51 protein-coding genes, 1 tRNA gene and 2 pseudogenes (2 of these 54 running past the window's edge) are annotated in these 57,671 nt (G+C 54.2%); 35 read left to right on the top strand and 19 right to left on the bottom strand.

Annotated features, from left to right (window positions below):
- Window positions 1-199, bottom strand: partial view of a UDP-N-acetylmuramate--L-alanine ligase gene (locus tag HH216_RS05500; RefSeq protein WP_169549884.1) — the start only. 1,160 nt of this gene lie to the left of the window's left edge; the window shows 199 of its 1,359 coding nt (coding positions 1-199); it begins with the start codon at window positions 197-199; its stop codon lies beyond the left edge, outside the window.
- Window positions 200-426: 227 nt separating this feature from the next.
- On the opposite strand from HH216_RS05500, the pseudogene HH216_RS05495 reads away from it, so the two are divergent.
- Together HH216_RS05495 and HH216_RS26440 are read left to right on the top strand one after the other, a co-directional pair.
- A pseudogene (locus HH216_RS05495) lies at window positions 427-1,907 on the top strand (arginine decarboxylase).
- Between the two features lie 114 nt (window positions 1,908-2,021).
- Complete coding sequence (locus tag HH216_RS26440) at window positions 2,022-2,150, top strand: hypothetical protein (RefSeq protein WP_256366353.1); 129 nt, start codon at window positions 2,022-2,024, stop codon at window positions 2,148-2,150.
- A gap of 75 nt (window positions 2,151-2,225) precedes the next feature.
- Here HH216_RS26440 and HH216_RS05490 read toward each other — a convergent pair whose 3' ends face one another.
- Complete coding sequence (locus HH216_RS05490) at window positions 2,226-2,747, bottom strand: D-glycero-alpha-D-manno-heptose-1,7-bisphosphate 7-phosphatase (protein WP_169549883.1); 522 nt, start codon at window positions 2,745-2,747, stop codon at window positions 2,226-2,228.
- A 140-nt stretch (window positions 2,748-2,887) separates the two neighbouring features.
- On the opposite strand from HH216_RS05490, the gene HH216_RS05485 reads away from it, so the two are divergent.
- Entirely contained in the window at window positions 2,888-4,174 is a 1,287-nt protein-coding gene (locus tag HH216_RS05485) for a glycosyltransferase family 87 protein (RefSeq protein WP_169549882.1), read from the top strand.
- A gap of 38 nt (window positions 4,175-4,212) precedes the next feature.
- Here HH216_RS05485 and HH216_RS05480 read toward each other — a convergent pair whose 3' ends face one another.
- From HH216_RS05480 to HH216_RS05470, 3 genes are all read right to left on the bottom strand, one after another.
- A complete protein-coding gene (locus HH216_RS05480) occupies window positions 4,213-6,876 on the bottom strand; it encodes a valine--tRNA ligase (RefSeq protein ID WP_169549881.1) in 2,664 nt (887 codons plus the stop codon).
- Window positions 6,877-6,972: 96 nt separating this feature from the next.
- Entirely contained in the window at window positions 6,973-7,314 is a 342-nt protein-coding gene (locus HH216_RS05475; protein ID WP_169549880.1) for a hypothetical protein, read from the bottom strand.
- On the bottom strand, window positions 7,293-7,727 hold the full coding sequence (locus HH216_RS05470) for a hypothetical protein (RefSeq protein WP_169549879.1): 435 nt from the start codon (window positions 7,725-7,727) through the stop codon (window positions 7,293-7,295). Before HH216_RS05470 ends, HH216_RS05475 begins: the two co-directional genes overlap by 22 nt.
- Window positions 7,728-7,808: 81 nt before the next feature.
- Between HH216_RS05470 and HH216_RS05465 the strand changes: the two genes are divergently transcribed.
- The 7 genes from HH216_RS05465 to hisF all read left to right on the top strand — a co-directional run bounded on the left by HH216_RS05465 (window position 7,809) and on the right by hisF (window position 13,349).
- Window positions 7,809-8,717: a DUF72 domain-containing protein gene (locus HH216_RS05465; protein ID WP_169549878.1), complete on the top strand. Its 909-nt coding sequence runs from the start codon at window positions 7,809-7,811 to the stop codon at window positions 8,715-8,717.
- A gap of 74 nt (window positions 8,718-8,791) precedes the next feature.
- Window positions 8,792-9,847 carry an LLM class flavin-dependent oxidoreductase gene (locus HH216_RS05460; protein WP_169549877.1) on the top strand — a complete coding sequence of 352 codons (1,056 nt, stop codon included), beginning with the start codon at window positions 8,792-8,794 and terminating at the stop codon, window positions 9,845-9,847.
- Window positions 9,848-10,087: 240 nt separating this feature from the next.
- Complete coding sequence (gene hisH, locus HH216_RS05455; protein WP_169549876.1) at window positions 10,088-10,675, top strand: imidazole glycerol phosphate synthase subunit HisH; 588 nt, start codon at window positions 10,088-10,090, stop codon at window positions 10,673-10,675.
- 82 nt (window positions 10,676-10,757) lie between these two features.
- Window positions 10,758-11,477 carry a 1-(5-phosphoribosyl)-5-[(5-phosphoribosylamino)methylideneamino]imidazole-4-carboxamide isomerase gene (gene hisA, locus HH216_RS05450; RefSeq protein ID WP_169549875.1) on the top strand — a complete coding sequence of 240 codons (720 nt, stop codon included), beginning with the start codon at window positions 10,758-10,760 and terminating at the stop codon, window positions 11,475-11,477.
- Between the two features lie 2 nt (window positions 11,478-11,479).
- A complete protein-coding gene (locus HH216_RS05445) occupies window positions 11,480-12,136 on the top strand; it encodes a hypothetical protein (protein WP_169549874.1) in 657 nt (218 codons plus the stop codon).
- Between the two features lie 35 nt (window positions 12,137-12,171).
- Complete coding sequence (locus HH216_RS05440; RefSeq protein WP_169549873.1) at window positions 12,172-12,594, top strand: GNAT family N-acetyltransferase; 423 nt, start codon at window positions 12,172-12,174, stop codon at window positions 12,592-12,594.
- On the top strand, window positions 12,594-13,349 hold the full coding sequence (gene hisF / locus HH216_RS05435) for an imidazole glycerol phosphate synthase subunit HisF (RefSeq protein WP_169549872.1): 756 nt from the start codon (window positions 12,594-12,596) through the stop codon (window positions 13,347-13,349). Before HH216_RS05440 ends, hisF begins: the two co-directional genes overlap by 1 nt.
- Before the next feature lie 230 nt (window positions 13,350-13,579).
- Here hisF and HH216_RS05430 read toward each other — a convergent pair whose 3' ends face one another.
- Entirely contained in the window at window positions 13,580-14,389 is an 810-nt protein-coding gene (locus tag HH216_RS05430) for an outer membrane beta-barrel protein (RefSeq protein WP_254448697.1), read from the bottom strand.
- Window positions 14,390-14,428: 39 nt separating this feature from the next.
- Here HH216_RS05430 and HH216_RS05425 point away from each other — a divergent pair, with 39 nt between their 5' ends.
- The 4 genes from HH216_RS05425 to HH216_RS05410 all read left to right on the top strand — a co-directional run bounded on the left by HH216_RS05425 (window position 14,429) and on the right by HH216_RS05410 (window position 19,694).
- Window positions 14,429-15,400, top strand: a complete 972-nt coding sequence (locus HH216_RS05425) for a gliding motility protein GldB-related protein (protein ID WP_169549871.1) — start codon at window positions 14,429-14,431, stop codon at window positions 15,398-15,400.
- A 41-nt stretch (window positions 15,401-15,441) separates the two neighbouring features.
- Window positions 15,442-17,244 carry an ABC transporter ATP-binding protein gene (locus tag HH216_RS05420; RefSeq protein WP_169549870.1) on the top strand — a complete coding sequence of 601 codons (1,803 nt, stop codon included), beginning with the start codon at window positions 15,442-15,444 and terminating at the stop codon, window positions 17,242-17,244.
- A gap of 32 nt (window positions 17,245-17,276) precedes the next feature.
- Window positions 17,277-17,690 (top strand): Fur family transcriptional regulator, encoded by a 414-nt coding sequence (locus HH216_RS05415; RefSeq protein ID WP_169549869.1) that lies wholly within the window; start codon window positions 17,277-17,279, stop codon window positions 17,688-17,690.
- 198 nt (window positions 17,691-17,888) lie between these two features.
- Window positions 17,889-19,694: a MutS-related protein gene (locus tag HH216_RS05410; protein WP_169549868.1), complete on the top strand. Its 1,806-nt coding sequence runs from the start codon at window positions 17,889-17,891 to the stop codon at window positions 19,692-19,694.
- A 220-nt stretch (window positions 19,695-19,914) separates the two neighbouring features.
- Here the strand turns inward: HH216_RS05410 and HH216_RS05405 are convergent.
- Window positions 19,915-19,990, bottom strand: a tRNA-Phe gene (locus HH216_RS05405).
- 126 nt (window positions 19,991-20,116) lie between these two features.
- Here HH216_RS05405 and HH216_RS05400 point away from each other — a divergent pair.
- The 12 genes from HH216_RS05400 (at window position 20,117) to HH216_RS05345 (ending at window position 32,845) form a co-directional block, all read left to right on the top strand.
- Entirely contained in the window at window positions 20,117-21,499 is a 1,383-nt protein-coding gene (locus HH216_RS05400) for a 4Fe-4S dicluster domain-containing protein (RefSeq protein ID WP_169549867.1), read from the top strand.
- 79 nt (window positions 21,500-21,578) lie between these two features.
- Entirely contained in the window at window positions 21,579-22,382 is an 804-nt protein-coding gene (locus HH216_RS05395; protein WP_169549866.1) for a (Fe-S)-binding protein, read from the top strand.
- Between the two features lie 63 nt (window positions 22,383-22,445).
- Entirely contained in the window at window positions 22,446-22,958 is a 513-nt protein-coding gene (locus HH216_RS05390; protein ID WP_169549865.1) for a hypothetical protein, read from the top strand.
- Between the two features lie 234 nt (window positions 22,959-23,192).
- Window positions 23,193-23,870 (top strand): sigma-70 family RNA polymerase sigma factor, encoded by a 678-nt coding sequence (locus HH216_RS05385; RefSeq protein WP_254448696.1) that lies wholly within the window; start codon window positions 23,193-23,195, stop codon window positions 23,868-23,870.
- Window positions 23,871-24,037: 167 nt separating this feature from the next.
- Window positions 24,038-24,241, top strand: a complete 204-nt coding sequence (locus HH216_RS05380) for a hypothetical protein (RefSeq protein WP_254448695.1) — start codon at window positions 24,038-24,040, stop codon at window positions 24,239-24,241.
- A gap of 89 nt (window positions 24,242-24,330) precedes the next feature.
- Window positions 24,331-24,930 (top strand): guanylate kinase, encoded by a 600-nt coding sequence (gene gmk, locus HH216_RS05375; protein ID WP_169549864.1) that lies wholly within the window; start codon window positions 24,331-24,333, stop codon window positions 24,928-24,930.
- Between the two features lie 98 nt (window positions 24,931-25,028).
- Complete coding sequence (nadD, locus tag HH216_RS05370) at window positions 25,029-25,610, top strand: nicotinate (nicotinamide) nucleotide adenylyltransferase (RefSeq protein ID WP_169549863.1); 582 nt, start codon at window positions 25,029-25,031, stop codon at window positions 25,608-25,610.
- 147 nt (window positions 25,611-25,757) lie between these two features.
- Window positions 25,758-27,218 (top strand): S41 family peptidase, encoded by a 1,461-nt coding sequence (locus tag HH216_RS05365; protein WP_169549862.1) that lies wholly within the window; start codon window positions 25,758-25,760, stop codon window positions 27,216-27,218.
- Window positions 27,219-27,404: 186 nt separating this feature from the next.
- Window positions 27,405-28,397, top strand: a complete 993-nt coding sequence (locus HH216_RS05360; protein ID WP_169549861.1) for a Kelch repeat-containing protein — start codon at window positions 27,405-27,407, stop codon at window positions 28,395-28,397.
- Window positions 28,387-28,737 (top strand): DUF4907 domain-containing protein, encoded by a 351-nt coding sequence (locus HH216_RS05355; protein WP_169549860.1) that lies wholly within the window; start codon window positions 28,387-28,389, stop codon window positions 28,735-28,737. Before HH216_RS05360 ends, HH216_RS05355 begins: the two co-directional genes overlap by 11 nt.
- A 22-nt stretch (window positions 28,738-28,759) precedes the next feature.
- Window positions 28,760-30,127, top strand: coding sequence for a DUF4270 family protein (locus tag HH216_RS05350; RefSeq protein WP_169549859.1), 1,368 nt, complete (start codon window positions 28,760-28,762; stop codon window positions 30,125-30,127).
- A gap of 345 nt (window positions 30,128-30,472) precedes the next feature.
- The gene (locus tag HH216_RS05345; protein WP_169549858.1) at window positions 30,473-32,845 is read left to right on the top strand and encodes a gliding motility-associated C-terminal domain-containing protein; all 2,373 of its coding nucleotides are present in this window, start codon (window positions 30,473-30,475) and stop codon (window positions 32,843-32,845) included.
- A 216-nt stretch (window positions 32,846-33,061) separates the two neighbouring features.
- Here HH216_RS05345 and HH216_RS05340 read toward each other — a convergent pair whose 3' ends face one another.
- From HH216_RS05340 to cysS, 5 genes are read right to left on the bottom strand one after another with little or no spacing between them, the layout of a single operon-like run.
- Complete coding sequence (locus HH216_RS05340; RefSeq protein WP_169549857.1) at window positions 33,062-33,445, bottom strand: hypothetical protein; 384 nt, start codon at window positions 33,443-33,445, stop codon at window positions 33,062-33,064.
- Window positions 33,435-34,463: a M28 family peptidase gene (locus HH216_RS05335; protein WP_169549856.1), complete on the bottom strand. Its 1,029-nt coding sequence runs from the start codon at window positions 34,461-34,463 to the stop codon at window positions 33,435-33,437. The genes HH216_RS05340 and HH216_RS05335 overlap by 11 nt, the downstream gene beginning before the upstream one ends.
- Before the next feature lie 34 nt (window positions 34,464-34,497).
- Window positions 34,498-34,848: a XisI protein gene (locus tag HH216_RS05330; protein ID WP_169549855.1), complete on the bottom strand. Its 351-nt coding sequence runs from the start codon at window positions 34,846-34,848 to the stop codon at window positions 34,498-34,500.
- Window positions 34,827-35,255: an element excision factor XisH family protein gene (locus HH216_RS05325; RefSeq protein WP_169549854.1), complete on the bottom strand. Its 429-nt coding sequence runs from the start codon at window positions 35,253-35,255 to the stop codon at window positions 34,827-34,829. Before HH216_RS05325 ends, HH216_RS05330 begins: the two co-directional genes overlap by 22 nt.
- Window position 35,256: 1 nt before the next feature.
- Window positions 35,257-36,759 carry a cysteine--tRNA ligase gene (gene cysS, locus HH216_RS05320; protein WP_169549853.1) on the bottom strand — a complete coding sequence of 501 codons (1,503 nt, stop codon included), beginning with the start codon at window positions 36,757-36,759 and terminating at the stop codon, window positions 35,257-35,259.
- A 133-nt stretch (window positions 36,760-36,892) separates the two neighbouring features.
- Between cysS and HH216_RS05315 the strand changes: the two are divergent.
- Together HH216_RS05315 and HH216_RS05310 are read left to right on the top strand one after the other, a co-directional pair.
- Window positions 36,893-38,088: pseudogene (locus HH216_RS05315) on the top strand (hypothetical protein).
- Between the two features lie 81 nt (window positions 38,089-38,169).
- Window positions 38,170-39,084, top strand: coding sequence for a PfkB family carbohydrate kinase (locus tag HH216_RS05310; RefSeq protein ID WP_169549852.1), 915 nt, complete (start codon window positions 38,170-38,172; stop codon window positions 39,082-39,084).
- 318 nt (window positions 39,085-39,402) lie between these two features.
- On the opposite strand, the gene HH216_RS05305 is transcribed toward HH216_RS05310, so the two are convergent.
- From HH216_RS05305 to HH216_RS05295, 3 genes are all read right to left on the bottom strand, one after another.
- A complete protein-coding gene (locus HH216_RS05305; protein ID WP_169549851.1) occupies window positions 39,403-44,244 on the bottom strand; it encodes a hypothetical protein in 4,842 nt (1,613 codons plus the stop codon).
- A 41-nt stretch (window positions 44,245-44,285) separates the two neighbouring features.
- Window positions 44,286-45,119, bottom strand: a complete 834-nt coding sequence (gene prmA / locus HH216_RS05300; protein ID WP_169549850.1) for a 50S ribosomal protein L11 methyltransferase — start codon at window positions 45,117-45,119, stop codon at window positions 44,286-44,288.
- Window positions 45,120-45,265: 146 nt separating this feature from the next.
- The gene (locus tag HH216_RS05295) at window positions 45,266-47,902 is read right to left on the bottom strand and encodes a nidogen-like domain-containing protein (RefSeq protein ID WP_169549849.1); all 2,637 of its coding nucleotides are present in this window, start codon (window positions 47,900-47,902) and stop codon (window positions 45,266-45,268) included.
- Window positions 47,903-48,244: 342 nt separating this feature from the next.
- Between HH216_RS05295 and HH216_RS26585 the strand changes: the two genes are divergently transcribed.
- The 4 genes from HH216_RS26585 to HH216_RS05280 all read left to right on the top strand — a co-directional run bounded on the left by HH216_RS26585 (window position 48,245) and on the right by HH216_RS05280 (window position 52,701).
- Window positions 48,245-48,481 (top strand): hypothetical protein, encoded by a 237-nt coding sequence (locus HH216_RS26585; RefSeq protein WP_332871479.1) that lies wholly within the window; start codon window positions 48,245-48,247, stop codon window positions 48,479-48,481.
- On the top strand, window positions 48,424-49,749 hold the full coding sequence (locus HH216_RS05290) for a S41 family peptidase (protein WP_332871478.1): 1,326 nt from the start codon (window positions 48,424-48,426) through the stop codon (window positions 49,747-49,749). Before HH216_RS26585 ends, HH216_RS05290 begins: the two co-directional genes overlap by 58 nt.
- Before the next feature lie 68 nt (window positions 49,750-49,817).
- A complete protein-coding gene (locus HH216_RS05285; RefSeq protein WP_169549848.1) occupies window positions 49,818-50,363 on the top strand; it encodes a 3'-5' exonuclease in 546 nt (181 codons plus the stop codon).
- A 232-nt stretch (window positions 50,364-50,595) separates the two neighbouring features.
- On the top strand, window positions 50,596-52,701 hold the full coding sequence (locus HH216_RS05280; protein WP_408641786.1) for a prolyl oligopeptidase family serine peptidase: 2,106 nt from the start codon (window positions 50,596-50,598) through the stop codon (window positions 52,699-52,701).
- Window positions 52,702-52,775: 74 nt separating this feature from the next.
- Here the strand turns inward: HH216_RS05280 and HH216_RS05275 are convergent, their stop codons facing one another.
- A complete protein-coding gene (locus tag HH216_RS05275; protein ID WP_169549846.1) occupies window positions 52,776-53,297 on the bottom strand; it encodes a hypothetical protein in 522 nt (173 codons plus the stop codon).
- A gap of 303 nt (window positions 53,298-53,600) precedes the next feature.
- Here HH216_RS05275 and HH216_RS05270 point away from each other — a divergent pair, with 303 nt between their 5' ends.
- A complete protein-coding gene (locus HH216_RS05270) occupies window positions 53,601-54,002 on the top strand; it encodes a response regulator (RefSeq protein WP_169549845.1) in 402 nt (133 codons plus the stop codon).
- Between the two features lie 21 nt (window positions 54,003-54,023).
- Here the strand turns inward: HH216_RS05270 and HH216_RS05265 are convergent, their stop codons facing one another.
- Window positions 54,024-54,293 carry a hypothetical protein gene (locus HH216_RS05265; protein WP_169549844.1) on the bottom strand — a complete coding sequence of 90 codons (270 nt, stop codon included), beginning with the start codon at window positions 54,291-54,293 and terminating at the stop codon, window positions 54,024-54,026.
- A gap of 273 nt (window positions 54,294-54,566) precedes the next feature.
- Window positions 54,567-55,124 (bottom strand): peptide-methionine (S)-S-oxide reductase MsrA, encoded by a 558-nt coding sequence (msrA, locus tag HH216_RS05260; protein ID WP_169549843.1) that lies wholly within the window; start codon window positions 55,122-55,124, stop codon window positions 54,567-54,569.
- Window positions 55,125-55,255: 131 nt separating this feature from the next.
- On the opposite strand from msrA, the gene HH216_RS05255 reads away from it, so the two are divergent.
- A complete protein-coding gene (locus HH216_RS05255) occupies window positions 55,256-56,137 on the top strand; it encodes a PPK2 family polyphosphate kinase (protein WP_169549842.1) in 882 nt (293 codons plus the stop codon).
- An 18-nt stretch (window positions 56,138-56,155) separates the two neighbouring features.
- Window positions 56,156-57,034 (top strand): PPK2 family polyphosphate kinase, encoded by an 879-nt coding sequence (locus tag HH216_RS05250; protein ID WP_169553269.1) that lies wholly within the window; start codon window positions 56,156-56,158, stop codon window positions 57,032-57,034.
- Between the two features lie 83 nt (window positions 57,035-57,117).
- On the opposite strand, the gene HH216_RS05245 is transcribed toward HH216_RS05250, so the two are convergent.
- Window positions 57,118-57,671: the 3' portion of a TraB/GumN family protein gene (locus HH216_RS05245; RefSeq protein WP_169549841.1), read on the bottom strand. It continues 304 nt past the right edge of the window; 554 of the gene's 858 nt are visible here — the last part of the coding sequence; the start codon falls outside the window, past its right edge — the gene reads right to left on this strand; the stop codon is at window positions 57,118-57,120.

Raw genomic sequence — 57,671 nt, 5'->3', positions numbered from 1 at the left:
TATCCAGTCTCGCGTGAACCTTGTCGGGAAACCAGCCCAGTTCGGCCGGTAGCAAACCGTGCTGGCTCAGGCGCGTGTGCGATGGTTCATAGAGTACATCGTCGGAGCCGGTGACGGTATGGCCGGCCTGTTGGAGTGTCAGGGCAAGGTCATGCATGACACGTCCGCCGATGGCAATGAAATGGATAGACTGGGGCATTAGTGGGTACGTAAAAACGGGACTGACGGCAAAAATAGGGCATTCCGCCGGAATGGGGAAACCGCTGCCCGCCCGCAAAATCTTAACACGATTTTTGAATCAAAAACTTTCCCGCTGCTGTTGTGTTCAAAGGGCGTGTTTGTGGTTTGTAAAGCCCGATTTTTACGGCCATTTTCGCGCCTGTTTTTTTCAGAACCATAACTTCTTTTTCGGTGCCGATCGTAGGGATGAAAACTTACTATGACCTGATTGACCAGACATTTGAATTCCCCACGCGGGAGTTCAACGTCGAGAACAACGAGCTGTTGTTCAACAATGTACCGCTGATGGACATTGTAAAGCAGTATGGTACGCCCCTCAAGCTGACGTTTTTGCCGAAGATCACTGAGCATATTCAGCACGCCAAGTTGCTGTTTAAGAATGCGATGAAGCGGTACAATTACAAAGGCAACTACACGTACTGCTACTGCACCAAGTCATCCCACTTCAAATTTGTACTTGAAGAAGTACTGAAGAACAACGTTCACCTCGAAACGTCGTCGGCTTATGATATTCAGATTGTGCGCGAATTGTACAAGATGAACAAGATCAACAAGCAGACATACATCATCGCCAACGGTTACAAACGGCCGCTGTACACGCAGTACCTGAGTGAGATGATCAACGAGGGGTTCAACGTCGTGCCGGTGCTTGACAACCTGAAGGAGATCGAAGCCTACGAAAACTCGGTAACGGCTGAGTCGGTCAACTTCGGCATTCGCATCGCGACGGACGAGGAGCCGAACTTCGCGTTCTACACGTCCCGGCTGGGTATTCGCTATAGCGACGTCAACGAACTGTACCGGTCCAAGATCGCGACCAACGAACGGTTCAAGCTCAAAATGCTGCACTTCTTCATCAATACGGGTATCAAAGACAGCGCGTATTACTGGAGTGAACTGAGCCGGTTTATGTACAAATACTGCGAACTGGCCAAGATTTGCCCCGACCTCGATTCGATCGACATCGGCGGGGGAATGCCGATTCAGACCTCGTTCCAGTTTACCTACGATTACCAGGCTATGATCGATCAGATTGTGGAGAGTATTCAATGGATCTGCAACAAGAACAACGTACCGGTGCCGCACATCTTCACCGAGTTCGGCTCGTATACGGTGGGTGAAAGCGGTGCGGTGATTTACAACGTGATCGATCAGAAGCTTCAGAACGACAAGGAGCTGTGGTACATGATCGACGGCTCGTTTATCACGCAGCTACCCGACTCGTGGGGGCTGGGGCAGAAATACATCATGCTGGCCGTGAACAACTGGGACAACCCGTACCAGAAAGTCAACCTCGGCGGTCTGACCTGCGACTCGCACGATTTCTACAACACTGAAACCCACAGCGCCGACCTGTATCTGCCGATCTTTAACCAGGATGAGGAAGAGCAGTATGTGGGGCTGTTCCACACGGGGCTTATCAGGAGTCGCTGGGCGGTTACGGCGGTATTCAGCACTGCCTGATTCCGGCTCCGCAACACGTGATCGTGGATATGGATGAGGACGGCAATCTGCGGTCGCGGCTGTTCGCACCGGAGCAAAACAGCGAGGTGATGCTGAAGATCCTGGGCTACGGCGAAGCCGAGCCGGGAATGACCGAACTGGAGGCAACTGAAGCGGCCGAAGAGCGCGAGGAAGCGGCTGAACTGGCGAAGGTGGACGAATAAAGAAAAAGGCCGTGGTGCTGGATTGGTGCCGATTACTAATCCAACACCACGGCCACATACGGTTCTGGCACAGAATTCGTTATCTGTGTGACACTGAACGCAACCACTTATTCGATGAAAAAACTACTTGTTGTGGCGACCGCGTTGGTTGCCCTGTCAATGGGAGCCTGCTCCCGGCGGTCAAACTGCCCGGCCTACGGCAGTGTACATAAACCCGCTTCCGTGCATCAGGTACGCGCTTAATCGGTACGATACTGAATAGAAGAGCCCCGTGAATAAGTCGATTCACGGGGCTCTTTTGCGTACTGGCGATTGGAACTAGCCCTGGCTAAGCACATAGTGCGACGCTTCGAGCAGGTCAGTAGCGCAGCGTTCGCTGTCCAGCAAGTCCGTTGCAGTCGGATGCGCAATGCGTACCGTTCGGACCCCCGCCCGGCGGCCGGCCTGCATGTCCCGCAACGCGTCGCCAATCATCCAGGATGTAGCTGGCTGAATGTTGTACTTGGCCATCGCCTTCTCAATCATCAACGAACCGGGTTTACGCATCAGCGATTCGGAATCGAACTTCGGGTGATGTGGGCAATAGTAAATATCGTCGATCAGGTTGCCACACTGTTGCTGTAAATAAGCGTAACAGTTCATGACATCGTCGCGGGTATATAAGCCACGGGCAATGCCAGCCTGATTGGTAATGATAATCAGCAGATAGCCGGCATCCTTAAACAATTGCAAAGCCCTGGGGACGCCATCGGGAATGATAAAATCGTCGACCCGATACACGTAGTCGGGGCGGTCTTCATTCAGAACGCCGTCGCGGTCGAGGAAAATACACTTGTTCATACCGGCAGGTTTTTGTGATGTAAGCGCTGTCATTCGAGCAAAAATAGAACGATTCATACCATTTCATGAATAGAATCGAGAAAATGGTTTCGCAATGATTGAATTATATACGTTTGTACATAACGCTAACTCAACTATAAATGAACCAGTTATTCACGACGACCTATTGGCGAACCCATACGATTCAACTAACACTACTGATCGTCAGTATACTAATCATTGCCGTTTTAAAAGCCGTACAGGAAGCAAACACGCAGGACGTGCACGGCGACATTTATATCTTCTGGTCGGCGGGGGTGAATTTTATCGAAGGCAACGGTCTGTATAGCCGGATTGGCGGGGCCGAGGAGTTTCTGTACCCGCCCTTTGCTCCGCTGGTCTTTCAACTGTTGGGGCTGATGCCATTCCCGGTTGCGGTGGGCGTGTTTACGTTCTTCAATTTCATGGCCTGGTTGGGTCTTCTGCGTCTCAGCTACCTCATTCTCCGGTACTATTTTCCATCGGCCAATCTGGCCCCCGCGCTTGCCGTGGGGTTCGTCGCAACGATTCGGTATTTCTGGCATAACATCATCTGGGTCAATATCAACGAACTAGTCGCGCTGCTTAGCCTGGGTGGTGTGTACCTCTACCTGCGGGGGCGACAGACGACAGCCTTGCTACTGCTGACGATGGCGACATGGCTGAAAGTGATGCCCGCCCTGCTGATTTTGCTGTTCTTCATTCGTAAACCGGTGCCTACGCTGTTGAAAACGATTGTCTTCAGCGCACTAATTTTCGCCACTGTACTGATGATGCGGGGTGTCAATCGCGGGTATCAGGATTACGTCGACTTCTGGCAGATTACGTTGCTACCGTTTCTGCAAGCCGGAAAAATCTACACGGATTCGATCAGCTTTAGCCTGCCATCAATGCTGGGTAAGCTGCTGACGTCGGCGGGAAATGCGTACAACAACCACGCGTACAACATCGTCGACTGGCACGTACCAATTGTCCGTAGGATTAGCCTGGCAGCACAGCTACTGGTTTTCGGTCTGACGTTCTGGCGGGCCTGGGTTAGTCGCCACCTGGCAGTGGTGCCTTTGTCCGTGATCGTGCTTGTTTATCTGACGATGTTGCTGGTCTCGGGGGTAACCTGGGAGGGGCATTTTGTAACGATGGTGCTGACGATACCAGCCACCTACCAACTGTTGACCGTAACCAGTCAACTCAAAACTCGGCGTGTTGTGGTCTGGGTATCCGTATTGATCGGACTAATGATTTTCGACACGATCGGGCCAACTCTGTACGATTATTCGCAGGGATTTAGTCTGCTCAGCTATCTGGCGATCGGTTTATACGGGCTGATACTCCGGCTGGATACAAACAAACGTGGTCCGGCAACCGAAGTCACCGAACCACGTCAAAAGCAAAATCCAGTAATTGCCTGATAGCTTCTGGTCTTGAACAACAGAACGCTGTTAAAAACTTAGCTGCTAGCCATCAGACTTTTCAGTCGTTCGGTCAGAGCCTGAATCTTAGCGTCGGCATCAGCTAGTTTTTGCCGCTCCCGCTCGACTAGTTCGGGCTTGGCGTTAGCGACAAACTTTTCGTTCGACAGCTTTTTCAGGGTCGATTCGCGGAAGCCGGTGAGGTAATCCAATTCCTTCTGTGCGCTAGCGATTTCCTGCTCCGCATCGACTTCGCCCGCCAGATTGACAAAGAACTCGTCGGCCTTAATCAGGAACGCCGTTCCTTCGCTCTTCTCGCTCGTGTACGTCACTGCTGAGACGTTGGCCATTTTCTGAATCAGCGGTTCCAGCGTCTGAAAACGCTGGCTGTCGGCCGTGCGGATCGCCAGCGGCAGTTCGATCCTGGGCGAAAGCTGCTTCGTGCTCCGGATATTACGAATGTTCGATATGATCTCGAACAGCGTATCGAAGTCAGTCAGAATCGGTTGATCGACCGACCCGGCTTTCGGGAATGCAGTCACGCAGATGCTATCGCCGTCTTTCCGTTCGCGGATGTCCTGCCAGATTTCTTCGGTGATAAACGGCATGAACGGATGCGCCAGACACATCAGCCGCTCGAAGAAATCAATCGTTGCGTCGAACGTGGCCTTATCGATGGGCTGGGCTGCACCGGCTTCGGTATCGTAAGCTGGTTTAATCAGTTCGAGGTACTGCGCGCAGAAATCGTCCCAGATCAGTTTGTAGATGGCCTGTAGCGCGTCGGAAATGCGGAACTTGCTGAACAGGTCTTCAATCTCGACCAACGTCGCGTTCAGCTTCGACTCGAACCACTGGATCGACAGTGCATTGGCTCCGGCATCGGCCGTTTCCGATACATTCCAGCTTTTAACCAGCCGGAACGCATTCCAGATTTTGTTGCTGAAATTCCGGCCCTGCTCAACCAGCTTTTCGTCGAACGGCAGATCGTTACCGGCGGGTGAGCTGAAGAGCATCCCCGTCCGAACGCCGTCGGCCCCGTATTGATCGATCAGGTCGAGCGGATCGGGCGAGTTACCCAGCGACTTCGACATTTTCCGACCCAACTTGTCGCGGACGATACCCGTCAGGTACACGTTTTTGAACGGTGCTTCGCCTTTGTATTCGTACCCGGCAATAATCATCCGGGCCACCCAGAAAAACAGAATTTCGGGGGCCGTAACGAGGTCGTTGGTCGGATAGTAGTAGTTGATGTCGGGGTTATTAGGCTCTTCGATACCGTTGAACACCGACATCGGCCACAGCCACGACGAGAACCAAGTGTCGAGCACATCTTCGTCCTGCGTCAGGTCGGCTTCGGTCATGGCGAACAGCAGCTTTTCGTGCTGTACTTTCTCCAGTGCTTCGTGCTTGCTGCGGGCCACGATTACGGTGCCGTCCTGCATGTAGTAGGCCGGAATACGCTGTCCCCACCACAGTTGTCGGCTGATGCACCAGTCATGAACGTTCTCCATCCAGGCCCGGTACATATTCTTGAACTTCGGCGGAACCAGCTGAATGGTGTCGTCCATAACGCCGTCGAGGGCGGGTTTGGCCAGCTGCTCCATCTTCAGGAACCACTGCAACGACAGTTTCGGCTCAATCACTGCGCCCGTCCGCTCCGACGTGCCGACGTTCGACTTGTTATCCTCCGTCTTGACCAGATGCCCCGCTTCATCCAGCAGTTTGATAATAGCCTTCCGGGCCGCAAACCGATCCTGCCCGACCAGAATCTGCGCTTTCTCATTCAGCGTACCGTCGTCGTTCAGAATGTCGAGAACCGGCAGGTTGTGCTTGATGCCCAGGCTGTAGTCGTTCGGGTCGTGGGCGGGCGTCACTTTCAGGCCACCCGTACCGAAGTCCATCGCGACGTACTCATCGGTAATGATCGGCACCTCACGGTTAATCAGCGGGATGATCGCCGTTTTGCCATGCAGATGCGTGTACCGCTCGTCGTTAGGGTTAACGGCGATGGCCGCATCGGCCATGATTGTTTCTGGCCGAACGGTCGCAATCGTGATGTATTCGGGCTCACCGGTATCAGTCGTGCTGCCTTTGATGGCGTAGCGGATATACACCAGCTTCTGCTGCACTTCTTTGGTGATCACCTCCTCGTCCGACACGGCCGTGCGCCCCTGCGGATCCCAGTTGACCATCCGAACGCCCCGGTAAATAAGTCCCTTTTCGTACAGATCGACAAACACGTCGATAACCGACTGATACAGGTCCGGCTCCATCGTAAAGCGCGTCCGGTCCCAGTCGCACGACGCGCCGAGCTTGGCCAGCTGACTCAGGATGATGCCGCCGTATTTTTCTTTCCACTCCCAGGCGTATTCCAGAAACTGCTCGCGGGTCAGGTCCTGCTTTTTGATACCGCGTTCGGCCAGCATCGCCACGACTTTCGCTTCGGTAGCGATACTCGCGTGGTCGGTGCCGGGCACCCAGCAGGCATTTTTACCCTCCATCCGCGCCTTCCGGATCAGCACGTCCTGAATGGTGTTGTTGAGCATGTGGCCCATGTGTAGCACCCCCGTAACGTTGGGGGGCGGAATCACGATGGTATACGGCTCCCGCTCGTCGGGCGTGGATCTGAACAGCTTATTGTCGAGCCAGTACTGATACCATTTGGCTTCAATATCCTGGGGTGAGTATGTCTTGGCGATCATTCGTTATGGCGGGGCTACGCCCGATTAAAGGACAAAAATAAGCCCGTCGCGGGAAATACCGGACGGGCAGCGAATTTGGTCAGTTGACGCGCGCACTCAGTCCGGCCAATATGGCTCCACCACCGGCCGGCCCACACCTTCCTGTTCGTCGAAAAATTCGTTCATCTCCTCCTGCGAATTGTAAGGTATTACCCCCGAGATATAAGCACGCTCATCAGATGATAGTATGCCTGAATGCAGTATGTCTACGATAGTTGAAATTTTTGCTTTAACCGAAGGCTCGTTCTTCCACGAAGGGACGACTACACCGACTAAAAGCGGCAGCTCACGATACCCTAAATATTCGGGCATGACTCGGTATGCGGAGACAGCATACCCTTTCTGTTTGAGTGCATCAAACACTTTGCTTAGTGCGCCTACCAGTACTTGCTTATCCATACGACAATCGTGTTAACCGATTCCACAAACTCGCTAACAGGTAAAACAGAAAAAGAGTTGAGGTTGTAACGAACCTGCTCTGACCAGTTCATACTGCGTACTCGTGTCCAGGCAGTTTCGAGTTGACCGTCCTCCGTTCTTGCCTTCTCAAATTTAGCCGAAAGCCCGGATAACACCAGCAAATCGCTGTAGTTGTGCGTTTTAAACTCACGGAAAACACGGTCCTGCACGTAACGACTGCCTTTGTTGGTGCGGTCGGGCTGGTAGAAGTCATTCTGATCGAGGGTGCGGCAGACGGCGGCTTTCAGCGCGCATTCGATGGCGTAACCGGCGAGGTAAAAAGCAGTGTCGGGCTGGTCGGCGGCTAGTAACACGGCGGCATCGGCAAGGCGCTGCTGGGCCAGTTTTTGCAAGGTTGAACGGGATGGCATTACGGTGGATTTCAAACAAATATGCCGTATTTTTACTTGCTAAGCTACTTCATCTCAACGGCTATGGAATTCGGAAAGACGCCTAATCTTGATACAGTTAGCTTCGCACTGCCCCCCGGTAATCCATTCAACGCGCGGGTCTGGACGGCCGTCGAACCCGCCGTTCGGCCACAGGTGTATATCGGTGGGCCAATCTGGGCAAACAAAGATTACGTGGGGAAGGTGTACCCAACCAACGCGAAAGATAAAGACTTCCTGCACTACTATACCCGGCAGTTCAACACCATTGAGCTGAACCTGACGCACTACCAGATTCCAACGCCGGGGATGATCGAGAAGTGGAAAAACGAAGCCACGCCCGGCTTTGCATACTGCCCTAAATTCCCGCAGCTTATCAGCCATGAGCGGCAACTGGTAGCGGCCGAGTTACAGACCGAAGAGTTTGTCAACGCGGTGCTGCAACTGGAAGAGTTTCTGGGCATGACCTTCCTGCAACTGCCGCCCCACTTCGGGCCCGACAAGTGGCCCGTGTTGGAAAGCTACCTCAAACACCTGCCCGACGAACTGAACGTATCCGTCGAATTTCGCCATCCCGACTGGTTCGGTAAAGTGGTCTGGCCCCAGACGCTCGAACGCCTGCACGCCCTACACCGGCATGTGGTCATCACCGACGTAGCCGGTCGGCGTGATGTACTGCACATGGGACTGAGCAGTCCGGTGCTGACGCTTCGCTTCATCGCCAACGAAGGCCACCAAACTGATTATAGCCGTACCGACGCCTGGGTGCAGCGGCTAAAAACGTGGTTCGAGAAAGGACTGCAAACGGCCTATCTGTTTATCCACGGTGGGGGCGACAACGATACCGCTCCCGAACTGATTCTGTACTGGATTCGCCAGTTAAATCAACACTGCGGGCTGAACCTGCGCGAACCCGTCCTGCAACCAAAAGTCGTGCAGGGTAGTCTGTTTTGACGGGCACGTTTTACGGAACCGGCTTGTTATATGGATAATAATGGTGTATCTACATTTAATACTCCTGGAAATATATGGAACTAGGCATCAGTAGTTTCGGAGAGGTAAATCCCGACAACAAAGCAGGGCAGGCGGTCAACGCACATCAGCGAATGCAGGAACTGCTCGAAGAGATAAAACTGGCCGACGAAGTTGGGCTGGATGTGTTTGCGCTGGGTGAACACCATCGCCCCGACTTTATCATTTCGGCCCCCGAGGTGATACTGGCTGCGGCTGCGGCTCAAACCAAAACCATTCGGCTGTCAAGCGCCGTAACGGTGCTGAGTTCGGCCGACCCGGTGCGCACGTTTCAAAACTTCGCTACGCTGGACCTGATCTCGAATGGTCGGGCGGAAATTTTGGCCGGGCGCGGGTCGTTCACCGAGTCGTTTCCACTGTTCGGCTACGACCTGAGCGACTACAATGAGCTATTTACGGAGAAGCTGAGCCTGTTGCTGGCGATCAATGAAAGCGAACAGGTAACGTGGTCAGGAAAGCTTCGGGCACCGTTGAAACAAGCCGGAATCTACCCGCGCCCTTTGCAACCGAAACTGCCGATCTGGATTGCCGTTGGCGGTACGCCCGCATCGGCCGTAAGGGCGGGGCGGCTCAACCTGCCGATGACGGTAGCAATGCTGGGCGGGACACCGGAGCGGTTCGTGCCATTTATAAACTTATACCGTGAATCGGCGGAGAAGGCTGGTCATGATGTGAGTAAGCTGCAACTGGCGGCTAACTCTCAGTTCTACATCGCCGACGACTCGCAGCAGGCATCGAACGAGTTCTGGCCACCCTATGAGCTGTTGATGAATCGGGTCGGGCGGGAGCGGGGTTGGCCACCTATTAGCCGTGAGCAGTACGAGCAGACGCGCAAATACGGGCCGCTCATGGTTGGTAGCCCGCAGCAGGTAATCGACAAGATTCTGCATTTCCACGAACTGTTTCAGAACACGCGTTACCTCGGCCAAATGATCGGCGGGCACCTGATTTCGCACAAGCAAAACCTGCGATCTATCGAACTGTTCGGTACGAAAGTCGCTCCGGCTGTTCGCAAAGCGTTGCAGGCAGTGCCCGTCGAAATAGCTCAATAACTTGTCTCAAACAGCATCTTGCTGTTTGCTTAGTCTTCAAACAAACAGCAAGATGCTGTTTGAGACAGTTTCAATACGTCAGTTGATTTTGCGCCCTGCGTCCGGTACTTTTGTTACATGAGTTATAGCCAGACAATTATTGATCTCCATCACCACCGTTAACGACGGGCGGTACGATTGTTTCTGGATTTTTCCTCACAGCCATACCCAAGCCCGGTTTATCAGCCGGGCTTTTGCTTTATGAAAACGGTCATTATCAAATACAACGCGGGGAACGTGCAGTCGGTAATGTACGCGCTCGACCGGCTGGGGGCCAGCTACCTGCTTACCGACGATGAAGCCGAAATTCGCTCGGCCGACAAAGTGATCTTTCCCGGCGTGGGCGAAGCGAGCACGGCCATGGCGTACCTGCGGCAGCGCGGCCTCGACAAACTGATTCCGTCGCTGACACAGCCGGTATTGGGTACCTGCGTCGGGATGCAGCTGATGTGCCGCCACTCGGAAGAAAACGACGCGACCTGCATGGGCATCTTCGACATCGACGTGCGCCGACTACCGGGCAACGTGGGGCTGAAAGTGCCGCACACGGGCTGGAACAGCATTCACTCGCTGAAAAGTCCGCTGACGACAGGGCTATCGGAAAGCGATTACGTTTACTTCGTCCACAGCTATGCCGCCGACGTCTGCGAACATACCACGGCGGTTTGTGAATACGGCCGGCCATTCAGCGCGATGCTGCACCGCGACAATTTCTACGCGGCTCAGTTTCACGCCGAAATCAGCGGCAATGTCGGGCAGCGTATACTTGAGAACTTCTTACGGTTATAAATTCAACACAGAGGTCACGGAGACGCAGAGATATTGCTCTGGTGTCTCCGTGAGTTCTCTGTGACTCTGTGTTTAGAAAAACATGCATATCATTCCCGCTATCGACCTCATCGACGGTAAAGCTGTCCGGCTGACGCAGGGCGATTACAGTCAGAAAAAAGAATACAACGCCCGCCCGCTGGAAGTGGCGCAACAGTTTGAGGACGCTGGCCTGACGCGCCTGCACTTGGTCGACCTCGACGGGGCAAAGGCGAAGCATGTTGTTAACTGGAAAGTGCTCGAACTGATTACGGGCAAAACCAGCCTTCACGTCGATTTCGGCGGTGGTGTTCAGTCCGACGACGATCTGCGGATTGCGTTTGAGTGCGGTGCCAGGCAAGTGACGGGCGGTAGCATCGCCGTTAAGCAGCCCGACGTGATGGAACGCTGGCTGTCGCAGCAGGGAGCCGAGAAGATTATCCTGGGTGCCGACGCGAAAAACGAGAAAATTGCCGTCAGCGGCTGGGAAGAAGGCACCGATGTATGGGTGTATGACTTTGTGCAGAACTGGGTCGAGAAAGGTATTCAGTACGTTATCAGCACCGACGTAGCCAAAGACGGACTGCTACAGGGACCGTCGTTTGAACTGTACCGTACGATGCAGGAGCAACTGCCCAGCCTGAACATCATCGCCAGTGGCGGGGTCAGCAACATGGCTGATATCGAGACGCTGGCCGATATGGGCCTGTTCGGCGTCATTGTCGGCAAGGCGATTTACGAGGGGCGTGTTACGTTGAAGGAACTGTCGAAAATTAATCAGTAGTGATGAGGTATGGTCTGCTGGTAATTACCTTGTTTTTCGTCAGACTGCTTGCTAGCGCGCAGGCGACAAAGACTGTTGATCAGTATGACGAAAGGTGGCAGGCTGAACTGGATCACCTCACTCAGCAACTTGGCTGGCGAACACCAACATTAAAAGAGGGGGAGTACGAAGTGTATGTCTGGAACAGGCAGGGTCTGGTGCGCGGGGCCGCACACAGCGTATATCGAATCCGCAAAACTAACCAGCGGCTTACCGTTGATGGGTATAGAATTCGATATACACCAACTGGCACGCCTAGCGTACAGCGCGACTATCTAAAAGCAAGAGTATCGATGGATGATTGGAATAAACTGGTTGACAAACACCTGCTTACGCTACCGACATGGTCAGATGTACAAGCCAGATATTACGCCAGCTTTCCCAAAGATTCGACTTGGAACGAATTATCGTCTGACGGGACCGTCACGGTGAAAGCTCGCAGAACGCGTGGTCGGATGGCTGTCAGCGATGGAGAGGCTTATGCTTTCTCGATCTTCAGTCATGATGGTTTCCGGTTCTATTCGTACAGTAATCCGTCTACTTTCTACAGAGAATACACCGATATCCCTGAATTACGCGACGTGACCGAAATCCTGACTGAGCTGAACCAGCTCTTTTAGACCTACACGCACACCGAGAACAATTTAAGTGAGCGATGACCGACGACTACATTATCAGCACAGATAAATCACGGCTTGATCTAAATCTTGTCCATCAGTTCTTGAGTCAGGAATCGTACTGGGCGAAAAATATGCCGATGGAGTTGGTTCGCAAAGCGGTCGACAACTCGCTGTGCTTTGGCGTATACCTTGCCGATCAGCAGGTTGGTTTTGCCCGCGTCATTACCGACTACACCACCTTTGCCTACCTATCGGACGTGTTTGTGGTGAAAGAACATCGTGGAAAAGGATTGTCGAAACGGCTGGTGCAGTATATCGTCGACTATCCTGACTTGCAGGGTCTTCGACGCTGGACGCTGGTCACGGTCGATGCTCATACGCTTTATGAACAGTTCGGTTTCACTTTTCCCGACGATCCCAAACTGTATATGCAACGAAAACTAATCGACAGCTACTGATGCTGACAAAACGAATTATTCCCTGCCTTGACATCAAAGACGGGCGCACCGTGAAAGGTACCAACTTCGTAAATCTGCGCGACGCGGGTGACCCGGTGGCTTTGGCGGCCATGTATGCCGAGCAAGGTGCCGACGAACTGGTGTTCTTAGACATTACCGCTACTGTCGACGAGCGTAAAACGCTGATTGAGCTGGTCAGGAACGTCGCGCATACAATCAATATTCCGTTTACCGTCGGTGGCGGTATTTCGTCGGTGGCCGATGTATCGGCACTGCTGAACGCGGGGGCCGACAAGATTTCGATCAATTCGTCGGCGGTGCGTAACCCCGATCTGGTCAACGAGCTGGCGCTGGAATTTGGCAGTCAGTGCGTCGTTGTAGCCATCGATACGCGCTACGTTGATGGGGAGCATATCGTACACACCCACGGCGGACGCAAACCAACCGAACTTCGCACGATTGCGTGGGCGAAAGAAGTGGAGAATCGTGGCGCGGGCGAACTGCTGCTGACATCGATGGACGCCGACGGTACGAAAGCCGGTTTTGCACTCGACCTGACCGCACAAATTTCGGGTGCGGCCAACATCCCCGTCATCGCGTCGGGAGGGGCCGGTACGATGGATCACTTCGTCGACGTGTTCACAACAGGAAAGGCCGACGCCGGGCTGGCTGCCAGCATTTTCCACTTCCGCGAAATCGACATTCCCGCGTTGAAAGGCTACCTGCGGCAGGAAGGTATTGAGATGCGGATTTGATAATTTTCCAACACAGAGGCACAGAGAACGCAGAGGTGTTATGTAGTGTCAGGTCTGAAACGCCAGTTCGTCTACCGTTGCCCAACCTGATGTTGTGTGATACCTCTGTGTTCTCCGTGCCTCTGTGTTGAAAAAATCCGTCTCTCTGAGTTTAAAAACTTAAAACTGGAAGCCCAGATCAATCGATACGACCCGATTCTTCGACACCAGTTCCCGTCCCCGCGCGACGTTCAGCAGACCCCGCTGGTAGCTAATCCCACATTGACGGCGTTGTTGCGGTTGAGTTTGTACTGAACCCCCGTACCCAGCAACAGCTCAATATCACCAAAGCCATACTGCCTCCGACTACCCCCGCTTTCTGCCAGATACAGCCCGTTCCGCGCCGTGTCGAGCGGTTTTTCGGCAAGTTTCAGGCTCAGCAGGCCACCCGTTTGTACGTAAAGCCGGACGCCCGGTGCGAGGTCGTTGGCAAACATCTTGACAGTAACCGGCAATTGCAGATACTGAAGATTGTACGTCGATTCCTGTTCCGGTAAATTCGGGTTGAACCGCGATTGACCAAACGTGCCCGGCATCTGAAAGCCAGATCGTTTGATCGTGTACCATAGCCCCGTGCTGAAGGCGTACCGATCTTTGAAGAAGTAGTAATCCAGTGTTGGGCCGACACTAAGCCGTACCCCTGCGCCGTTGTTCCGGAAACCAAGGTACGAACCCGACCCCTCGGCCGTGTTGAGATCGAGGGAGGGGGCGAAACGAATACCCATTTCGATCAGGTGCGTTGGGCGGGCGTAGTCGGGGCCGGTTTCGTCGGTACTACCGGTTGTTTGTCGGCGACGGCGACGCTTGCGGTCATCATCGTAATTACGCTTGTTCTGATCCTGCCCGTCGTAATTATCGCCGAGAATTTTGCGAAACCGTTTTTCGGTAACGCTGGATTCCTTCGTTTTCAACCGGTAGAGGGCCGGTGACTTGGTCTGCGCCTGACTGAGCGTACCCAGCAGAAGCAGCGAAATGAACCCGAACCCTGCAACTTTTTTCATAAATTTGTACGTTTTCAATACAGAAAACTGTTGATTTTCATGCAAATACGCGTTGCCCTCGTCGGGCTTTTTTGCGCTTTATGGCTTTGTTCGTGCTCAAAACCCGACGAAGTCACGGTTGTTCGGCTCGATCAGCAACTGTTTGCGGCTAAATCGGCCAATGACATTCGCGCCTTCCTGAATCAGCATCCCGGTGTTGCTCAATTGTACTTTAACGCGAATCAGGCCGGTAATGATACGGCCCTCGTTCGGGAATTGACTGATCGGGTCAACAATCCGGCCTTGCAGGACTTCAACAAACAACTGCAAACCGAATACGGCGATCTTGCCGATCTGCGGACTCAACTCGCCGACGCCTTCGCCAACATCAAAAAAGACTTTCCCAACTTTAAAGCCCCTCGCGTCGAAACGATTGCAACGGGCTTCATGGGCCCCGATCTGGTTGTTAATGATAGTTTAGTCGTCATCGGAATTGATTATTTCGCCGGCCCTAAGTCGAAATACCGGCCCGTAGGTCCGTCGTTTCCGCAATACATTCTACGTCGGTATCAGCGGAAATACATCGTTCCGGCTGTTATCTTCGCTATATCGGATCGGTACAACGCCACTAATCGCACCGATCAGACGCTGCTGGCAGACATGGTGTACTACGGAAAAGGGTATGTCTTTACGCGGACCATGCTGCCCAACACGAACGATAGCCTGATTATCGGCTATTCAGACAAGCAACTGACCGAAACGTTTAACGCACAGGACATTGTCTGGGCGCACTTTATCGACGAAAAGCTGTTGTATCAGACGAGTCCGGCCATTAAACAGCGATATATGAATGAGCGTCCGTTCACGGCGGAGATCGGCCCGGCCGCTCCCGGTGCGATTGGGCGTTGGCTGGGCTGGCGCATCGTCAGTATGTACTATGACAAACGCAGTGTTGGCATTCGGGAGCTGATGCAGAACGCCGATGCCCGACAGATTTTTGAGCAGTCGGGCTACAAGGGACAAACGGAATAATACACCTACGCCGGTAGATTAACCGGTTGACAATCAAACCAATGGCTAAACGAAGAAACGCCGATGTAGAATCGGACGAAGCCGACAAAAAACGGGTTACTAAAGAAGGGTTTCGCAAGGCACTGAGCATCTTCCGGTTTGTGCGGCCCTACCGCGTACAGTACATAATCGGGTTTGTATTCCTGATTCTGTCGGCCGGAACAACGATGAGCTTTGGTTTGCTCATTGGGCAGATCACCAGCGTTATTCAGGGGAAATCAGCGTACACACTCAATCAGGTCACGCTGTTTTTTGTGGGCGTACTGGTGGCGCAGGCCATCTTTTCGTTTTTCCGCATCTACTTTTTCTCGCAGGTCAGCGAGCGGGCCATGGCCGACGTGCGCCGGGCTACCTACAGCAAAATCATCACCCTGCCGATTCCGTTTTTCGAGCAGCGCCGGGTGGGTGAACTCACAAGCCGTATCTCGGCCGACGTCTCTCAATTGCAGGACGTGCTGACGCTGACGGTGGCTGAACTGTTCCGGCAGGTAGCTACGCTCGTGATCGGTACGGCCATCATTTTCTACGTATCGTGGAAGCTAACGCTGTTTATGCTGGGTACTTTCCCGGTCATCATCATTGCCGCCATTTTCTTCGGAAAATTCATCCGCAAACTGTCGAAGCGGGCGCAGGACTACTTGGCCGAGGCTAACGTCGTGGTCGAGGAAACGTTGCAATCGGTCAACATTGTCAAGGCGTTTACCAACGAACGGCTGGAAATTCATCGCTATGGTTCGGCTTTGCAGCGAGTGGTCAGCACCGCCCTGCACGCGGCCAAGTACCGGGGTGTGTTCGTGTCGTTTATCATCTTCGCGCTCTTCGGGGGTATTATCGGCGTTGTTTGGTACGGCGGTTCGCTGGTGCTTCACAACGAAATGCCGTTCTCCGACCTGCTGACGTTTATCGTGTATACCACGTTTATCGGCGGTTCGGTTGCCGGTATGGGCGACTTGTACGCGCAGTTGCAGAAAACGGTTGGCTCGTCGGAGCGGATTCTGGAGATTCTGGGCGAAGCGTCTGAAGTCAACGCTGACGACGAACTGCCGCTGTTCGTTCCCGTACAGGGCAACATTCAATTCGACGATATCAAGTTTTCGTACCCCGCCCGGCCTGACATTCCGGTACTGAAAGGCGTGTCGCTCGACGTGGCCGCCGGTCGAAAGATCGCACTCGTGGGACAGAGCGGAGCCGGTAAGTCGACGTTGGTGCAATTGCTGATGCGCTACTATAACCTCAGCGGGGGACGTATCAGCATCGACGGTCGCGACCTGAATACATTCAACATAACCGAACTTCGTAAGAACATCGCCGTCGTGCCGCAGGAAGTGATTCTGTTCGGTGGTACGATCATGGAAAACATTCAGTACGGTCGGTTGGGCGCGTCGGAAGCCGATGTGCGCGAAGCCGCCCGTAAAGCCAACGCGCTCAACTTCATCGAGTCGTTTCCCGACGGCTTCAAGACGATTGTGGGTGAACGGGGCGTCAAACTATCGGGTGGTCAGCGGCAGCGCATCGCCATTGCCCGCGCTATCCTGAAAGACCCGGCCATCTTGGTACTCGACGAAGCTACCAGTTCGCTCGACGCTGAATCGGAACAACTGGTACAGTCGGCACTGGACGAGCTGATGCAGAACCGCACGACAATTATCATCGCCCACCGGCTGGCTACCATCCGTAAGGTCGACCGAATCTACGTGCTGCGTGAAGGGCAGATCGCCGAATCGGGCACACACGACGAACTGGCCCTGCTGGAAGATGGTGTGTACGCCAACCTGGTCAGGCTGCAATTCGAACCGATTAGTTAGTAGACGTTGCCACACCGATAACTCGTATTGCTATGAACGCTGCACAAACACTCAAAAGCTTTAACCTCCGCCACACCGCCGGGCGGGAGGAAGTGCTCGACCTGTTTTTGAAAGCGGGTTACGCATTAGCGCACAACGATGTTGAAACCGGCCTCGGCCCCGACCACGACCGCGTCACGATTTACCGGACACTGCGCACATTTCTGGATAAAGGGCTATTGCACAAGGTACTTGATGACGAAGGTGGTACAAAGTATGCCCTGTGCCGCGAAACCTGCGCGCAGGGGCATCATCACCACGATCACGTCCATTTCAAGTGCGAGAACTGCGGTCAAACCGTCTGCCTCGACAGCGTTCGTATTCCCGCCCTGGCCCTGCCCGACGGCTACGAACGGCGCGAAACCAACCTGCTCATACAAGGCACCTGCCGCGAGTGTAAGCCGTAGTGTTTTCCGTAGATAGTATTTGTTTGCTGCCCTAGTTGTTTTGTCATGCTGACGCAGGAAGCATCTTCGTGCGGTAGTCAATTACCGAAGATGCTTCCTGCGTCAGCATGACAAAACAACTAGGTCGATTTGCTTTTGCTGTGGTGTCGGGTCAGGGACCCGACACTGTTTTTATGCTCGAAACTCAACCCGTAACAAATGCCAATTGATACAGACGCTGTGTTTCAGCAGCGGCAACAGACGTTTTTACAGCAGGAGCAGGACGCGCAACAGCGGCACAATCGACTGGCGACGGGCCGGCTGCTCTGGTTCGCGGTTGTTGCCGTTGCCACTTGGCTACTCGGTCGGGCAGGGCAGGAGTGGGCGGCTGTGGCGGTGCTGATAGTCGGTGTTGTCGGTTTTCTGATTTTGCTGCGGAAGCATCAGGCGATCCGGCGCGAACGAGATCTGGCGCGTCAACTGGCGTTTATCAACGAAGATGAGTCGGCGCGGCTTCGGCGGCAGTACCGGCGACCCGAAACGGGGGAGTTGTTTGCCTCGGCCACGCACCCGTATGCGGGCGATCTGGACGTGTTCGGCGCTCACTCGCTATTCCGGCTCCTCAACCGGACGCACACGCGAGAAGGGCAAATACGGCTCGCAACGTGGCTACTTAATCCGTCGACCGCCGATACGATCCGGCTGCGGCAGGAAGCCGCGCAGGCACTCGTTCCCCAACTCGACTGGCGGCAGCAGTTCGAAGCACTAGCCCGCATCGAAGAAACCATCGGGCGTTCGCCGGAATCGCTGATCGGCTGGGCCGAAGCACCACATACGCCCGTACCGGGCTATGTCAACGCCGGGCGGTTTGCGTTGCCGGTTGCGACGGTTGCGCTGTTTGTCGCGTGGCTTACGGGTTACGTGCCGGGGGCGGCTGTGCTGACGTCGCTGGCAGTATCGTGGCTGGCATTACGACAAACTACCGATCAGGTCAGGCGGCTGAGCGAGCAGACGGCTGAACTGGCTACGGCTTTGAAAACCGTCAACACGCTGTTTGTGCAGGCCGAGCAGGTACCGGGCGAAGCGATCCGGCTGAAGGCGATTCGGCAGGCGTTGTCGAGCCATAATCAGAAGGCATCCGACGCAGTCCGGCAACTGGCGTCGCTGGCCGAGGGGCTGAACTTCCGGCTCAATCCATATTTCTACCTGTTTTTCGGCGTCGCGTCGCTCTGGGACTGGCATTACCTGAGTGGTCTGAACCGCTGGCGGCAGCAACACGGCACTGCCCTGCGTCGCTGGTTTGACGCACTGGGCGAACTCGAAGCCCTCAACAGCCTGGCCGGGTTTGCCTACGCTCACCCCGCCTATGCTAGGCCAACGATTACCGACGGTGAACTGAGGCTCGAACTGGAAGCCGCTTCGCACCCGCTGCTGCCGCCGAACCGCAGTGTTGCCAATTCGCTGACGATGGCTAATTCGGGGCAAACCATCCTGATTACTGGCTCGAATATGTCGGGGAAGAGTACGTTTTTGCGGACGGTAGGGGCCAACGTCGTGCTGGCACTGGCCGGGGCGGTTGTGAGTGCCGACCGGTTCAGCTGTTCCGTGGTGCAGGTGTTTACCAGTATGCGGACGCAGGATTCGCTCGAAGAAAGCACGTCGTCGTTTTACGCCGAACTCAAACGCCTGCAAGCCCTGATTACGCTAACCAATACACCGTCGACGTTGCCAGTGTTGTATTTTCTGGATGAAATTCTGAAAGGTACCAACTCCGCTGATCGGCATCGGGGTGCCGAAGCACTCATCCGGCAATTGCACAAAACAACCGCGTCCGGCTTCGTATCGACGCACGACCTTGAGTTGGGGCAGCTCACCAACGCAGCCGATTTTATTCGTAACTACCACTTTCAGTCGGACCTGCGCGACGGCGAACTTCTGTTTGACTATCAATTGCGCCCCGGTGTTTGTACAGCGTTCAACGCCAGTCAGCTCATGCAGGCTATCGGTATACAGATGAACCTGTGATAGCTGGAACAGCAAGGCCGTGGGTTTATACTGTTTTCTCCTGAAGTTGTCCAAAACAAGGCTGTTTAGTGCTTGTTCTCTACACAGAAGAACGTATCTTTGCTTACTCAAAAATTAGTATGCTTGCATACTAATTCAGTCAATATGGGATTACGGAAGAGAGTGAGCGAACAGCACGGACATAAAAAAAGCCTTCCCAGTGGGAAGGCTTACGTTAAGGTGGTGGTGATGGACGGAATCGAACCGCCGACACAAGGATTTTCAGTCCTTTGCTCTACCAACTGAGCTACATCACCGAAACGTGGGTGCAAAACTAGGAATCCGGCGGACTTTCCACAACTGTTTCAATAAAAAAAAACGACAAAATAATAGGCCTATCTGCCATACGCCTGATAGTCAACTCTGTAAGCGAAGAAAAATAAATGGAAATCGTACAGCAAATTTTGTTCATAGCGGCCTTAGCGGCTACGGCCTGGTTCATAACCGGCCGGGTAAAGCTTATTGCGAAGGCAATTCGGCTGGGTCGGGCCGAAAATCGCTTCGATCATGCCGACGAGCGGCTGAAGACGATGTTGCTCGTGGCGTTTGGGCAGAAGAAGATGTTCACCAACCTGCTGGTGGGTGTTATGCACTTTGTAATCTACGCGGGGTTCATCATTATTAACATCGAGATTCTGGAAATTATTCTGGACGGCATTCTCGGTACGCACCGCTTGTTTGCACCTATCATCACGCCCATTTACCCGGTCCTGATCGACGTGTTCGAGGTGCTGGCCTTCGGTGTGCTGGCGGTCTGTGTCGTGTTTCTGTGTCGCCGGTTCATTGCACGCGTCAGCCGGTTGCAGGCGAGCCGGCACCGGGAGCTGCGTGGCTGGCCCATTTCAGACGCTACGATCATCCTAACGGCTGAGATTGTGCTGATGATTGCCTTCCTGACCTGGAATGCGGCCGACAGTGTGCTGCGCGACCGGGGCGTTGGGCACTACGGCGAGTTGCAGGGCGTCGTTCCGGACTTTCTGGTGAGCCAATACCTCAAGCCTTTGTTCACCGGCTTTAGCGACACCGCACTTGTAGCTTACGAACGGACGGCCTGGTGGCTGCATATTCTGGGGATTCTGGCCTTCGCCATCTACGTAACCTACTCGAAGCACCTGCATATCGCGTTGGGCTTCCCGAACGTGTATTTCTCCGACCTGCAACCGAAGGGTGAGATGCAGAATATGCCAGAGATCACGAAAGAAGTGCAACTGGCACTGGGCCTGCCCGTCACGACTGAGCCTGATGGTTCGCAGGCTAATGACAATGGTGAGCAGCCTGCGGAGATCGGGCGGTTTGGGGCAAAAGACGTCGAAGACCTGAAATGGATCAACCTGATGAATGCCTACAGCTGCACCGAGTGCGGGCGGTGTACGGCGGCTTGTCCGGCAAATATTACGGGTAAGAAACTGTCGCCCCGCAAGATTATGATGGACACCCGCGACCGGCTCGAAGATATTCAGAAGGGCTGGAAAACGAACGGACCCGACTACAAAGACGACAAATCGCTGCTGGGCGACTACATCACGGCCGAAGAACTGAATGCCTGCACGACCTGTCAGGCATGCGTCAATGCCTGCCCGATCAACATTAACCCGCTCGACATTATCCTGCAATTGCGCCGGTACCGGGTCATGGAAGAATCGGAAGCACCGGCGTCGTGGAATGCAATGTTCAGCAACATCGAAAACAATATGGCCCCCTGGAAATTCTCTCCCAGCGACCGGTTCAACTGGGCCGAGCAGGTTAATGAACCCCTAACAAAATAGTTTAACGGTTGATGTTTAAGGGTCAATGTTCTGCTTTCAGACAACCTTAAACTGTAAACCTTAGACCTTAGACAAAAAGATGACTGTCAACGAAAAAACATACACCGTACCGACAATGGCTGATATGGCCGCGTCGGGTGAGGCCCCGGAAATCTTGTTTTGGGTGGGCTGCGCTGGCTCATTCGACGACCGGTATAAGCGCGTAACCATCGCCTTTGTCCGCATCCTGAACCACGTCGGTATCAAGTTTGCCGTGCTGGGGCCGGAAGAAGCCTGTACGGGCGATCCGGCGCGTCGGGCCGGTAACGAGTTTTTGTTCCAGATGCAGGCGATGTCGAACATTCAGGTGTTGAACGGCTACAACGTCAAGAAGATCGTAACGGCCTGCCCGCACTGCTTCAATACGCTGAAAAACGAATACCCCGAACTGGGTGGCAACTATGAAGTTATCCACCACTCGCAGTTTTTGCAGGGGCTGATCGACGAAGGGCGCGTTAAAGTCGAGGGTGGGCAGTCGTTCAAAGGGCGTAAGATTACGTTTCACGACTCGTGCTATCTGGGCCGGGCTAACAAGGTCTACGAAGCCCCTCGCGAGGTGCTGGCGGCTCTGGACGCCGATCTGGTCGAGATGAAGCGCGTACGGGCCAACGGGCTTTGCTGCGGAGCCGGTGGCGGGCAATATTTCAAGGAGCCGGAGCCGGGCAGCAAAGACGTCAACGTTGAGCGTATCGAGGAAGCTCTCGCAACGGGTGCCGACACGATTGCCGTAGCCTGCCCGTTCTGCATGACGATGATGTCGGACGGGGTGAAAAACAAGAACCGCGAAGACAGCGTACGGGTGTTCGACGTGTCGGAACTCATCGCGCAGGGGCAAGGGTTGTAATTTCATGACTGTCGCCCCGACGACGGAGAAAGTAAGAATTACTGCATTTTCAACGTATCAACTATGTACGTCCAATTCAACCAATTGCCCGATTCGGCCCGCGTTTGGGTTTATCAGGCTAGCCGGGAATTAACCGATGCGGAAAGCGAGCAGGTTCGGGCCGGTATGGAACAGTCGCTAACGGGCTGGGCCGCCCACGGGCAGGCGTTGCTGGCATCGGCGCAGGTCGTGGCTAACCGCTTCGTTGTGCTAGGTGTCGATGAAGGGTTCAACCTACCGAGCGGCTGCTCGATCGACGCGTCGGTCCGGATGCTGACGACGCTGGCACAGCAACTTAGTCAGTCGGGCGAAGCCATTAATTTTACGGATCGCGCGGTGGCATTGGTGGCTGAAAACGGTGCGGTCAGTACGATTGCGCTGCCTGCTGTCAAAGCGGCTGTTACGGCGGGGCAGCTTACGCCCGATACGCTGCTGTACGATACGCTGGTGCAAACCGCCGGTGCTTTTCGGACAGGCTGGCAGGTCAGGGCGGGCGATAGCTGGCTAAAACGATACTTTACGCCGGTTGCCGCATAGGGTAGATACCTCCGTAAAAAAGCCGACTTTACTGATGCTACTGGTCAGTAAAGTCGGCTTTAACGTTGAGGTTGGGTGAAACGTTCGCTGACAAATCGGCAGGGAAACCCTTTTTTTCAAACAAAGGATTAATTTTTGCAGTCTCAACCAAATACTGATCAGCGTTTTACGGAAAAATTGCCGTTTTGATTGGCTGATTATGCCGATGGTAAACGGCAATTAACGATTACTTTTATGGCGAACATACCCCAAGTTATGTCAGATACGCCGACTCGCGACGACGACCAAACGCAACAACCCGACAGCCCGCAACCGACTGCCGAAACGCCTGCTCGTGCCAGCTACACCGATCAGCAGAAATACCAGATATTCAACAAGGAGTTTATGCCGCACATCGACTCCATGTACAATTTCGCGTTTCGGCTGACGATGGATGAGGACGATGCCAATGATCTCGTTCAGGACACGTACCTGAAAGCGTTCCGGTTTATTTCGTCGTTTGAGCAAGGAACTAACGCAAAAGCGTGGCTGTTTCGGATTCTGAAGAACAGCTTCATAAACGATTACCGGAAGAAAAGTAAGGAACCGGCCAAAGTCGATTATCAGGACGTGGAAACGACCTATAATTCGGAAGACGCCGAAACCGAACACACTGTCGATCTGCGGGCTGAAACAGTCTCTGATCTGATCGGTGACGAAGTGGCAACGGCACTTAACTCGCTGCCCGTCGATTTCCGAACGGTAATCATTCTTTGCGACATCGAGGGGTTCACGTATGAGGAAATGGCCAAGATTCTGGACATTCCAATTGGTACGGTTCGGTCTCGACTTCACCGCGCCCGTAACCTGCTTAAAGAGAAGCTCCGTGACTATGCATCGTCAATGGGATATGACGAAGAAAGTGACGAATAAAACGAACCTTTTCTATCGATTAATAGGTTGTGCTGATATCATAACTTAATATTATTCTTGGAATAAATAATATTTTTCCAATGCAAACGTCATTGCCATCGTCGTCTTCATCGGCTGATAAGCCCGGGATGAAACATGAGTGCGGTCATCGGGCGGACTGTCTGAAGATGATTCAGTTGATAGTGGATGGGGAAGCCACCGAACAGCAGCTTGCCCGGTTGAAAGATAACCTGGAAACCTGCCGCCCCTGCATCGAGATGTATCATCTCGAACGGGAAGTGAAAGAACTCCTGACAAAACGGATGGAGAAGAAATGCTGCCCGGATCAACTGATTGCAACGATTAAGTCTAAAATACTGACGTTCAGCTGAGAAAAGCTGATTATAGATTGGGGTGAATAGAGTGGCCTTCGGCGCTCTATTCACCCCAATTAGTTTTAACACCATTCATCTCTACCACATTGGACGGTAAACTTATTATCTTCTCGGCCCCTTCCGGCTCCGGTAAAACAACCATCGTTAAGCATCTGCTGGCAGAAAACAACAACCTCGGATTCTCTATTTCGGCCTGTACACGCGACCGGCGGGGGCGTAGCGAAGAAAACGGAAAGGACTATTATTTCCTGACGCCCGATGAGTTTAAGCACAAAATTGACGCCGACGAATTCGTGGAATGGGAAGAAGTATATACCGGAGCGTTCTACGGTACGCTCAAATCCGAAATTCAACGTCTGTGGGATAGCGGTAAGCATGTACTATTCGATGTCGATGTGCAGGGTGGGCTGAAACTAAAGCACTACTACGGCGACAAAGCGCTGGCGGTGTTTGTAAAAGTGCCCGACGAAGAGACGTTGCGGCAGCGGCTGATCGGTCGTGGTTCTGAAACGGATGAGAGCTTATCGAAGCGGCTGTTCAAAGTTCACTTCGAGATGAGTTTTCAGGATCAATTCGACGTTATTCTCGTCAATGACGACCTGGACACCTCGCTCCAGAAAGCGCAGAAACTAGTCGATGATTTCGTGCAAAAGAACGAAGTGCCGGAAAGAGGAATAGTGTTGTAAGGTTTTACAGTTGAAGAGTCGTAAAGTTAGCTCCGCTGTCACTGGACGCGTCAGCTAACTTTACAACCCTATAACTTTACGACTCTAAAACTTCATACATGAAAATTGGGCTGTTTTTTGGGTCGTTCAACCCTATTCATATCGGGCATCTGATTATTGCCAACACGATGGCGACAACAACGGATCTGGATCAGGTGTGGTTTGTTGTGTCGCCCCAGAACCCCTTTAAAAAAGCGACCAGCCTGCTCCATGCCTTCGATCGCTTTGACATGGTGCAGCAGGCCATCGCGGATAACAGTCGTCTACGAGCTACAGATATTGAATTTTCAATGCCCAAGCCCAGCTACACCATCGATACGCTGACCCGGCTGGGCGAGAAATTTCCGCAGCATACGTTCCGGCTCATCATGGGCGAAGACAACCTGACCCAGTTTGTCAACTGGAAAAACTACCAGCAAATTCTCGACAAATACGGGCTTTACGTATACCCCCGGCCGGGCGTATCCGGCACGGCGGAGAACACGCTGCGCCATCACGATCAGGTGCAGCTGGTCGACGCGCCCCTACTCGATATTTCCGCCACGTTTATCCGCGACGCCATCCGGTCTGACCGGTCGATTCGCTACATGGTGCCCGATGTGGTCGAAGAAGTAATCCGGCGGAAGAAGTTCTATCTGTAGCATCATCTGCCGGTCGATTGGTCGACTCAATCCGCCAATTCGTAGATTGGTCTACCAGGTTAATCGTTTATTAACCGGTAACAGGCAACAGCCCCAATGCAGGCAGCGTATTGCTTAAATAGACGACTATGAACTAGCGATACGACTATGAAAAACAGTATCTTGAACGTGTGGGGAGTTAAGCAGGGCGTTCTGCTGATCGGCCTCCTGGTAGCGGTAGCAGGCTGTAAGAAAGCCGACGATGCGGTGACGCCCCAATCGACAACGACGTCGACAAACGATAATCAGACGGTCGATGCATGGATTCTTGACAACATGCAGACGTACTACTACTGGAACGACAAGATTCCGGCGAATCCCGACAAAACCCTGGCCCCATCTGATTTCTTCAACTCCATCCTGAATACGTATAATGCGACGACGAACCCGGAAGGTGACCGGTTTTCGTGGATCGAAGAAAGTGCCACAGACCTGACGTCGAGCCTGAGCGGAGAAAGCAAGACGACGGGAATGGAGTTTGCGCTGTACCTGCGGGCCAGCGGTTCGACGGATGTGATCGCGCAGGTGCTGTACGTGCTGCCCAATTCGCCAGCCGCCAGCGCGGGCCTGAAACGGGGCGACATCATCACCAAAGTGAACGGGCAGGGCGTTACAACGACCAACTACCAGTCGCTGCTATTTGATGATTCGGTGACTAACTACACGTTCGGCCTGGCAACGGTCAGCAATCAGTCGATTGTCGATTCCAACGTGACGAAGACGGTGACAGCTACTGTTTTTCAGGCGAATCCGGTCTATCTCGATTCAATTTATACGGTGGGTAGCAAAAAAATTGGCTATCTAGTTTACAATCAATTCGTACCGGCACCCAACGGCAGCAACGGTTCGGAATACGATAATCAGGTCGACGCGGTTTTTGCCCAGTTCAAGGCGGCTGGCGTTAATGAACTGGTGCTCGACCTGCGCTACAATCCGGGTGGGTACACATCGTCGTCGGCGAATCTGGCCAGCCTGATCGGGAAAGGGGTTGATGACTCGAAGCTGTACTTCCGCGAAAACTGGAACAGTACCATTACACCGGCGCTGCAAAAGCAATACGGCAGCGACTTTTTCCTGCAAAAATTCAGCACTAAAGCGCAGAACATCGGTGGCAATCTGAACCGGCTATATGTACTGACTACCGACAGAACTGCATCGGCCAGTGAGCTGATTATCAATGGTCTTCGGCCCTATATGACAGTAAATACGATTGGCACTACAACCTATGGCAAGAATGTGGGGTCTATCACAATAACCGACGATACGGGCAAGATCAACTGGGGTATGCAGCCCATTGTGTTCCGGTCGTACAACAGCCTGGGGCAGTCGGATTATTCGGCTGGTTTTACCCCGACGGTTGAGGTTGAAGAACCCATCACGCTGTACCCGCTGGGCGACGTGCGGGATGCACTGCTGAACGAAGCGTTGTATCAGATTGCCGGTACGGCCGCGTCGGGTCGTCATTCTGCGACGGCAGTGCGTAACCCGCTGCCGGAACTCGGTTCGTCGATTCAGCAGAAGATGCGTGGAGGGCTGATGGTGAAAAACATAAAAATAAGTCACCCCTAAAACGGGTTCCAGCGTTCAGTGGCGGAGGAATAATCAGACCCGCAATGTACGATGGTGCGTTGCGGGTCTGTTATATAGAAGAGATTTCGTTTAATTTTGCCTTGTTTTTCCGTTACGTTTCTCATGAGTTTGCATCAAATCAGTGGTCAGGAGCAATTGCCTGCCCATACTACTAATCGTTCATTTATGTCTCGTTTTCGTGGTCAGTGGGTCAACGCCCTGCTGTTCGTAGGTTGTCTGGGCTGGGCCGGTGGGCTGGCTAGTTGTAATAGTTCGAGCACGACCGGTACGCTGGGCGACTGGACCAAAGGATCGTCGCTGGATGGTGTGGCCCGGACGGGAGCGTCCAGCTTCGTAATCGGTAGCATCGCTTATGTCGGTACGGGTATCGACTCCGATAACAACCGTCTGACCGATTTCTGGGCTTTTGATCCTGCGCGTAACGCCTGGACCCAAAAAGCAACGTACGCTGGTGTAGGTCGCTACTATGGCGTCGGGTTTGCAACGAGCACGAAAGGCTATATCGGCACCGGCGTCAATACCAACGGCGACCGGCTCAAGGATTTTTACGAGTACGATCCATCGGCCAATACATGGAAGAAAATTGCTGACTTCGGCGGCAGCGCCCGGCGGAATGCCACTGCTTTCTCGATCAACAACGTTGGTTATGTAGGCACTGGCTTCGACGGAAACTTCGTGAAGGATATGTGGTCGTACAACCCAACTACCGCAGCCTGGACGCAGGCCGCCAGCTACGGTGGCGACAAGCGGGTTGGTGCGGTTTCCTTCGTTATCGACGGAAAAGCGTACATGGGTACGGGCAATAACAACGGTACGTCGCTGCGCGATTGGTGGATGTTTGATCCTACCCAGAACCTCTGGACTCAGAAGCTTCAGTTTACGACCGATCAGGCAGCCATTGCCCGTAGCTACGCTGTTGGCTTTGCGATCAGCGGCAAAGGTTATATCGTGACGGGGAACGGAACAACTGTGTGGCAGTATGATCCTGCTACCGACCTGTGGGCAACGCTGGGTGTGTTTGAAGGAGCCGACCGGCAGTATGCACAGGGTTTTGCTATCGGCAACAAAGGGTACGTAACGACGGGTGGCTCATCGAGCCGTTATGACGACCTGTGGGTGTTCGACCCCGCAACGGTACAGAATACGGATGCCTTCTAGTTTGGAACGCGCCGGGCGGTCAGTTGCTGTCCGGCGCGTTCTGTTTGTCATATTGGCCGTACTGGCCATGCTGACGGCTTATCAGTACTATCGGTCCCGGACGGCTTACGAGCTGAGTCTGTACAAGACACCAATGGGCTGGGGCTACGACGTACTTAACCACGGTAACCTGATTATTCACCAACCAGCCATACCCGGTATCGCTGGCGATCGTGGGTTTGCCGACGAAGCGCAGGCCCGGCGGGTGGGCGAACGGGTTATCAGCAAACTACAGCAGGGGCGGGGTATGCCGGCCATCACACAGGAAGAACTACGGGCGATGAACGTTTCGCTGCCCTGAGTATTTACTATTTACTTTTCAGATGCATTTTATTCACCGAGTTGCCGGGTTGCTGATGGCTGCGCTCTGCTTATGTGCCTGTCAGTCGGGAAGGCTTGACATCGGGCAGGCCATTATCAATCCGCAGGAGTTTTCCATTCAGGCACTCGATACGATCAGTATCCGGGTGTCGACGGTGCTGTCGCCCGACTCGTTCGTGACGTCGGCTCAGTCGTCAGCCGACACCGCCTTTCTGGTTGGTCGCTGGGCCGACTCCAATACGGGTACGCTGACGACGCGGGGCTACGGTAACGTTGACTACGCATCGAACCCACTGGCATCGACCTCAAATCTGACGCTGGATTCGCTTGTATTCGAGCTGGGCTACGCTTATGCGTACGGCGATACCACGACGGCTTTCAGCGTTGAGGTGCATCAACTACAGACGGCACTAAACCGGAGTAAAGTTTATTACAACACCAGCTCAGTGCCGTACGACAGTAAAGCCCTTTTTGCCCGGACGGTAACGCCCGGCCCCGGTACCCCTGTCACAACCTCTGCCGGTACCCCTCTTTCCCGTGCCTATCGGCAGATTCGCTTTCGGATGAATACAACCGTGGCCCAGTCGTTCTTTACCGCGCTGACCGACGGCTCGATTGTCGACAACGTAACGATGGATGAATTCTGGAAAGGCTTCGTCGTGCTTACGCCAGCATCTGGCAATACGATGGCTGGTTTTTCAACGAACAATCTGACGGGGCTGCGACTCTATTACCACGCGGTGGACAACAATACCGACGTCGTTGTGCGGTCATCGTCAATTCATTTTCCGCTACAGACCACTCACTTTACGCAGTTTATCAGCGATCGAAGTGGTACGCCGTTGGCTGCCCTGCAAACAAGATCAGACGCCGTCAGCAGTAACCTGACCGGTCGGAGTTCGTCTCTTGTGCCGGGTATGGGGCTGCGTACGCGGATTGAGTTTCCGTACATCAACCAGTTTGAATTACCGACTGGTTATGCCGGTGTCAATAGTGCTCAGCTGGTGCTGGAGCCCATCCGGCAGACGCTGCGGGACAATCTGGTCCCGCCAGACCTGGCTATTTTTGAAGCAAACGCACAGAATGAATTGCTGTCTGTCGTGCCAATTGGAGCCATCGGGAATGTGGCGCAGAACAATGCTGCGGGCTATTTCTACGACCCCGCACAGCCCGAACTGACCGACAGCTACACATTCGACATCACACAATACGCGACAAACCTTATCCGGGGACGCCTGCCCAACCGGCCGATTATCATCACCAACACATCGACGGATTTGCGTACGCTGGCCCGACGAGTTACGATTGGCGATCAGCAACGCTCGTCTGACCGGATTCGGCTACGGCTTTTTCTGACGTCGGCTCAGTAGCCGCCGTCTGTATCTAATGATAAGGTTTCGTAATGACCTTATCAGTCAATTCACTATCTGGTAGCAAACGGTAACGTGCGCTCATTACCTGTCATGGAAGGCAGTTGGTGAGCGCACGTTTCATATGTGTAAAATCCTAAAAAACAGGTTGTTGTTGACGGATGAAGCGTATAAGCAGCGAAAGAGAGACTTTAAACGGAAAGGGCCTGCAACGAATAAATGGAGTCCAGCGTAACGGCCTGATAAATAGACGAACCACTTGTTGAAAACTAGCCGCCGTACTGGTCTGGCTGGATTAAGTTGCGGATTGTCGTTTTCCTCTTCAGTGCGTTTTTCCGCTGCGCTATGCGTCACATCTCCGTTCGGTTGGGCTTATTGGTCATTGCGCTCCTGTTGCATTACACGGGCTGGGCGACGCATCAGGTGGGTGGACAGATCGAAATGAAACTGGTGGGCGACGTACCGGGCCATTACAGAATCACGGTGACCAATTACCTGGAAGCCGGGCAGCGGGCCAATCAGCAGATGGGAGGGCTGGTCGGGATATACCGCAAGCGCGATAATGTATTCATGCAGTCGTTTACGCTGGTTGAAACCGGCAGTCGATCATCGGTTCCGTTTACCAACGCATACTGTGCCAAACAGCAGAATCTGGATTTTATCGTGGCTACGTTCGGCTATGAATTGTATCTGACGCCCGCGAGCTACACCGATTCGCAGGGCTATTACATGTCGTACCAGACCCGCAACCGAAACGGTGGCATCAGCAACATCGTCAATCCGTCGCAGGTGGGGTACACGTTCTATCTGGAATTCCCCGCCCTGCAACAGAACGGCCGTATTTTCGAGAATTCGTCGCCCCATTTCACGGCTATCAACGGCGAATACCTCTGCCTGGGTGAGCCGTTTACCTTTCCCTTCGGCGGTACCGACCCTGACGGCGATGAGCTGCGCTATTCACTGGTGACGCCCCTCAATCAGAAAGGCAACACCAATGGGCAGAACAATAGCGTATCGGCGGGTCCATACCCCGAAGTAACCTGGCAATCGGGGTATAGTGCAGGCAGTGCCATACCGGGGGTGCCTGCTATGAGTGTCAACAGGAGCACCGGTCAGCTTACCGGCACACCCTCGAAAACCGGCTTGTTCGTCTTCGCCGTAAATGTAGAGGAATACCGGAACGGGGTTAAAATCGGGGAAGTCCGGCGCGACTTTCAGCTGCTGGTTGTTGAATGCCCCCCACAGTCGACCCCCGATCCGGCCGTGCGTATTCAGGCCAAACCCGCCGACATGACCAGCCTTACGCTTTGTCAGGGACAAACGGCGACGATACAGGCCGCTGATAACCCCGACTGGAACTATCAGTGGCGACAAAACGGGGTCAACCTGCCAAGCGCTACCGGATCGAGCCTGATCGTCCGTGAGGCTGGGGACTACTCGGTGTATGTGTCGTTGAAAACGGTTTGCAGTAAAGCCGCCGACTCCCCGACAATTCAAATCAGCGTCGTCGGAGCTGAAGCAGCACTAACAAACAGTGGGCATCTCTGCGCAACAACGGGTACGGTATCGTTCACGGTCGGTAATGCGGCTGGTGTCGCCGTACAGTGGTACCAGAACGGACAGTTGCTGCCACAAACTGCCAACGAAATCAGTACGCAGCAGCCGGGGCAGTTTTATGCACAGCTGACTTACGCACTGGCGGGATGTGTGTCAAAAACAAACCCTGTTGCTATAAGCCGGTCGGCGGCAGTGGTACCGACGATACAGGCGCAGCAGCCGCAGCTCTGTCCGAACAGTGTATTGACGCTCGAAACGAATGGCGGGGTACAGTACGCGTGGCAACAGGATGCGCAACCGCCCGGCCCGCCAACGACAGCTGCAACGTTTTCCGCCACGACCACAGGCAGCTATGTGGTGACCGCAACCGATTTTTACGGCTGTACCGGTACGTCGGTCCCGTTTGTTGTAACAGCCGTACCGCCCGTCGTGCCACAACTGGACTCGATACCCGACATGTGCGGTGTCGATGTGCCCCTCGTTACGCTCAAAGGGCAACCGGCCGGCGGGCTGTTCGAGGGGCCGGGTGTAACGGGAAATTTGTTTAACGCCCGCTCGGCAGGTATCGGTCCGCATACCGTCACGTACACCGTAAAGCCCGCCCCCTTTTGTGAGGGCGTAACGACGGCCCGCCGGGCGATTGTCGCCCCTATCCCGACGATCAATCTGCCTGACTCGATGGTCACTTATTACGGGAATACGTTCACGCTGTCGCCAACGTTTACCGGTGATCCTACGCGCTTTACCTGGTCGCCTGCTACGTTTCTGGACGACCCTGCCGTGGCGAATCCATCGGTGGTTCAGATTCTTGCCCCGATCGTGTACACGCTCCGCGTTAGCAACGCGTCGGGTTGCCCGGCTTCCGACAGCATCAGCATCCGGATTGTTGAGCGGCTATATATTCCGGATGCGTTCTCGCCCAACGGCGACGGCCTGAATGACGATTGGAAGTTGGTAGGGATTGAGGCATTTCCCGAAGCGGTCATTACGATCTTTAGCCGCTGGGGCGAGGTTATTTTTCGCTCCGGTCAGGGCTATCACGAACCCTTCGCTGGCCTGACGAATGGTCGCGAACTTCCCGCTGGTATGTATGCGTACACGGTGTCTACCGCTCCGAACCGACCTGTTATGCGTGGTCAGCTTATGCTGATTCGGGATTAACTGGACTGGTTTGAAAACAATAAAGAGGACGGGTGCAAACTCCCATCCTCTTTAAAACTACCTTAACCTATGATAAGACTGTATGTTTTCAGACACAAAAACCCGATTGGGTTATCGTATCATGTCAGTAAATATACAGCTATTCATTAAGAAAAGATTGAAGTGGACGATAATTACTTAAAAAATTTAAAATAATGTCTTCCGCATGATCATGTATCAGGGGAGTCCATTTTGAAACGTGATCTCGGTAGCTAAGCCAATGGCACTCATACGAATAGCGACCGATCGACTTGTCGATTTGGCTCCCGGTTTGTCGCATTGAGGCCCTTTCTCCAGAAAATAAATGTAAAACTTCTGGTTTCGATCGGCAATCTCATTGATATCGGGGCGACCCAGCAGATCGCCAATGGTATCGGACCGTTTGCCTTTCAGATTTTGTATTTCGGCGCGGAAATCGGGCAGAATAGCCGCCCGAATACCGTTGCAGCCGCCCCGGTCGCTGCGCCATTTTTTCAGGTCGAGCCGACCGAATTGGTCGGGTGGGGGCTCGCAGCTAAACAGCCCCAGCAAAGCCAGCAGGAGAAATACGTTACTTTTCATTGTAGATAACCTGCGTCAGTGTTTGCCCAACGGCTTTCAGGGTTGTTTTGTCGATGTTAGCCATCGTATCGTCGGCGGTATGCCAGGCCGGGAAGAAGCCGCCCATCGTCGGGTTGGTGTGAATCAGGTCAATCATCGGAATTTTCGCGACCAGATTCGGGGCCAGGTGATCGTCGGTGATCGTGCCGCCTGGCTGATCGACAAAAAACGGACTGTAGCCCAATCGCGCGGCCGTGCTCCACACGGTGTCGACTACGCTGGCGGCTAGTTGCTGCGAATAGCCTTCGCGGGTAAACGTGGCACCCTTCGCACCGACCATGTCGAGCAGAACACCGTAATAAGCCGAATAGCCCGGCTTGTGCAGGTTTTTGGCCCAATACCGCGATCCCAGACAGAAACCAACAAAGTCAATCGGTTGCCCATTGACAGTTAGCCCGTCTTTGGTATCGTTCTGCGCTTTCTCGCCATTGCCCCAGTCTTCGGCATCGAAGAAGATAATGTCGACACCTACATCGGGTTTCGTTTTCGCCTGCTGAACCGTGCGGGCTAGTTCGAGCAGTACGCCGACGCCACTTGCTCCGTCGTTAGCCGCCGGAACGGCTTTGCTCTGATCGGCTTTGTCAGGGTCCTGATCCGCGACCGGGCGCGAATCCCAATGCGACGCCAGCACGATGCGTTTGGTCGCTTTGGGGTTGATGCTACCGATAATGTTCAGGCAGTTCAGCTTGGTGCCGTCCCAGGCCGTCGTCGTAAAGGGTTGTTCCGTTACCTCGCAGCCAAACTGCTTGAGTTTCGAGATCAGGTACTGTCCCGCCTTCGCGTGCGCCGACGTATTGACCACGCGCGGTCCAAACGCGACCTGCTGATCGATATACTGGTAGGCTGAATCCGCGTTGAAGGCCGGAGCCGCCACCATCGTTGGCGATGTGGTAGCGGTATCGGTTTGCTGACTCTGTTTTTCTTTGCAGCCCGCCAGTGTCAGCACAGCGGCAACGAGTAATAGGGTGGGTTTGGTCATGAGAGTGAAAAAGCTGTATCGTTGTGAACTGTAACTAAGCCGCGGCATAACCAGACAACGCGCGGTATTGGGGTGGGTGGAATGCCAGAACTATATCTGTCTTGCAAACGCCCCGCGCAACCAGTTCTTCCGCTACGTGCAACTCCGTGCTATTTTCAAGCAGCCATACCTTACCGGTTGGCTTAATTGTCAGATGAATCAGCAGTGCGTCGACGTATTGGCTCGGCGATGCCCAACCCGTAGCGATTAGCTGGTAATGCCGGTGTTCTTTATCGGCAAGCATCATACGCCGGTACTCCTCTGTATTCAAATTCTGATCCTGATGTTCCGATAGAAAATCAATAATCAGCGTCTGATACGTTTCTATTTGCTGTGCCGTATCCATTGAACAATCGTTTGGTGAATCGGATCATACACGACAATATTAACGGAATATCGCTGCGTAACGACGTCAAAGACTCGTTGCCGGCTCATCCGTTCAAAGCTGGGCTGCGGTATTGCCAGATACAAAACGCGCTCTGGCTCCTGCAAGTCCATATTGACCTGATAAACCAGCATTTGCCCCAAAGCGCTGTGAAAATCGTAAATCAGTGAATCGCCCAGAAAGCTTTTCACTTCAACGGCGATTTTCTCCACGTTACGTTCGGCTGCAATCAGTCGCTGTGCGCCTAAATCCACAGTCAACGCATCTTTGAGCAGGTCGGTAATTAAGCGATAGCCGTCATGTGTTATCGACCAGCCATCCGCAAGCAGTGCCTCACGAACAGCATCGTGAAATAGATCGCGAGCCATATTACTCCTCGTAGGCCCAGTCGATCTGGTGCTTCATGTCTTTGATTGCCAGTCCCTGCGCTTTGAAGTACGAACGGATCTGATCGACTTTATCGTATTGCTTTTGCTCCTTGTATTCTTTGTACAGCGTCAGCAGACCGCTCAGCACCGGCTGATTGTCAGCGCTTTCTTCGTGCAGACCCAGCACATCCTGCAAAAACGACAGGTACGAGTCGCGCAGGAGGGTAAACATTTCTTCGCCCAGCGCGGCCGGCGCCAGTTGCCCCATGTACAGCATGTTGATGTACTTGAGCAGCGTGAACAACTGGGCAATGCCAACGGCGGTATTGAGGTCGTCGTTCAGGGCGTCGTAGAATTGCTTTACTGCCTTCCGAATGTCTTCCTGCTTGACCGTGTCGGGCGCGATACTGTCGTCGGGCTGGTAGGAGAGCAGCTTCACGACGCGCATCCCGTTGGCCAGTCGGCGGTAGCCTTTCTGTGCGGCTTTCAGGGCGTCGTTGGAGAAGTCGAGCGTGCTGCGGTAATGCGATTGCAGCATAAAAAACCGCACCGTCATCGGGCTGTAGGGCTGATCGAGCAGGGCGTGCTTACCGGCAAACAGCTCGGCGGGCAGGAACGAGTTGCCCAGCGACTTCGACATTTTCTGCCCGTTTACCGTCAGCATGTTTGAGTGCATCCAGTAGCGGACGGGTTCGCGGTCGTTGAGGCCCCGGTCCTGCGCAATTTCGCACTCGTGGTGCGGGAACTTCAGATCCATACCGCCCCCGTGAATGTCGAATTGCTTACCGAGGTACTTGGTACTCATGCACGAGCATTCGAGGTGCCAGCCGGGAAAGCCTTCGCCCCAGGGCGAGTTCCAGCGCATGATGTGTTCCGGTGCGGCCCGTTTCCAGACGGCAAAATCGAGTGGGCTGCGCTTCTCCGACTGTCCGTCGAGTTCGCGGGTTTCGTTAAGCAGATCGTCCAGAATCCGGCCCGACAGCTTGCCGTATTCGCCCCCGCGTTTGTTGTAGGTGTCAATATCGAAGTACACCGACCCGTTTGATTCGTAGGCCAGCCCTTTGTCGAGCAGTTCCTGCACGGCTTCGATCTGCTCCAGCATATGACCCGTCGCGGTGGGTTCGATGCTGGGCGGCAGCATGTTGAACTGCGCCGTGACGGTGTGAAAATCGTTGGTAAACCGCTGTACGATTTCCATCGGCTCGACCTTTTCCAGCTTCGCCATCCGCCCGATCTTGTCCTCGCCTTCGTCACCATCGCCAACCAGATGCCCCACGTCGGTCAGGTTGCGGACGTAGCGCACTTTGTAGCCGATAAAGGTCAGATAGCGAAACAGCGTATCGAAGGTTAGGAACGTACGGACGTTGCCGAGGTGGACGTAGTTATACACCGTCGGGCCGCAGACGTACATACCCACGTAGGGCGCGTTAATTGGTTCGAAGCGTTCTTTCCGGCGGGAAAGGGTATTGTATAGCGAAAGCGGTTGCGAAATAGAATCAGACATAAGGCAGAAATAGACTGCGAAACGAGGCAAAACTACGCATTGTCGGCTGGAAAACGGCAGGCAGGTCGACCCGCCCGGCGGTTTTGGCTATATTCGCATTTTGTTTTTAGAAGTGCCCGCTGGGCAGTCCGTTATGCAGGTTGTTGAGGTGGGCACCAATGCCCGGTATCAAAACGAATTTATCCAATTGCCCGTTCGGCTCTACCGTACTGACCCGTACTGGATTCGCCCCTCGATACCGACGTAGACGAGGTATTCGACCCGACCCGCAACAAGCGATTCGAGCACGGCGACTGCATCCGTTACCTACTGCTGAACGACAAAAGCGAGACTATCGGCCGCATTGCCGCGTTCGTCGATTACGACATCGCCAATCTCGACAACGAGCAGCCGACGGGTGGCGTTGGCTTTTTCGAGTGCATCGACGATGAGAAAGCAGCTTTTACCCTGTTCGACACGGCGAAAGCGTGGTTGCAGACGAAGGGTATGGAAGCGATGGACGGCCCGATCAATTTCGGCGACCGCGACCGCTGGTGGGGCCTGCTGATCGACGGGTTCGACCGGGAGCCGAACTATTGTATGCCCTACACCAAACCGTATTATATTCAGTTTTTCGAGAACTACGGCTTTCAGGATTACTTCAAGCAGTTCACCTTCGGTATTCCGACGACCTGGGCGCGGCTGACGGAGATGTCGCAGGCGGTGAAAGACCGGGCCAAGCGCATTTACGACAACCCCGATTACGATTTCCGTACGCTCGACAAGCGCGACCTGCCCGCTGCCGCCGAACAGTTCCGGCACATCTACAACGCGGCATGGGGTGCCCACGCCGGTGTGCACGAGATGACCGCCGAACAGGCGCAGTTGCTGATGCAGAAGCTGAAGCCGGTGCTCGATGAGAAGATCATTTACTTCGCTTACTATCAGGGCGAACCCGTCGCGTTTTTTGTTTGTCTGCCCGAACTGAATCAGATCTTCAAGCACGTCAACGGCAAACTCGATTTGATCGGGAAGCTGAAATTTCTGTGGCATACGATTCGCAAGACGAACCGGAAGGCGTTTGGCGTCGTGTTTGGCGTGGCCCCGTCCCATCAGGGTAAAGGGCTGGAAGCGGCCATTGCGCTGCGGATGCCGCACGAAGCCGACAACAACCCCGACTTCCAGTACACTCAACTCGAAATGAACTGGGTGGGCGATTTCAACCCGATTATGGTTCGTTTTGTGAGTCAGCTTGGGTCGACAATTGTCAAGACGCACGTTACGTACCGATACCTGTTCGACCGAACTAAACCATTCAAACGTTGCCCGGTAATCGGGCGAAAGAAGTAAATCAGTTTGTGGTTTGTGGTTTGTAGTTCGTAGTTAGCTGCCGCCAGAAAACCACGAACTACAAACCACAAACTAACAACTATGAGTCTACTTACCGTTGGGTCAGTTGCATTCGACGCCCTCGAAACACCTTTTGGCAAAACCGACAAGATCATCGGGGGCGCGGCTACTTACATCACGCTGTCGGCGTCGTACTTCACCAAAGACAATAATCTGGTGGCTGTTGTGGGCGACGATTTCCCGCAGAGCATGATCAACGACCTGAATCAGCACGGCATCAACACCGAAGGGCTGGAGATTCGGCAGGGCGAGAAAACGTTCTTCTGGTCGGGCAAGTACCACGACGACATGAACACCCGTGACACGGTGGAGGTGCAACTCAACGTGATGGAGCATTTCGACCCCATCATCCCCGACGCTTATCAGGATTGCCAGTACCTGATGCTGGGCAACACGGCCCCGGCCATTCAGCAGAAAGTGATCGAGCGGCTTACCAACCGGCCCAAGCTGATCGTCCTCGACACGATGAACCTCTGGATCGACATCGCCAACGCGGACCTGATGAACCTGCTCAAGCTGGTCGACGTGCTCGTTGTGAACGATGAAGAAGCGCGGCAGTTAACTCGGCAGCCGTCGCTGGTGAAAGCCGCTGCGAAGATCAAAGAGATGGGTCCGCAGACGGTGATTATCAAGAAGGGTGAGCACGGCGCGCTGCTGTTCCAGAACGATCAGGTCTTCTTCGCACCCGCCCTGCCCCTCGCCGAAGTCTTCGACCCCACGGGCGCGGGCGACACGTTTGCCGGTGGCTTCATCGGACACCTTGCCAAAACCGATGACATCTCGTTCGACAACATGAAGCGGGCGATCATCTACGGCTCGGCGATGGCGTCATTCTGCGTCGAGAAGTTCGGTGCCGAGCGCATCATGAACCTCACCGACGAGGAGATCAAATCTCGCGTGGATGAATTTGTGAAGCTATCTGCGTTTGGGTTGTAGCCCTGAACTGTGATTTTTGTGACTACGCTGATGGGCTATGATTTCTTCTCAATCAGCGAAATCAAAGCAATCAGCGTCAATCATAGTTCAGACAATCTTGAACTGTGATTCGCCTGATTGCTTTGATAGACTGTGATTTCTTTTTCTCTTGAATCGTAATCCATTTTCCTGAACTGTGATTCTTGTGATTATATGATTGCCCAGATTCAACAAAGAAATCACAGTCTATCAGTGCAATCACAAGAATCATAGTTCAAGAAAAAATCACAGTCCATCAGCGTAATCACAAGAATCACAGTTCAAGAAAAAAATCAGCGGTCAAAACCCTTCCTTCTCGGCCTCCTTATCTTTCTTTTTCTCCTTCTCTTTGGCGATCTCTTTCGTCACCTTCTCGCCCGGCTTGGGTTTTGGCTTCGGAGCAGGTTTGACTTTTGTCTTGTACTGATCGAGGTAACGATCGACGAACAGCGTTTTCTCATCGACGGTGGCTGGAACAACCTCAATGGCCGATTTGCCGCTGTTTTTCGATCCCGCCAATAGGCGGTCGTTGATCTCCTGCACCGACGAAATGATTGCCAGCTGACTCATCGAGCCGGGGCCGTTGCCGGGCTTGAAATCGTAGAACACCCACACGTCGGGCGAAGCTTCCAGGTAAATGCTTGCTTCGTCGCCGTTGGCCGATTTACGGATTTCGACAAAGCCGTCCATCTGCGCGTTGATATCCGTTGCCATGATATTCGATACGCCGAGCTGACCGGTGCTGTAGAAGGCGTTGAACTTGTCGGACCAGCGCAGGTTGGCGTTAGCCAGCACCAGCGCCGTCAGCAGTTTGGGCGATGCTTGGTTGAGCGGTACGTGCTGATTCTGCGCTTTGGTGCGGTAGGCTTCCACTTCTTTCGCGCCAATCAGCGGCAGTAGCTTGTCGGAGAGCCGGTTCAGATCATCGTCGGCGGCTTCGGTATTTTGCTCTTCCTGATTCGTGCTGACCAGCTTGGCAGCAATCGACGTACTGATGCCCTCCGGCACGGGGAAGGTGAACGCCAGCAGTGTGTTAAACCGATACTGACTACTATCGATGTTGATCCGGGCCGAGCCTGACGCCAGCAGGTACTTGTTCGGCGTTGAATTGAGCAGGTTCATCGGACCTTTGAACGTAATCAATCCGCGTTTGTCGTTAAACGTAAACGCGTTTTCGACGTCATCGGATGCGCTATCGGCGGCAACGGCGACCGTATCGGCCCCGCCCGATGTGATGCGGTAGAGCTTGTCTTTCTCGTCGTAGCGCATGATGCCCGTTGCTGTAAACAGGTCTTCATCGCGGCCGTCTTCCTTCGGCGACAGGAAGGTCGGGTACAGGCCCGCGCCACCACCCCGGAAGTGGAAACCGGCTACCAGTTCCTGTCCGCCTTCGTTTTTCAGGTTTTTATCAACCTTAATTTCCAGCCGTTCGGCGACTTTTTCTTTGAACGGAATCCAGCCGCCGACCAGATCAGCCCGTTTTTTCAGGGCGGGTTTGATAAAGCCGTCCAGCGCGAGGTCGGGAGCCGATGCCTGCATCAGGATCGCGCCCTTGTACAGCATCTGGGGTGCCAGTTGCAGGTTGTCGGCCTCGTCAACTTCGGCTTTGGCCACGGTCGTGTACGTCTTTGTCGGCGCGCCGGTACCTGACCGGCGGCTGCCCCGACCCTTGCGGGCGTCGGCGGTGAGTGTCGGCGATGCGGGCGTAGCGGCTTCCTGCAACTCGAAGTTACCCATCTTCACGCTGGCCGTGTCGCCTTTCATCAACGGATACAGATAGGTCGCGTCGCCGGAGAAGCGGGTGCGCGACAGTACCTGGATATTGCCGTTTTTCAGGTGGTGAAATCGGCTCGTCGTATCGAGTTCGAGCCGGGCGTTCTTAAACGGCATCATCTCGCCGTTGCGCCGAATTGTAACCAGTCCTTTGTCGGGCTGAATCCGGGCGTCGGCCGAGGTGACGTAAGGGACACCGCTGATGTTGAGCATCATCTTGTCGACGTCGTACAGCGCGGCCGACCCGTTGAACGTCAGGTTTTCCTGCTCTTCCGCGGTTGCCGTAAACGTCGAGGTCTTTACGTCGCCTTTCATCGCAATCGTCTTGGCGTTGATGTTCCACTGCGCCTTGTTGATGCTGGTTTTGTAGGCGGCAAACGGGAAATCAAGACTCGAACTCAGCGTATCGGTGATGTTCTGCCGGTTGTTAATCGCCAGGCCAACGACGCCCTTCACCTGATTGAAATCGACGTCGATGTCGTTGCCCACCAGAATCGGCTTATTGCCTTCCTTATCCGACAGAACCGTAAACTGTGCATTGTCGGCCAGGAAACCGTCCTTGTTGAATTTGATGCTCTTCGACACCGTTTCCGAGTCTTTCCGGCGCAGCGTACCCTGCCCAAACAAGCCTTTCGACCGCAGTACCAGCCCGCCCTCCAGGTTGGTCGTGGCGTTGTAGAAGACGAAGTTATTTTTCTGGGTGGTGATGACCATGCTGTCGGCTTTAGGCCACCACTTCATCGCGTAGTTGTTGAGTTGAACCTGCGGGAAATACGTCTGCCCGGCCAACCCTTCCCGAATCGTGCCTTTCTCGCCCGACGTGATCAGCGAGTCGGCCGTGAACAGCATACCCTGCGTGTTCAGGCTGGCGGTCAGGTGGTTGAGTACCCCCTCGGCGCGCAGGCCGTTTTTGTCCATCGTAATGTCGCTGGCAAACTTTACGTTGGCTGTTTTACTGCCGTACACCGGAAAGCCCGCTGCCGGCGCTTTGTAAACGAAGCCCAGCGTGTTGTCGGGCATGGTTTTCAGCTCGGCTTTGAAGGGCGGGAAAATACCGTCGGAGTAAAACGTACCTACGAACGAAATATCGTCCGAGCCCATACTGTCCTTATCAATCGGCGGCACCTTGAAATAGACCTTCTGATTGTAGACCAGGTTGCCCCGCACCGGCTGATTGAAGTACACGGTCATACCTTCGGGCATCACCATGCGCTGCGAGGTTTTCTTCCCCTTGATCTGCCCCGATTTATTATCGGCAGCAGCGAGGAATACCGTCCCCGCGTTTTCGTACTTGATGTCGCCCCCGACTTCGCCCGTCTTCCCCTGCGCGGCCATTTTCTGCGACGAGAACGTGATCGAATCGATTTTGCTCAGGTTCATCGAAAACTTGTCGTAATCGAACTTGATGTCGCGCCCGGCATAACGCAGCGTTCCCGCCTTAACCTGCCCGTTCAGTGCAAATGCCCGGTTTTTGCCAATCCGCAGCGTCTTGTCCGACGGTGTACCGACGACTTTCAGCGAATCGGAAATGGTAAAGCGCGTGACGCCCCGGACGGTCAGAATCTTGTCGTCGAGGTTAATGGTCGCATTTTTCAGGCTGTCGTTCGAGGGGAAGTACGACCGCACCTGAAAGTTGTCGTAGTCTTTTTTGTTCGCGTAGGCCAGCACGTACAGCACGCCCTTCCGGCTTAGCCGCAGCATACCCGTGTTGGCGTCGCGGTCGAGGTAGCCCTCCTGTACCATGCGGTTCAGCGACCCGCGCAGGGCCGTCGGATTGACCTTCACCGACGCGATCAGGTCTTCGGGCGTAAACTGCTGCGTTTTCTTCGTGGCTACGTAGTTCGCGGCAATTTGCAGGGGGTGAAAGCCGTAATCGACGGTCAGGTCGGCGTAGCGTTGCGGCTGAAAATAATCGTATGATTCGAGGTAGACCGGTACTTCCTGCTTGGCACCAACCTGGTAGAAATCGATTTTTTTGCGCGGCATATCCCAGCGCATCACCTCAGGCTGAATGTAAAATTTGTGGTACGAATCGGCGAAAGGAATCCGGCCATTGCCCGTCTTGTCCTCGCGGTTTAGCCACGCGATTCGCTGTGCCTTGTCGAACTTGAACTGCGTGGCGGGGTGCGTAATCGAATCGGTATCGACGTAGCCCACAAACGCGGCCGACTGCGCCGAAATGGTCGAATCGCGAAAGTCGAACCGGCGGCTGCTAACTTTCATCACCGGCTTCCCCGCCGATTTGATGATGAGCAGGGCCGGTTGCCCACTTGCCGACGAGCCAACCAACTGCGCGCCCGCCAATGCTAGCCCACCCCGGTAGTCGACGTCGGCACCGAGGTTGGGTATACGGGCGTCGTTTTGCCACGACATGAAGCGCGGGTACTGCGCCGGTCCGTTTTTCTTGCGGCTGACGTATTCAAACACGCCCTTGACCGGCTTGGCCCCTTCGTAGGTCAGCGTCACGTCATCGGCCTGCAAGCGCGGGTTTGCGATATTCATGGCGTACTCGGTCAGAGCCACCGAAATGTCGGGTCGGTCGGCCGTGGCCCACGTTACGGTGCCGCCTTTCCCGACGAACTGTCCATTGGTCAGCATCAGATCGCCCGACGTATTGTTGACCAGTGCCGAATCGCCGTTAGCCACGATGGCCAGCGTTACCCCTGTCAGTGTCAGCACGGCGCCCGACACGCTGGGTATGGGCCGACGTTGCGGTACGTATTGCACACCCATTTGCCGGGGCATGGCAGAATCACCCGGTGCGGGATCGTCCCACCCGTCGAAGCGGGAGCGTTCGGCGGCAGCTTTGGCGATAGCGGCCGAGTCAGCAGGGGTAATCGTACCGGTCATCGACGCCGGGCTGGTTGGTACCGCGTCGACCAGGCGAAACTGAAACGAGCCGCCCGTTGCGTAGAGCTTGTTGTACCGACCGGCGTAGAGCTCGCGCTTTTCCAGAAACTGCCGGGCCGTTTGCATACTCTGCGCAAACGTCTTGGAATCGACCGTTTCAAATAGTTTTTCGGCCAGACTCAGCAGCGCATCGACTCCGGCGGGGGTGGCCTGCTGCGTCGTGATGTCGTAATACAGCGCGTCGTAGACCGGGGCGAAGTGCGTGGCTGCCGGTAGCCGCTTCTGGTTCATTTTCCGGCTCAGGACCATAACGCGCTCCTGCTGCTGCGCCGACAGTCGGTTTTCCGACCACAGGGCCTGCAAGTTCGTTCCCGCCCTGGCAGCCACCGGGCCACCCGTTGCCATCAGCTTCTGCACATCGGCCACAAACTGATCGGGTTTATCGGAAATACGCACGGCCTGCCCCATACTGAACAGGGGGCACGACAGGCAAAGCAACAGGTATAAAACGCGTTTCATGAGCAAGTTCAAAAGCAAGTTGTTGGTGCAAACCCGGCTACTTATGCCGGTTTGGTAAACAGGAGCGACGACCAGTCGCGCAGGGTCAGGGCGGTGCCGGGTATGAGCCCCGCGTCGATGGCGCACTGCCGGATGTCGGCCGCGTCGTGCTGGTAAAAGCCGCTGACCAGCAAGGCCCCGCCGGGTTGCAGCAGGGTTGTGTAGGTCGGGATTTCGGCCAGCAGCACGTTGCGGTTGATGTTGGCCAGCACCACCTCGTAGCGGGTCGTCGGGTCAACATCAGCAATCGTGCCCTGAAACACCGTGATCTGCGGGCAGTCGTTGAGGTCTGCATTTTCCCGCGCGTTTTCCACGGCCCACTCTTCGATGTCGAACGCAAGTACCGACGCGGCTCCCATGCGGGCGGCCAGCACGGCCAGAATACCGGTGCCGCTGCCCACGTCGAGTACCGCTTTGCCGGTAAAATCGAGCGCGAGTTGCTGCTCCATCATCATCGCCGTCGTTTCGTGGTGCCCCGTCCCGAACGACATCTTCGGATTAATAACGAGGTCGTAGCGAAAGGCCGGGTCAGGCTGGTGAAACGACGCCCGGACGCGCACGGTGTTGGCAACCTCAATTGGCTCGTAATCACGCTCCCATTCGGCGTTCCAGTTCCGTTTTTCTAACGAATTGATCTGATAGGCTATTGCGGTAATCGGGCTGTATTTGGCGACCAGTTCGCGCAGGGCTTCGGGGTCGAAATCGGCCTCCTGAACATAGGCGTTCAGGCCCTCATCGGTCTCGACAAACGATTCAAAATTTAGCTCGGCCAGTTCGGCCGTCAGGATGTCGGCGAAGTCGGGCGAAACCGTCAGTTGTACTTCGGTATAGTTCATGGGTCAAAGTAACGAAAAAGGCGGGGGAGGGCGGTGCAGCAGGCTGGTGCGGTACTGATTTCTGATGAGTCTGCCTGGTATAAACGTCGGCGGCACGTACTGGTTTCAGTACGTGCCGCCGACGTTTATGGGAAAGGAACTCGCTGTTACTGGTGAACCACTTTAAGGGTAGTCGTTTGTTGCCCTGTTGTCAGGCGCAGTAAGTACAAGCCTGCCGGATACTGGCTCATCGGTATGTGTTCACGATGATCGGCCGTTTTGATCGGTACGGCGCGTTCGACAAAGGGTGCCCCGGCAGGGTTTATCAGCTGGAAGCGAACGGTTTGCCCTTCAGCATTCGCTATACCAACTGTTAGTTCGTCACCGACGGGGTTGGGATAGATGTGGGCATTAAGTGGGGCTACGTACTCCGTCGATGCAGCCTGTCGTCCGTTGGTGCTGCCACAAACCGCCAGCCAGTTGTAGGTATAGGTGGCTTCTCCTGCCGTTCCCGCCTGACTGGCTTTCAGCGTAATCGTTGGATTGTCGATATACACCCGCAGCGAGTAGGGGCCGGGCTGAGTCGTCGGCGAGAGTTCGTTGACGACCGAGAACGTAACCGGCTGCCCGGTAAGGCCAGCGTACTGTGGTGTAAACGACAGGCGACGCTCGAAGGCAGTTACGGATGTGCAGGCTACCGTCGAGACACTGGTTATTGTGAAGGAGACCGGCACGGGGGTGGGTGGCGGGGGAGTTGTACCCGCACAGGTCGCCAGCCAGTTGTAGGCATAGGTGGCTTCTCCTGCCGTTCCTGCCTGACTGGCTTTCAGCGTAATCGTTGGATTGTCGATATACACCCGCAGCGAGTAAGGGCCGGGCTGAGTCGTTGGCGAGAGTTCGTTGACGACCGAGAAAGTGACCGGCTGCCCCGTTAAACCGGTGTATTTCGGCAGGAAGGTCAGGCGTCTTTCGTAAGCCGTAACCGTAAGGCAACTGACTGTCTCAACCGTGGCAATATCAAACTGGCCAGTAGTTGGGGCATCGGTGATGGTAATGATTATTGTGCCGGTAGCCGAGAGCGACCCCGGATCGGTAGCCGTGATCATAGCGGTGTAGGTACCCACGGTTGTCGGTACCCCACTAATAGTTGTTCCACTAAAGATCAGACCCGGTGGCAACCCGATGGCTGAGTAAACGAGGGCATCATTATTAGGATCAGTAAACACCCCCACTGGCAGGGTATACCCAAAGCTGACCCCGACCTGACCACTCAGCGATGGTATCGGCCCGTTGAAAACTGGGGGGAGGTTGGTCGGCGGTACGTCAGTAATGGTGATGACGATTGTACCGGTAGTGGAGAGCGGCCCCGGATCGGTAGCCGTAATTGTAGCGGTGTAGGTACCCACGGTTGTCGGTACCCCGCTGATGGTCGTTCCGGTGAAGGAGAGGCCCGGCGGCAGTCCGGTGGCCGAGTAAGTAAGAGCGTCGTTGTTGGGGTCAGTGAACGTTCCTGCCGGTAGGGTATACCCAAAGCTGATTCCAACCTGGCCGCTCAACGCTGGTAATGGCCCATTGAAGACAGGCGGCAGGTTAGTTGGCGGGGGCGGGTTCACAACGACGGTCAGGGTAAAACTCTGCGTCGCGGCTGGTGTACCATTGTCGGTTGCGGTAAAGACCACCTGCTTAGTGCCCACATTGCAGGGGCTGGCGGTGACAGAAAACGATGCGGTGGCGCTGGGGGTAGCGTTGTTTGTAATCGGAGCGACGGCATTACACAAGCCATTCAGATTCGCCGTCACGTTGACATTCTGGTTGGATTCTGGCCCGGTAAATTGCAGCGGGACTACTCTTGTTTCGCCCTGGTTAAGTACGATCTGGTTGCCCGTCGGCATACCCGCCACTACAGGAGGCAGGTTCGTCGCTGTGCCGCCCAGCCGGTAAGTGAAGCATTTACCGTCGAGCCAGTCGATACCGCCAGGTGTGCTGAGTGTCGGAGCCTGCCCGCCAGCCAGATTGAAGCGGCCGGTCTGGATATAATCGACGCTGTTGCCCCGGTTGATGCCGACCGTTGCGGCTGATCCGCCGAAGCCGTTGACGCCCCCGGATGCACTGCCCGTTGTCCATTGCATATCGCCGTACGAAAACAGCACATCGTCGCCAGAGAAGCCCGGCGCAGTATTGTTGCGGAGGACAAGCTGGAACGTATTTTTCTTGTCGGCCTGCGTATTGTAATAGCCGACAAAACTCCAGGTTACGACCAGCCGGTCCGGAAAGATTTTGTACCATACACTACCGCTATTGGCATTGCGCGTATCAACATCAGCCCAGAATGGGGCAACCATCGGTGTACCGATAGGAAAGCCGGTGGCCGTGTACTGACTCAGTGGAGCGGCAAATGTTACGTTGCCGTTTGTATTAATATACACGCTGCTGTACACACTGCCAAACAACGAAAAACTCCAGCCCAGCGCGATTGGCCCGATCGAGTTGTCATCCTGCCGGGGTAGGCGGGTCCAGCCGCCATTAGCCGTTGTGTCGTAGGGTTCAAAACACGATGGCAGTGCCACGAAAGTGCCTACGAACGCATTGGTAGATACCTGCTGATTTGGTGACGCCGTCTGGCTTTGCATTTTGCGGGCTTCGTAGGTGGGGTCGGTATCGGCGGGGTTCCAGTTCTTCGGAGCCTGAGCCAGCAACGAACCAAAACTCACCAAGTAGACTAAGGCAGCTAACTGACTTTTCAACGTCAGGCAGCTTCTGAAAAGGGCACGGCCTCTCAGGAATAACCAGGTAATTGTTTTCATGAAACAAGTGCTGTTAAGATGTGGAGAAACGCCGGGAAGTAGCACGATTTTTCTAAGGACCTGTACGGGAAAATTCCCGTTTCGCTAATTGACTTTACTGTACGGTACTTGCTTTAACTGTCTACTAATCAGTATTCTATGTTTATGTTTACATCTGTTTCGCAGCTACCTGTACGAACTTCCGGTAGAGGACAGGAGAAGTATACATAATTCTGTAAATTGAATATTAGTCAAAATTTAATGCTGTTTTTGAACAAAAGAGGTTGATTTTGGTTGGCACGATTTTTAATTTCACAAACAGACCCGCCGGTACCGTAAACGGTTGGCCTTCCTCTCTGCCTGATGAATCCGACGACGCGTTTGTTTGCCTTCCTCTTTATTTGCCTTACCGGTTTTTTCCCTGCTTTTGCCCAGCCTGTCGATTCGCTGACGCCCGGACAGGCCCGCGCCGATATCGCCTTCCTCAAACGCAAACTTGATCTGCTGCATCCGGGCATGGGCTTTTACACCCCCGCCCGCGCATGGAACAACTCTATGACTCGCTATTCAACCGGCTTACGGCTCCTATGCCGTACCTGACGTTTTATCATACCGTTAGCCCGCTCGTGGCGGCTATCAAAGACGGGCACACCAACATCACCCACCGCCGGAACTACATCGGGAAGCAAACCCGTTACATCCCGTTTTTTATCCGGCCCGTCGGTGATCAGTATTACATCAGCCACAACGTGTCGACCGATACGAGCCTGCACCGGGGCTATGAACTGCTGACGATCAACGACCGGCCCGTGGGCGAACTGCACCGCGAACTGATGGAAGCCGACCGCTCCGGCTCCGACGGCGATAATCTCACAGGCCGGCGGCAGTGGAGTCTGGTACAGTTCGCCGATTACTATGCCGCCTGGTATGGCTCGGCCGATTCGGTAACGATTTCGTACCGCGCCATTGGCGACACAACGACCCGCCGGACCAGCCTACGCTGCGCATCGCTGCAACGGTTTCGGGCGGTGATGCAGCGACGCTACCGCAACGAAATAGACCGGCGCCCCAACCTGTCGGTGCGCGTAGTCGATTCGCTGACCCGGACGGCCGTACTGCGCGTATCGTCGTTTATGAACGTGGGCAAAAAAGACCCCTTTCAGTGGGGATTCAACCGGCGGCTCAAACGGGCGTTTCGGCAACTGCGCGACGAGGGCGTACAAAACCTGATCGTGGATATGCAGGGCAACGGCGGGGGCGTCGTCACGAATTCGGCTAACCTGCTGCGGTACTGGATGCCGAAGCCGTTTACGATGATGGCGCGGGAAGAAATGAACCCGGCCGCCCGGCAAGAACTCGTCACCCGCTGGAACCCGATCTCAGCCCTGCACTTTAGCTGGCAGTACAAACGGAGTCAGGCCGGAGGCTTCGCGAGCCGGTCGGCGCGATGGCGCTACCGCCCCCGGCAGCACCTGGCGTTTCGCGGCAACCTCTATTTTATGATGAATGGTGCGTCGTTCTCGGCCACGACAACCGTGCTGGCCAAAACGCTCGATGCGGGCATGGGTACCTACATCGGCGAAGCGAGCGGCAGCGCGTACTGGGGTGATTTTGCCGGTCATTTCAAAACCATTACGCTGCCCAACTCCCGTATTCAGGTGCGCATTCCACTGAAGAAACTAACCCACGCTGTTACGGCTGATCGGGCCAATGGATTCACGGTTGAACCGGATTTCACCGTCACACGTTCTTACGATGACCTCCTGACAAACCGCGACTACGTGCTGGATTATACCCTCCGGCTGATTCGCGAAGGCGTCGTAGCCCGGCAGCCGATTCGGACTCGTCCGTTGCAGGCGTCACGCTGAGGTTGTATCTTAGTTGCGCAACAGCCTGTTTGTGGGCTGTCGAAGCACGTACCGAAAACCGGTTATCTGTGTATTGTATAGTCGACGTTGAAACAACGGGCGGCATCAAAGGCCCGACCCGCATTACGGAAATAGCCATTTTTCGCCACGATGGGCAGCAGGTTGTCGACTCGTTTCACACGCTGCTCAACCCCGAATGCCCCATTCCGCCCTTTATTCGGCACCTAACCGGTATTTCCGACGAGATGGTGGCGCAGGCACCTTTGTTTTCAGAAGTGGCCCATGAAATCCTGCGTATCACCGAAGGGGCGATCTTCGTGGCCCACAACGTCAGCTTCGACTTCGGCTTTATTCAGAAAGAACTCAACTGGCTGGGCTATGATTTCCTCCGCCGGACAATCTGCACCGTGCGGTCGAGTCGAAAAATTCTACCCGGCCACCCGTCGTATAGTCTCGGCAAGCTGTGCCGTTCGCTGGAAATTCCGCTCAACGGTCGTCACCGGGCCGCTGGCGACGCAGCCGCGACGGTGAAGCTGTTCGAGATGCTGCTTGAACACGACAAATACGGTCATATTCCCCGGCCATCGTCCGCCATTTACTCGGAAGACAATTGATTTTCTGTCAGCCCGACTGATACGAATTGACAACGATTCGTTAGGAATTGCTTTTTTTCGTTCGGTTTACCCCCCAGCCCCCTGAAGGGGGAGTGGTCCATTTACGGAATGCTCCCCCTTCAGGGGGCTGGGGGGTAAGCGGGCAGGCCAAATACACTGACCATACAACCATTTGCCATCAACCTACTTCCTCGACTTTATGCGCGTTCCTCTCCTTTTCTGTGCCCTGCTTATGCTTGACGTTACCACGACAGACGCCCAGTCTGATTCGCCCATTCAATACCCCAAAGCCCGCCGGGTCGAGCATACAGATACGTACCACGGTACTGTTGTAGCGGACCCGTACCGGTGGCTTGAAGACGACCGCTCGGCCGAAACGGCAGACTGGGTCAAGGCTGAAAACAAAGTCACCGATGCCTACATGGATCAGATTCCGTACCGCAAACAGTTGCAGCAGCGGATGGAGCAGATCTATAACTACCCCAAATACTCGTCGCCCTTTCATCAGGGGACAGGCGAGATGGCGAAGTGGTACTACTTCTACAAAAACGACGGCCTGCAAAATCAGTCGGTGCTTTATAGGCAGATGGGGCTGGACGGCAAGCCCGAAGTTGTTATCGATCCGAACGAACTGTCGAAGGAAGGAACCACTAAACTGACGGTGTTTTCGCCGTCGAAAAGCGGCAGATACGCTGTTGTTGGTACGTCGCAGGGCGGGTCAGACTGGTTCACATACCGCGTTATGGACCTGACGACGAAAAAATACCTGCCCGAAACACTCGACTGGGTGAAAGTATCCGGCGCTGCCTGGCAGGGCGACGGGTTCTACTACAGCCGCTATCCTAAACCCGAAGGCAGCGCACTGGCCGCTAAAAACGAGAACCACCAGGTATTCTTCCATGCGATCAACACCCCGCAGTCGGCCGACCGGCTGGTGTATGAAGACGCCAAAAACGGGCAACGCTTTCACACCCTCAGCACCACCGATGACGAACGGTTCGCCGTCCTGTCGGTAAGCGACCGGGGGCAGGGAAAAGACGGTAACGCGCTGTTTTTCATCGACAGTCAGTCGGGTAGCAAAACGTTCGCGCCCATCGTTGCCGACGTGACCGACTCGCGCTACAGCCTGATCGACAACCGGGGCGACGTGTTACTGATGCAGACCAACGACAAAGCGCCCAACGGCAAAGTCGTCGCGTTCGACACGAAGAAGAAAGCCATGACAACGCTGATCGGCGAAACGAAGTACCCGATGGCTGAGGGTGGCGTCAGTACGGGCGGGCGCAAGCTGTTTGTCGAATACACCAAAGATGTCGTATCGGAGATTCAGGTGTTCGACTATATGGGCAAGCACGAAAGCACCGTCGAACTGCCCGGTCTGGGGTCGGTTGGTGGGTTTGGCGGTCAGCCGGAAGATTCGTTTGTGTTCTACTCGTTCACGTCGTTTACCAGCCCGTCCACTATCTATCGCTACGACATTGCCAGCCGCAAAAGTACCGTGTTCCGCGCCCCCGAAGTCGATTTCAAACCCGGCGATTACGAAACGAAGCAGGTGTTTTACACCAGCAAAGACGGTACGAAAGTGCCTATGTTCCTGACGCACCGCAAGGGACTAAAACTCGATGGTACCAACCCGACGCTGCTCTACGGCTACGGCGGTTTCAACGTCAGCCTGCCGCCGGGTTTCAGCCCGCTACGGATTCCGTTTCTGGAGCAGGGCGGTATTTACGTTCAGGCTAACCTGCGGGGGGGCAGTGAATACGGCGAAGCGTGGCACGAGCAGGGGATGAAGCTGAAAAAGCAGAACGTGTTCGACGATTTTATTGCGGCAGCCGAGTACCTGATTAAGGAAAAATACACCAGCCCGGCCAAACTGGCGATCATGGGCGGCTCAAACGGGGGCCTGCTCGTCGGGGCCGTGATGAACCAACGCCCCGACTTGTTCCGGGTGGCCATTCCGCAGGTGGGTGTGATGGATATGCTGCGCTTCCACAAGTTCACTATCGGCTGGAACTGGATCGCCGACTACGGTAGTAGCGACAATCCTGACGAGTTCAAGGCACTGTACGCCTATTCGCCGATTCACAACCTGAAAGCGGGTCAGAACTACCCCGCTACGCTGATTTCCACCGCCGACCACGACGACCGGGTCGTTCCGGCGCATTCGTTCAAGTACGCGGCTACGTTGCAGGACGTTTATAAAGGCAACAACCCCGTGCTGATTCGGATCGAAACCAACTCTGGTCACGGAGCCAGCAACACAAAGAAAAATATCGAGGATGCCGCCGAAACGTACTCGTTCATCCTCTGGAATATGGGTGTGAAAACGTTGAAGTAGGTTTGGTGGGATACAAAACAGCCGCGGGCTACCGGAGTGATCCGATAGCCCGCGGCTTTGTTTATGATGCTGAGTTACTTCAGTTTAAACGTTAACCCTAGACGCAGTGTAGCCAGGCTCGAACTTATCTCGGCAAAACCGCCCAGATTATTCGCAAACAAATACCGGGCACCGATGTGTATGGGTACGTAAGCCGTTGAGTAACTGTCGGAGATACCCAATGACCGGATATAGCTGTCGCCATAGGATAAGCGGTAGAACGACACACCAATACCCGCATACAAGTCGAGCTTGTCATCTGTCAGCTTAATCAGCTCATTGAAGTGGTAAGACCCCCGTGCGCCAATGTCGAAAGAAGTGACACCGCTACCGTATGTACGAAAACCGGCAACACCGCCAACGGTGATGTTCTCGTATACACCAGTTTCGTAACCCGCTGTCAGGGCTACACCGCTGCCATTAAAATAACCGTAACCACCAACACCGATACCGGCATTGATGAAACTGGTTCCTTTACCAATGGCCATCTGGCCAAATGAGTGTGTGCTGACGAGCGACAGGACGATCAGCAGAAAAGCATAGTGCAGTTTTTTCATGAGTAGTAGATAATGATGTACAACGGGACAAAGAAAACGGGGAGCATAGAACCAGGCAAGCCTTGCCGGCTGCGTCTTATTGATCGGTTATGCTCAATTGAGCCGAAAGTAACGCAATGTCGAACGCGAATCCATATCAGTCATACCGTTATATGATGAGCGGAGAAGCGACTGATCCGCTAAAAATTCAGGTTAGTAACCGATTAAAACATTTACGCAGACAAGGTGGGTGAGTCCGATTATCAATTGGTTCAATTGTTGATATTGAACCAACATGAACGACAGATACTCTACTCATTTAGTATGATTACCGTTAATGCGCCCCTGATATACGTAGTTGATCAGGGCGATTCAGTTACCGATTACGCACAGCACAACCTGATTGACCGGCGTGATACTCCGATATTCTGCCATATAGAAAATGGGGCCGAGCTGCTGATCCGACTCACACACTGTCTGGACGGGCGGTTGCCGGATTTGATCCTGCTGGCGACCAACACGCCGATTATGAACGGATATGAGGTGTTGCAGGTGCTAAAGAAGGACAGCGTATTTCGCTCCATACCCATACTGATGCTCGTTGATACGACGCATGAACGGGTCATCAAGCGATGTTTCGAGTTGGGATGCAATGGTCTGATCCAGAAAGCAAAAAACTACAGTAACCTGGTGAATGCCGCCCGGATGCTATCGTACTCAAACTAAAACCATCAGTAGTCTGCTGATTTACAGGCGGATAGTTTTTAATATTTGTTGAAAACCATTCTGTAACAGCTGTTCAGCGGTGCTGATCGGTACAATCCAGAAGAGCGATGCATCTTTAGTGAGCAGACACAGCTTCGTGCCCGGTGGATCCTGCTGCCGCATGAATTGAGCCGCATCATCGGGGTTGGTGAATGAAACAAGGGGCGTTTTATTACCGGAAGGAAGCAAACGGGCAATCTGTAGTAACGTCTGCCAGTTCACAGCGTCACGGGGCGTTACTGTTGTATTCATGCGTAGTTTGGGCAGAGTGACAGGCCAACGGTCGGTTAAAGTACGTACACCAGCAAGTACCAACTTCTCTTTGTATACAAAACAACTAGATTTTGTATGTGAGTAAGTCTGCTTTTGTGATTAACTTAGAAAAGGACAAAGCAGATGCCATTAGACACAATTCATTACGCTGTATACGCCGATAAAATTTAATTGTTGAGTCGGGCCGGATTATATAAGCAAATGGGGCCACCTGAATCAGGTGGCCCCATTTGCTTACAGGAATTAGTCGTGTTACGCGTTGACAGGCTTCAGCTTTTCTTTGAAAACCTTGCGGAATTTATCCAGTTTGGGGGCCACGACAAAGGCGCAGTAGCCCTGGTTGGGGTTCTTCAGGAAGTAATCCTGATGGTAGTCTTCAGCGGGATAAAACGGTTCGGCCGGGCTAATTTCCGTGACGATCTTGCTGTCGTAAGCGCCCGACTTGTCGAGTTCAGCCTTGGCCGTTTCGGCAAGTTGCTTTTGCTCGTCGTTGTGGTAGAAAATCACCGAGCGATACTGCGTACCAACGTCAGCCCCCTGCCGGTTGAGCGAGGTGGGGTCGTGGCTCCGGAAGAATGCCTGTAACAATTCCTGGTAGGATATACGGTTGGGATCATACGTCACTTCAACACATTCGGCGTGGCCGGTGGTACCCGTGCATACTTCTTTGTAGGTAGGGTCGGCTTTCTGGCCACCTTCGTAACCTGAAATAGCCGAAATAACGCCGTCGAGTGAGTTAAACTGGGCTTCTGTACACCAGAAGCAGCCAGTGCCAAAAGTAGCTTTCTCCGTATTTACGTTTGTGTCCATTTACGTCTAAGAAGCGAACAGCCCGACGGTCAGGAATAGCTGCTGAGCCGGTCCATAACTATTGCTACTGTTCATTGTTGTTGATACAGATACAACAGTGTCTGATTCAGTAAAGTTTACACCCACTGCCTGTGAAAGACCTAGATACCGACCAGTTCCGCTACGACGGAGACAAGAAGCTGAAGCTCAAAAAAGTACCGACAAAAGTTGACGATTACTACGACGATAAAGGCCATTACGAGGTAATGCTGCGGCATCAGGCCGACGAGATCGACAAGTATCAGGACCTGATGTTTGCCCACAACCGCTATGGTCTGCTGGTTATTTTTCAGGCGCTCGACGCGGCCGGAAAAGATGGTACGATCAAGCACGTGTTTACGGGCACTAACCCAACGGGGGTGACGGTGCATTCGTTTAAGCGACCGACGGATCTGGAACTAGACCACGATTTTCTATGGCGTAGCTGGCGTGAACTACCGGAGCGGGGTAAGATCGGCATCTTCAATCGCTCGTACTATGAAGAAGTGCTTGTAACGAAAGTACACCCGGAGATACTCACGGATAGCCAGCGCTTGCCGGAAAAAGCGACCGACGATCTGGACAAGCTGTTTAAACATCGGTACGAAGCCATTCGCGACATGGAGAAATTCCTTTCTCACAATGGCTTCCCGACGGTTAAGTTCTTCCTGAACGTATCGAAACAGGAGCAGGCCGACCGGCTGATCGCCCGGATTGAAGATCCGGAGAAGAACTGGAAATTTGAAGAGGGCGACGTGAAAGAGCGTGAGTTCTGGGACGATTACCAGGCTGCGTACGAAGAATGCATTAACGAAACGGCTACTGACAAAGCCCCCTGGTACATTATTCCGGCCGACGACAAAAAGAATATGCGGCTGATTGTCGGGCGCATTATCATCGAAGAATTAAAGAAACTGCCGATCGAAGAGCCGGAGTCGGGTGAAGATCGGTTTAAGGAACTTCAAAAATTGATTCCTGTAATCAAGGGTCAATAACCATCGTACGCTCAGCACATTATGGCATTCTCCAGCAAGCCGTTCCGTTTCGACAACAAGACTCCGTTTAAGTCAGCGCAAACGCCAACGCGTGTTGAGCCGCTGTATAAAGATGCTGATGATCTGAATCAGCAACTCGACGCTCTGGCGGCCCGCATGGATCAGGCCCAGAATCGGATGCATGCCGATGAAAAATACGGGTTTCTGGTCGTGTTTCAGGCGATGGACGCAGCCGGCAAAGACAGCAGCATCCGGCGGGTTTTCAAAGGGGTCAACCCGTCGCGGTTTCGCATGGCGGCTTTCAAGAAACCCGAAGACACCGACCTGAAACACGATTTTCTGTGGCGGTTCTGGCAGGAACTGCCGGAGCGGGGCAACATCGGCGTCTTCAACCGGTCGTATTACGAGGAGGTGCTGGCCCTGCGCGTACACCCCGACCGGCTCGACGACCAGTCGATACCGGAGAATCTGGTGCCTAAGAATATCGATACGCTCTGGAAACAGCGCTTTGGCGACATCGTCCACTTTGAAGATTACCTGTTTCGGAACGGCTTTCCCATCGTGAAGTTCTACCTGCATGTCGACAAACAGGAGCAGGGAAAACGACTGCTCGCCCGGCTCGACGATGTTGAGAAGCAGTGGAAACTCAGCCCCAGCGACCTGAAAGAGCGCGAGTTCTGGAGCGACTACATGCAGGCTTACGAAGATACGATCAACGCGACGGCCACGAAGCAGAACCCGTGGTACGTGATCCCCAGCGACGACCGGCAGAACCAGCAGCTTATCATCGCCAACATCCTGACCGAGCTGCTCGAAGCCCTGCCCACATCCTTCCCCGAAACCGACAAAAAAACCGTCACCGAACAGCGCAAGCTGATTAAAAAGCAGGACAGTTGATAGGTTTAAGGTTTATGGTTTAATGTTTAAAGTTGCTTCTGCATGTGCCAGAAACCTTGAACGTTAAACTACAAACCTTAGACTCATTTAACCGCCCTCAGCTTGTACCCTTGTTTCTGGAGCAGGCTGACGAGTCCGTCCGGGCCGGCGAGGTGGAGGGCACCTACGGCGATAAACGTTGGGCGGGAAGCCATCAGGCCCGGTAGCCGTTTCATCCAGGTTTGGTTGCGCTCCGTGACCAGAAACGACAGGTCGCCGTATTTGTCTTCGTATGACCGGCTGAGCTTATACAGACCGTTCAGATCACCTTTGAGGTAAAGTTTCGTGAGGTCACCGGCGGCTTTTCGCATGTCGGCCTTCTCTTTCACCATCGTTACCAGGTCCGCTGCCTGCTTTTCGACAGGGTCGTGGTCGAACAGAAAATTCATCTGCTGTTCCATCGTTTCGAGGGGCGTTACCAGTTTGTCTTTCCGATGGCCTTCGGTGGCGAAAAACAGGTCGATGGGCTGGCCTGTGAAGTGGCTCAGCGTGTCTGACTCTTTCTCCGTGTAAGCCATGCTGAGCGTAGTCGCGGTCATGATCGGCTTCATCATGCTGAACATCGCCAGGTCATAACCCGTCGTTGTTTTGAACTCCT

The sequence above is a fragment of the Spirosoma rhododendri genome, from assembly GCF_012849055.1.
In the GTDB taxonomy this organism is placed as follows: Bacteria; Bacteroidota; Bacteroidia; order Cytophagales; family Spirosomataceae; genus Spirosoma; species Spirosoma rhododendri.
This window is presented reverse-complemented; position numbering and strand designations above follow the sequence as displayed.

Bases quoted from the DNA above. Each gene is read 5' to 3' on its own strand.
- HH216_RS05330 (WP_169549855.1), bottom strand. From the start codon at position 34,848: ATGGATACGGCACAGCAAATAGAAACGTATCAGACGCTGATTATTGAT.
- HH216_RS05390 (WP_169549865.1), top strand. From the start codon at position 22,446: ATGTACGTCCAATTCAACCAATTGCCCGATTCGGCCCGCGTTTGGGTT.
- HH216_RS05415 (WP_169549869.1), top strand. From the start codon at position 17,277: ATGAACGCTGCACAAACACTCAAAAGCTTTAACCTCCGCCACACCGCC.
- HH216_RS05385 (WP_254448696.1), top strand. From the start codon at position 23,193: ATGGCGAACATACCCCAAGTTATGTCAGATACGCCGACTCGCGACGAC.
- HH216_RS05410 (WP_169549868.1), top strand. From the start codon at position 17,889: ATGCCAATTGATACAGACGCTGTGTTTCAGCAGCGGCAACAGACGTTT.
- hisF (WP_169549872.1), top strand. From the start codon at position 12,594: ATGCTGACAAAACGAATTATTCCCTGCCTTGACATCAAAGACGGGCGC.
- HH216_RS05420 (WP_169549870.1), top strand. From the start codon at position 15,442: ATGGCTAAACGAAGAAACGCCGATGTAGAATCGGACGAAGCCGACAAA.
- HH216_RS05275 (WP_169549846.1), bottom strand. From the start codon at position 53,297: ATGAAAAAACTGCACTATGCTTTTCTGCTGATCGTCCTGTCGCTCGTC.
- HH216_RS05310 (WP_169549852.1), top strand. From the start codon at position 38,170: ATGAGTCTACTTACCGTTGGGTCAGTTGCATTCGACGCCCTCGAAACA.
- HH216_RS05280 (WP_408641786.1), top strand. From the start codon at position 50,596: ATGCTTGACGTTACCACGACAGACGCCCAGTCTGATTCGCCCATTCAA.
- HH216_RS05395 (WP_169549866.1), top strand. From the start codon at position 21,579: ATGACTGTCAACGAAAAAACATACACCGTACCGACAATGGCTGATATG.
- HH216_RS05345 (WP_169549858.1), top strand. From the start codon at position 30,473: ATGCGTCACATCTCCGTTCGGTTGGGCTTATTGGTCATTGCGCTCCTG.
- HH216_RS26585 (WP_332871479.1), top strand. From the start codon at position 48,245: ATGAATCCGACGACGCGTTTGTTTGCCTTCCTCTTTATTTGCCTTACC.
- HH216_RS05490 (WP_169549883.1), bottom strand. From the start codon at position 2,747: ATGAACAAGTGTATTTTCCTCGACCGCGACGGCGTTCTGAATGAAGAC.
- HH216_RS05485 (WP_169549882.1), top strand. From the start codon at position 2,888: ATGAACCAGTTATTCACGACGACCTATTGGCGAACCCATACGATTCAA.
- HH216_RS05440 (WP_169549873.1), top strand. From the start codon at position 12,172: ATGACCGACGACTACATTATCAGCACAGATAAATCACGGCTTGATCTA.
- hisH (WP_169549876.1), top strand. From the start codon at position 10,088: ATGAAAACGGTCATTATCAAATACAACGCGGGGAACGTGCAGTCGGTA.
- HH216_RS05465 (WP_169549878.1), top strand. From the start codon at position 7,809: ATGGAATTCGGAAAGACGCCTAATCTTGATACAGTTAGCTTCGCACTG.
- HH216_RS05480 (WP_169549881.1), bottom strand. From the start codon at position 6,876: ATGATCGCCAAGACATACTCACCCCAGGATATTGAAGCCAAATGGTAT.
- HH216_RS05460 (WP_169549877.1), top strand. From the start codon at position 8,792: ATGGAACTAGGCATCAGTAGTTTCGGAGAGGTAAATCCCGACAACAAA.
- HH216_RS05400 (WP_169549867.1), top strand. From the start codon at position 20,117: ATGGAAATCGTACAGCAAATTTTGTTCATAGCGGCCTTAGCGGCTACG.
- HH216_RS05425 (WP_169549871.1), top strand. From the start codon at position 14,429: ATGCAAATACGCGTTGCCCTCGTCGGGCTTTTTTGCGCTTTATGGCTT.
- HH216_RS05295 (WP_169549849.1), bottom strand. From the start codon at position 47,902: ATGAAAACAATTACCTGGTTATTCCTGAGAGGCCGTGCCCTTTTCAGA.
- nadD (WP_169549863.1), top strand. From the start codon at position 25,029: ATGAAAATTGGGCTGTTTTTTGGGTCGTTCAACCCTATTCATATCGGG.
- HH216_RS05430 (WP_254448697.1), bottom strand. From the start codon at position 14,389: ATGAAAAAAGTTGCAGGGTTCGGGTTCATTTCGCTGCTTCTGCTGGGT.
- HH216_RS05475 (WP_169549880.1), bottom strand. From the start codon at position 7,314: ATGGATAAGCAAGTACTGGTAGGCGCACTAAGCAAAGTGTTTGATGCA.
- HH216_RS05445 (WP_169549874.1), top strand. From the start codon at position 11,480: ATGAGGTATGGTCTGCTGGTAATTACCTTGTTTTTCGTCAGACTGCTT.
- msrA (WP_169549843.1), bottom strand. From the start codon at position 55,124: ATGGACACAAACGTAAATACGGAGAAAGCTACTTTTGGCACTGGCTGC.
- HH216_RS05270 (WP_169549845.1), top strand. From the start codon at position 53,601: ATGATTACCGTTAATGCGCCCCTGATATACGTAGTTGATCAGGGCGAT.
- HH216_RS05305 (WP_169549851.1), bottom strand. From the start codon at position 44,244: ATGAAACGCGTTTTATACCTGTTGCTTTGCCTGTCGTGCCCCCTGTTC.
- HH216_RS26440 (WP_256366353.1), top strand. From the start codon at position 2,022: ATGAAAAAACTACTTGTTGTGGCGACCGCGTTGGTTGCCCTGTCAATG.
- HH216_RS05360 (WP_169549861.1), top strand. From the start codon at position 27,405: ATGTCTCGTTTTCGTGGTCAGTGGGTCAACGCCCTGCTGTTCGTAGGT.
- HH216_RS05350 (WP_169549859.1), top strand. From the start codon at position 28,760: ATGCATTTTATTCACCGAGTTGCCGGGTTGCTGATGGCTGCGCTCTGC.
- HH216_RS05365 (WP_169549862.1), top strand. From the start codon at position 25,758: ATGAAAAACAGTATCTTGAACGTGTGGGGAGTTAAGCAGGGCGTTCTG.
- HH216_RS05380 (WP_254448695.1), top strand. From the start codon at position 24,038: ATGATTCAGTTGATAGTGGATGGGGAAGCCACCGAACAGCAGCTTGCC.
- HH216_RS05325 (WP_169549854.1), bottom strand. From the start codon at position 35,255: ATGGCTCGCGATCTATTTCACGATGCTGTTCGTGAGGCACTGCTTGCG.
- HH216_RS05335 (WP_169549856.1), bottom strand. From the start codon at position 34,463: ATGACCAAACCCACCCTATTACTCGTTGCCGCTGTGCTGACACTGGCG.
- hisA (WP_169549875.1), top strand. From the start codon at position 10,758: ATGCATATCATTCCCGCTATCGACCTCATCGACGGTAAAGCTGTCCGG.
- HH216_RS05355 (WP_169549860.1), top strand. From the start codon at position 28,387: ATGCCTTCTAGTTTGGAACGCGCCGGGCGGTCAGTTGCTGTCCGGCGC.
- HH216_RS05290 (WP_332871478.1), top strand. From the start codon at position 48,424: ATGGAACAACTCTATGACTCGCTATTCAACCGGCTTACGGCTCCTATG.
- prmA (WP_169549850.1), bottom strand. From the start codon at position 45,119: ATGAACTATACCGAAGTACAACTGACGGTTTCGCCCGACTTCGCCGAC.
- HH216_RS05340 (WP_169549857.1), bottom strand. From the start codon at position 33,445: ATGAAAAGTAACGTATTTCTCCTGCTGGCTTTGCTGGGGCTGTTTAGC.
- HH216_RS05265 (WP_169549844.1), bottom strand. From the start codon at position 54,293: ATGAATACAACAGTAACGCCCCGTGACGCTGTGAACTGGCAGACGTTA.
- cysS (WP_169549853.1), bottom strand. From the start codon at position 36,759: ATGTCTGATTCTATTTCGCAACCGCTTTCGCTATACAATACCCTTTCC.